At 66.8% G+C, this 56783-nt stretch carries 50 protein-coding genes, 1 tRNA gene and 1 riboswitch (2 of these 52 only partly in view); of the genes, 27 read left to right on the top strand and 24 right to left on the bottom strand.

Annotation, left to right across the window (positions count from 1 at the left end; all coding sequences use genetic code 11):
• A riboswitch (guanidine-III (ykkC-III) riboswitch) is annotated at nt 1-55 on the top strand (it extends 11 nt beyond the left edge of the window).
• 11 nt (nt 56-66) lie between these two features.
• The 3 genes from AC5RW2_RS05065 (at nt 67) to lplAB (ending at nt 2125) form a co-directional block, all read left to right on the top strand.
• Nucleotides 67-381 carry a DMT family transporter gene (locus tag AC5RW2_RS05065; RefSeq protein ID WP_493950448.1) on the top strand — a complete coding sequence of 105 codons (315 nt, stop codon included), beginning with the start codon at nt 67-69 and terminating at the stop codon, nt 379-381.
• A 13-nt stretch (nt 382-394) separates the two neighbouring features.
• Nucleotides 395-742: a DMT family transporter gene (locus AC5RW2_RS05060; protein ID WP_493962029.1), complete on the top strand. Its 348-nt coding sequence runs from the start codon at nt 395-397 to the stop codon at nt 740-742.
• Between the two features lie 321 nt (nt 743-1063).
• On the top strand, nt 1064-2125 hold the full coding sequence (gene lplAB / locus AC5RW2_RS05055; protein WP_493962030.1) for a lipoate-protein ligase LplAB: 1062 nt from the start codon (nt 1064-1066) through the stop codon (nt 2123-2125).
• A 70-nt stretch (nt 2126-2195) separates the two neighbouring features.
• Here the strand turns inward: lplAB and AC5RW2_RS05050 are convergent, their stop codons facing one another.
• The 4 genes from AC5RW2_RS05050 to glgC all read right to left on the bottom strand — a co-directional run bounded on the left by AC5RW2_RS05050 (nt 2196) and on the right by glgC (nt 8104).
• The gene (locus AC5RW2_RS05050; protein ID WP_493962031.1) at nt 2196-2846 is read right to left on the bottom strand and encodes a dihydrofolate reductase family protein; all 651 of its coding nucleotides are present in this window, start codon (nt 2844-2846) and stop codon (nt 2196-2198) included.
• A gap of 112 nt (nt 2847-2958) precedes the next feature.
• Nucleotides 2959-5586: an aminopeptidase N gene (gene pepN / locus AC5RW2_RS05045; RefSeq protein ID WP_493962032.1), complete on the bottom strand. Its 2628-nt coding sequence runs from the start codon at nt 5584-5586 to the stop codon at nt 2959-2961.
• A gap of 103 nt (nt 5587-5689) precedes the next feature.
• Entirely contained in the window at nt 5690-6703 is a 1014-nt protein-coding gene (locus AC5RW2_RS05040) for a YeiH family protein (RefSeq protein ID WP_493962033.1), read from the bottom strand.
• Nucleotides 6704-6817: 114 nt separating this feature from the next.
• The gene (glgC, locus tag AC5RW2_RS05035) at nt 6818-8104 is read right to left on the bottom strand and encodes a glucose-1-phosphate adenylyltransferase (RefSeq protein WP_493962034.1); all 1287 of its coding nucleotides are present in this window, start codon (nt 8102-8104) and stop codon (nt 6818-6820) included.
• Nucleotides 8105-8210: 106 nt separating this feature from the next.
• Here glgC and glgA point away from each other — a divergent pair, with 106 nt between their 5' ends.
• On the top strand, nt 8211-9407 hold the full coding sequence (glgA, locus tag AC5RW2_RS05030; protein ID WP_493962035.1) for a glycogen synthase: 1197 nt from the start codon (nt 8211-8213) through the stop codon (nt 9405-9407).
• Here glgA and AC5RW2_RS05025 read toward each other — a convergent pair.
• Complete coding sequence (locus tag AC5RW2_RS05025) at nt 9386-9832, bottom strand: protein-tyrosine phosphatase family protein (RefSeq protein ID WP_493962036.1); 447 nt, start codon at nt 9830-9832, stop codon at nt 9386-9388. The two genes, glgA and AC5RW2_RS05025, sit on opposite strands and share 22 nt — an antisense overlap.
• 164 nt (nt 9833-9996) lie before the next feature.
• Here AC5RW2_RS05025 and AC5RW2_RS05020 point away from each other — a divergent pair, with 164 nt between their 5' ends.
• Nucleotides 9997-11970 carry an APC family permease gene (locus AC5RW2_RS05020; protein ID WP_493962037.1) on the top strand — a complete coding sequence of 658 codons (1974 nt, stop codon included), beginning with the start codon at nt 9997-9999 and terminating at the stop codon, nt 11968-11970.
• A 62-nt stretch (nt 11971-12032) separates the two neighbouring features.
• Here AC5RW2_RS05020 and AC5RW2_RS05015 read toward each other — a convergent pair whose 3' ends face one another.
• The 7 genes from AC5RW2_RS05015 to AC5RW2_RS04985 form a co-directional block, all read right to left on the bottom strand.
• Nucleotides 12033-12707, bottom strand: a complete 675-nt coding sequence (locus tag AC5RW2_RS05015) for a response regulator (RefSeq protein WP_493962038.1) — start codon at nt 12705-12707, stop codon at nt 12033-12035.
• Nucleotides 12704-14197: a sensor histidine kinase gene (locus tag AC5RW2_RS05010; protein ID WP_493962039.1), complete on the bottom strand. Its 1494-nt coding sequence runs from the start codon at nt 14195-14197 to the stop codon at nt 12704-12706. Before AC5RW2_RS05010 ends, AC5RW2_RS05015 begins: the two co-directional genes overlap by 4 nt.
• A gap of 104 nt (nt 14198-14301) precedes the next feature.
• Nucleotides 14302-17628 (bottom strand): ATP-binding protein, encoded by a 3327-nt coding sequence (locus tag AC5RW2_RS05005; protein WP_493962040.1) that lies wholly within the window; start codon nt 17626-17628, stop codon nt 14302-14304.
• 2 nt (nt 17629-17630) lie between these two features.
• The gene (locus AC5RW2_RS05000) at nt 17631-18497 is read right to left on the bottom strand and encodes a DUF4194 domain-containing protein (RefSeq protein WP_493962041.1); all 867 of its coding nucleotides are present in this window, start codon (nt 18495-18497) and stop codon (nt 17631-17633) included.
• Nucleotides 18494-19957: a DUF3375 domain-containing protein gene (locus AC5RW2_RS04995; protein WP_493962042.1), complete on the bottom strand. Its 1464-nt coding sequence runs from the start codon at nt 19955-19957 to the stop codon at nt 18494-18496. Before AC5RW2_RS04995 ends, AC5RW2_RS05000 begins: the two co-directional genes overlap by 4 nt.
• A 128-nt stretch (nt 19958-20085) precedes the next feature.
• Complete coding sequence (locus AC5RW2_RS04990; RefSeq protein WP_493962043.1) at nt 20086-22194, bottom strand: acyl-CoA dehydrogenase family protein; 2109 nt, start codon at nt 22192-22194, stop codon at nt 20086-20088.
• 78 nt (nt 22195-22272) lie between these two features.
• Nucleotides 22273-23043: a TetR/AcrR family transcriptional regulator gene (locus AC5RW2_RS04985; protein WP_493962044.1), complete on the bottom strand. Its 771-nt coding sequence runs from the start codon at nt 23041-23043 to the stop codon at nt 22273-22275.
• Nucleotides 23044-23123: 80 nt separating this feature from the next.
• Here AC5RW2_RS04985 and AC5RW2_RS04980 point away from each other — a divergent pair, with 80 nt between their 5' ends.
• Genes AC5RW2_RS04980 through AC5RW2_RS04970 form a run of 3 tightly spaced genes read left to right on the top strand, consistent with a single transcriptional unit; the run spans nt 23124 to nt 26694 of the window.
• Entirely contained in the window at nt 23124-24461 is a 1338-nt protein-coding gene (locus AC5RW2_RS04980; RefSeq protein WP_493962045.1) for an acetyl-CoA C-acetyltransferase, read from the top strand.
• Nucleotides 24461-25801 (top strand): 3-oxoacyl-ACP reductase, encoded by a 1341-nt coding sequence (locus tag AC5RW2_RS04975; protein ID WP_493962046.1) that lies wholly within the window; start codon nt 24461-24463, stop codon nt 25799-25801. The genes AC5RW2_RS04980 and AC5RW2_RS04975 overlap by 1 nt, the downstream gene beginning before the upstream one ends.
• Nucleotides 25798-26694, top strand: coding sequence for a MaoC family dehydratase (locus tag AC5RW2_RS04970; RefSeq protein ID WP_493950467.1), 897 nt, complete (start codon nt 25798-25800; stop codon nt 26692-26694). Before AC5RW2_RS04975 ends, AC5RW2_RS04970 begins: the two co-directional genes overlap by 4 nt.
• 24 nt (nt 26695-26718) lie before the next feature.
• On the opposite strand, the gene AC5RW2_RS04965 is transcribed toward AC5RW2_RS04970, so the two are convergent.
• Together AC5RW2_RS04965 and AC5RW2_RS04960 are read right to left on the bottom strand one after the other, a co-directional pair.
• The gene (locus AC5RW2_RS04965) at nt 26719-27969 is read right to left on the bottom strand and encodes an RNA polymerase sigma factor (protein WP_493962047.1); all 1251 of its coding nucleotides are present in this window, start codon (nt 27967-27969) and stop codon (nt 26719-26721) included.
• Between the two features lie 23 nt (nt 27970-27992).
• Nucleotides 27993-28436: a YciI family protein gene (locus tag AC5RW2_RS04960; protein WP_493962048.1), complete on the bottom strand. Its 444-nt coding sequence runs from the start codon at nt 28434-28436 to the stop codon at nt 27993-27995.
• 150 nt (nt 28437-28586) lie between these two features.
• Between AC5RW2_RS04960 and kynU the strand changes: the two genes are divergently transcribed.
• Complete coding sequence (kynU, locus tag AC5RW2_RS04955; protein ID WP_493962049.1) at nt 28587-29816, top strand: kynureninase; 1230 nt, start codon at nt 28587-28589, stop codon at nt 29814-29816.
• Here kynU and AC5RW2_RS04950 read toward each other — a convergent pair.
• From AC5RW2_RS04950 to AC5RW2_RS04930, 5 genes are all read right to left on the bottom strand, one after another.
• Nucleotides 29813-30319 carry a GNAT family N-acetyltransferase gene (locus tag AC5RW2_RS04950; protein ID WP_493962050.1) on the bottom strand — a complete coding sequence of 169 codons (507 nt, stop codon included), beginning with the start codon at nt 30317-30319 and terminating at the stop codon, nt 29813-29815. The genes kynU and AC5RW2_RS04950 overlap by 4 nt on opposite strands.
• Nucleotides 30320-30353: 34 nt before the next feature.
• On the bottom strand, nt 30354-31586 hold the full coding sequence (mshA, locus tag AC5RW2_RS04945) for a D-inositol-3-phosphate glycosyltransferase (protein ID WP_493962051.1): 1233 nt from the start codon (nt 31584-31586) through the stop codon (nt 30354-30356).
• 143 nt (nt 31587-31729) lie between these two features.
• The gene (locus tag AC5RW2_RS04940) at nt 31730-32995 is read right to left on the bottom strand and encodes an FAD-dependent oxidoreductase (RefSeq protein WP_493962052.1); all 1266 of its coding nucleotides are present in this window, start codon (nt 32993-32995) and stop codon (nt 31730-31732) included.
• On the bottom strand, nt 32988-33713 hold the full coding sequence (locus AC5RW2_RS04935; RefSeq protein WP_493962053.1) for a class I SAM-dependent methyltransferase: 726 nt from the start codon (nt 33711-33713) through the stop codon (nt 32988-32990). Before AC5RW2_RS04935 ends, AC5RW2_RS04940 begins: the two co-directional genes overlap by 8 nt.
• Before the next feature lie 15 nt (nt 33714-33728).
• Nucleotides 33729-34904, bottom strand: a complete 1176-nt coding sequence (locus tag AC5RW2_RS04930; RefSeq protein WP_493962054.1) for a type III polyketide synthase — start codon at nt 34902-34904, stop codon at nt 33729-33731.
• A gap of 130 nt (nt 34905-35034) precedes the next feature.
• Between AC5RW2_RS04930 and AC5RW2_RS04925 the strand changes: the two genes are divergently transcribed.
• Entirely contained in the window at nt 35035-35541 is a 507-nt protein-coding gene (locus AC5RW2_RS04925) for a hypothetical protein (RefSeq protein ID WP_493962055.1), read from the top strand.
• A gap of 42 nt (nt 35542-35583) precedes the next feature.
• Here AC5RW2_RS04925 and AC5RW2_RS04920 read toward each other — a convergent pair whose 3' ends face one another.
• Nucleotides 35584-36192 carry a flavin reductase family protein gene (locus tag AC5RW2_RS04920; protein ID WP_493962056.1) on the bottom strand — a complete coding sequence of 203 codons (609 nt, stop codon included), beginning with the start codon at nt 36190-36192 and terminating at the stop codon, nt 35584-35586.
• A gap of 49 nt (nt 36193-36241) precedes the next feature.
• Between AC5RW2_RS04920 and AC5RW2_RS04915 the strand changes: the two genes are divergently transcribed.
• Entirely contained in the window at nt 36242-38047 is a 1806-nt protein-coding gene (locus AC5RW2_RS04915; protein ID WP_493962287.1) for a thiamine pyrophosphate-requiring protein, read from the top strand.
• A gap of 36 nt (nt 38048-38083) precedes the next feature.
• Nucleotides 38084-38713 (top strand): DNA alkylation repair protein, encoded by a 630-nt coding sequence (locus AC5RW2_RS04910; RefSeq protein ID WP_493962057.1) that lies wholly within the window; start codon nt 38084-38086, stop codon nt 38711-38713.
• A 73-nt stretch (nt 38714-38786) separates the two neighbouring features.
• Here the strand turns inward: AC5RW2_RS04910 and AC5RW2_RS04905 are convergent.
• Nucleotides 38787-38870 (bottom strand) — tRNA-Leu (locus AC5RW2_RS04905).
• A gap of 240 nt (nt 38871-39110) precedes the next feature.
• Between AC5RW2_RS04905 and AC5RW2_RS04900 the strand changes: the two genes are divergently transcribed.
• Nucleotides 39111-40415 carry a M20/M25/M40 family metallo-hydrolase gene (locus AC5RW2_RS04900; protein ID WP_493962058.1) on the top strand — a complete coding sequence of 435 codons (1305 nt, stop codon included), beginning with the start codon at nt 39111-39113 and terminating at the stop codon, nt 40413-40415.
• Nucleotides 40416-40460: 45 nt separating this feature from the next.
• Nucleotides 40461-41618: an acyl-CoA dehydrogenase family protein gene (locus AC5RW2_RS04895; protein ID WP_493962059.1), complete on the top strand. Its 1158-nt coding sequence runs from the start codon at nt 40461-40463 to the stop codon at nt 41616-41618.
• Nucleotides 41619-41659: 41 nt separating this feature from the next.
• Here the strand turns inward: AC5RW2_RS04895 and AC5RW2_RS04890 are convergent, their stop codons facing one another.
• Complete coding sequence (locus tag AC5RW2_RS04890; RefSeq protein WP_414959822.1) at nt 41660-41893, bottom strand: DUF5703 family protein; 234 nt, start codon at nt 41891-41893, stop codon at nt 41660-41662.
• A 52-nt stretch (nt 41894-41945) separates the two neighbouring features.
• Between AC5RW2_RS04890 and AC5RW2_RS04885 the strand changes: the two genes are divergently transcribed.
• A complete protein-coding gene (locus AC5RW2_RS04885; RefSeq protein WP_493943090.1) occupies nt 41946-42224 on the top strand; it encodes a hypothetical protein in 279 nt (92 codons plus the stop codon).
• Nucleotides 42225-42297: 73 nt separating this feature from the next.
• Here AC5RW2_RS04885 and AC5RW2_RS04880 read toward each other — a convergent pair whose 3' ends face one another.
• A complete protein-coding gene (locus AC5RW2_RS04880) occupies nt 42298-43233 on the bottom strand; it encodes an aldo/keto reductase (protein WP_493950480.1) in 936 nt (311 codons plus the stop codon).
• 174 nt (nt 43234-43407) lie between these two features.
• Between AC5RW2_RS04880 and AC5RW2_RS04875 the strand changes: the two genes are divergently transcribed.
• The gene (locus AC5RW2_RS04875) at nt 43408-44232 is read left to right on the top strand and encodes an undecaprenyl-diphosphate phosphatase (protein ID WP_493950481.1); all 825 of its coding nucleotides are present in this window, start codon (nt 43408-43410) and stop codon (nt 44230-44232) included.
• Between the two features lie 113 nt (nt 44233-44345).
• Entirely contained in the window at nt 44346-45608 is a 1263-nt protein-coding gene (mshC, locus tag AC5RW2_RS04870) for a cysteine--1-D-myo-inosityl 2-amino-2-deoxy-alpha-D-glucopyranoside ligase (protein ID WP_493962060.1), read from the top strand.
• A 96-nt stretch (nt 45609-45704) separates the two neighbouring features.
• Here the strand turns inward: mshC and AC5RW2_RS04865 are convergent, their stop codons facing one another.
• The gene (locus tag AC5RW2_RS04865; protein WP_493962288.1) at nt 45705-46565 is read right to left on the bottom strand and encodes a PAC2 family protein; all 861 of its coding nucleotides are present in this window, start codon (nt 46563-46565) and stop codon (nt 45705-45707) included.
• 186 nt (nt 46566-46751) lie between these two features.
• On the opposite strand from AC5RW2_RS04865, the gene AC5RW2_RS04860 reads away from it, so the two are divergent.
• From AC5RW2_RS04860 to AC5RW2_RS04815, 10 genes are all read left to right on the top strand, one after another.
• Nucleotides 46752-47480 (top strand): HAD family hydrolase, encoded by a 729-nt coding sequence (locus AC5RW2_RS04860; RefSeq protein ID WP_493962061.1) that lies wholly within the window; start codon nt 46752-46754, stop codon nt 47478-47480.
• Nucleotides 47477-48634 (top strand): site-2 protease family protein, encoded by a 1158-nt coding sequence (locus AC5RW2_RS04855; RefSeq protein ID WP_493962062.1) that lies wholly within the window; start codon nt 47477-47479, stop codon nt 48632-48634. Before AC5RW2_RS04860 ends, AC5RW2_RS04855 begins: the two co-directional genes overlap by 4 nt.
• 112 nt (nt 48635-48746) lie before the next feature.
• The gene (locus tag AC5RW2_RS04850; protein WP_493950485.1) at nt 48747-49787 is read left to right on the top strand and encodes a tRNA (adenine-N1)-methyltransferase; all 1041 of its coding nucleotides are present in this window, start codon (nt 48747-48749) and stop codon (nt 49785-49787) included.
• A gap of 331 nt (nt 49788-50118) precedes the next feature.
• On the top strand, nt 50119-51876 hold the full coding sequence (gene arc / locus AC5RW2_RS04845; protein WP_493962063.1) for a proteasome ATPase: 1758 nt from the start codon (nt 50119-50121) through the stop codon (nt 51874-51876).
• Nucleotides 51877-51890: 14 nt separating this feature from the next.
• On the top strand, nt 51891-53489 hold the full coding sequence (gene dop / locus AC5RW2_RS04840) for a depupylase/deamidase Dop (RefSeq protein WP_493962289.1): 1599 nt from the start codon (nt 51891-51893) through the stop codon (nt 53487-53489).
• Nucleotides 53490-53531: 42 nt separating this feature from the next.
• A complete protein-coding gene (locus tag AC5RW2_RS04835; protein WP_414959812.1) occupies nt 53532-53735 on the top strand; it encodes a ubiquitin-like protein Pup in 204 nt (67 codons plus the stop codon).
• Between the two features lie 3 nt (nt 53736-53738).
• Complete coding sequence (prcB, locus tag AC5RW2_RS04830; RefSeq protein ID WP_493962064.1) at nt 53739-54575, top strand: proteasome subunit beta; 837 nt, start codon at nt 53739-53741, stop codon at nt 54573-54575.
• Between the two features lie 2 nt (nt 54576-54577).
• Entirely contained in the window at nt 54578-55309 is a 732-nt protein-coding gene (prcA, locus tag AC5RW2_RS04825; protein ID WP_493950489.1) for a proteasome subunit alpha, read from the top strand.
• 2 nt (nt 55310-55311) lie between these two features.
• The gene (gene pafA / locus AC5RW2_RS04820; protein WP_493950490.1) at nt 55312-56673 is read left to right on the top strand and encodes a Pup--protein ligase; all 1362 of its coding nucleotides are present in this window, start codon (nt 55312-55314) and stop codon (nt 56671-56673) included.
• 91 nt (nt 56674-56764) lie between these two features.
• Nucleotides 56765-56783: the beginning of an FKBP-type peptidyl-prolyl cis-trans isomerase gene (locus AC5RW2_RS04815; protein WP_493962065.1), read on the top strand. It continues 890 nt past the right edge of the window; the window shows 19 of its 909 coding nt (coding positions 1-19); it begins with the start codon at nt 56765-56767; the stop codon falls past the right edge of the window.

The raw sequence follows: 56783 nt of genomic DNA, 5'->3' as shown, positions 1-56783 counted from the left end.
TTCTTAGGTCTCCGGACGACGGTTCAGTACCCGGTGCGCGACAAGACTGGCCAGAGGATTTCAATCGTGGAATGGGTCATTCTCATCCTGTCCGGTGTCCTGGAAGCTGTGTGGGCCACGGCACTGGGCGCATCCAAGAACTTCCGCCGGCTGTGGCCGTCCATCGTTTTTGTGGTGGCCATGGCGTTGAGCATGGCCGGCCTGGCCTACGCCATGACCGCCATCCCGGTGGGAACCGCCTATGCGGTGTGGGTTGGCATCGGTGCAGTGCTGACGGCCGCCGTGGCCATGGTCATCGGGGCCGAGAAAGCCTCCCTGATCCGGGTCCTTCTGCTGTTGGGCATCATCGGTTGCGTGGTCGGCCTCAAGGCGATCGGCTAACGGGGGGCTCACCATGCATTGGATTGTTTTGTTGGTCAGCGCCGTTTTGGAAGCAGTGTGGGCCACTGCGTTGAGCCTGTCGGAGGGCTTTAGCCAGCCGCTGCCTACGGTCGTGTTCTTCGTGGCCGTGACCCTGAGCATGTTGGGTTTGGGCTATGCCATGCGCGGTATCTCCCTGGGTACCGCCTACGCTGTCTGGACCGGAACGGGGGCGGCGCTCACCGTAGGCTACTCCATGCTATTTGGCGGAGAGCCGGCGAGTGTGCTCAAGCTGCTGTTCGTTGCGGGCATCATCGGCTGCGTCATCGGGCTCAAGCTGGTTGACGGCCAGAGCGACAAGAAGGGCGCCAAGAAGGCATGAAACAGCGCCGGCAGGTAATGGAGGTTGGGGGGAGTCTCTCCACTACCCGCCGGCGCTTGGACCGGGCACGTCCGGCCCCTCTTTTTCACTCGCACCGTGATGAGGTGTCTTTGACACTACCGGAAGCGTCTGGGCACAGCCCCGGCAACAGCTGGGAGAATGCTGGGTAGGTTGTCGAGCGGGCAGCGCGAGCGGAGGCCCGACGCCGGCAGGGCCAACGTCCGGTGGGGCCCGGCGCCGTGATAAGACTGTGGTGGCCTTCAACCACCGCCAGCCGAACCGACGGCGGCAACCTGGCCGACCTGAGCAAGGAGAGCGTGAATGTCCGACCATCGCCACGGAGAGTACAAGGTCCAGGGCGGCAAGCTTGTTGTTGTCGATTTTGACGTGATGGACCACAAGATCGTCCATCCGTCGGTCAGCGGGGACTTCTTCCTGGAACCCGACGAAGCCCTGGCCGACATCAACACGGCGCTGGACGGCATGAGCACTGAAAGCAGCCACGCCCACTATGCTGCAGCCATCACTGCGGCGTTGCGGCCCGACGCCCAGATGTTTGGCTTTTCCGCAGATGCCATTGCCGTTGCCGTGCGCCGGGCCCTGAACAAGGCCACCGGGTGGCTGGACCACAAGTGGCAGGTTATTCCGCCCACTCCGCTGCCCACGCACATGCATGTGGCGATGGACGAGGTGCTGACCCGCCAAGTGGGCGCCGGGAAACGGCCGCCGACGCTGCGGTTCTGGGAGTGGGAGACGCCCTCGGTGGTGATCGGCAGCTTCCAGTCGGTGCGGAACGAGGTGGATCCGGATGGAGCCGAACGCCACGGCATCACCGTGGTGCGCCGAATCAGCGGCGGCGGGGCGATGTTCATGGAGCGGGGGAACGCCATCACCTACTCGCTGTACCTCCCGCAGACCCTGGTGGACGGGCAGAGCTTTGAAGCCTCCTACGCGTACCTCGATGCATGGGTCATGGCTTCGCTGGAAAAGGTGGGCATCAAGGCGTTCTACCAGCCGCTCAACGACATTGCGACGCCGGAGGGCAAGATCGGCGGCGCTGCACAGAAGCGGTTGGCCAATGGCGGAATGCTCCATCATGTGACGATGTCCTACGACATCGACGCGGACAAGATGACCGACGTGCTGCGGATCGGCAAGGAGAAAATTTCCGACAAGGGCATTACCAGCGCCAAGAAGCGCGTTGATCCGCTGCGGCGGCAGACCGGCCTGAGCCGGGAAGAGATCATCGACGTGATGATCCGGACGTTCAAGGACCGCTATGCCGCCGCTGACAGCGGCTTCTCCGACGAGGAGCTGGCCATGGCCCGCGAACTCGTGGACACCAAGTTCAGCAAGGACGAGTGGCTGCACCGCGTGCCATAGCGGGCGGCCGGTGGCGGGTGGCCGTTGGCCCTGCCCGTCTTCGGCCGGTAGTGCCCGCCCATCTGCGTGGTTATCGCGCCTTCTTGGCCAGAAGTGCGTGCGCCACAGTGGGGGAAGCGACTGATTGAACGCATGCATAACCCAGGGCCGGTGCATCGAGATCCTCGAAGAGCCGCTCGCCGCCGCCCAGCAGGACCGGAACGATGGCCAGATGCAATTCGTCCACCAGACCGGCGCGCAGGTACTGATTGACCGTGGCCGCTCCGCCGCCGAGCCGGACGTCCTGCCCGTTGGCAGCGGCGGTGGCTTGCCGCAGCGCGGATTCGATCCCGTCGTCGACGAAATGGAAGACGGTCCCGCCGGCCATGCTGATCGGCGGTTGTGCGTGGTGGGTCAGCACGAAGACCGGGTGGTGGAAGGGTGGGTCATCGCCCCACCAGCCCTTCCACTCCGAGGACTCCTGGTCGCGGCGAGCCGGTGCGAACATGTTCCGACCCATGATGGTGGCTCCGATCCCGCGCTCGCCGGCGAGCAGAAAGTCGTTGTCAGGGCCTGTTGAACCGCCGCTTTCACCGATCATCCGTTTGCCGGCCTCGGTCTGGAACATCCACTCGTGCAGCTGTTCGCCGCCCACACCCAACGGGTTTTCCAGGGACTGGTGGCGACCGGCGGCATAGCCGTCCAGGGAAACAGCAAAATTGTGGACACGCAGCTTGGGCATTGATCCTCCTGCCACCAAAGCCCGGAAAACCAAGCCAGACCGGGTCCTGCGGAAGTTGTCAGTGTAGTGCAACGCAGGGGTGCGGGGAACTGACCGGCCTTCAGCCGGCGGTTTAGCTCGGGCCCTCCGTGGTGCTGCCCACCTGCTGGGCGCGGAGGGCGCGGATCAAGTGGTCGCGCTGTTCGATGACGATGCGGCGCAGCGCGGCCGGTGCATCGCGGTTGCCGTCCAGCCAGGCGTCGGTGCGGACGACTGCGGGGTGCTCGGCAGGTGCCTGGCCTTCGGCCAGATCCTGTCCGCCGGGGTAGAGCCCGCGGACCAGTCGGGCCGCGATCTCAATGCTCTTGGACGACCAGATCCGGACGAGTTCCGCGAAGTAGGGGTCCACGTACTCGTCGAGCAGGTCAGGTGGCCCCTGGCAGAACCCGTCGATCGTGGCGTCCAGGAGCTGGTTGGATAGCGAATCGGTATGCACGGCCGTGCGCCACGCTTCCGCCTTCACCTCGGGTACCGGCCGGGCCGTCAAAGCAGCCAAGTGGCCTGCTCGTGCGGCAACGGTGCGGTCACCTTCCAGGGCCGCATCGAGTTCAGCCACGCCAGCGTGGCCGGTGGCGGCCAGCGCCTGCCAGAACCGCCACCGCAGATCCGTGTCCACGGCGAGGCCGGCAACAGCCAGGTTGCCCAGCACTAGATCGCGCAGGAACGGGGCCTGGCTATCCTCAGTACGGGCCACCGCGGCCAGCGATCTTGCCCAGGTCAGTTGCTGGTCGCTGCCCGGATCCGCAGATTCGACCTGCCGCCGTGCAGCAGCGACGAACGCTGTCGCCAGTGCCGGGCGGCGGGCTGCCGGTGCGTACCGGTCCATGGCTGTTTTGGCGCAGTCCAAAACCACCTGCAGCACACTGTTCTCGGTTTCGGCGGGGGCGAACCGCTGCACGGCCTCCACATACTCTGCGGCCGGGAGCAGCCCGTCGCGCGTCATGTTCCAGAGGCTGGACCAGCAGAGCGCGCGGGCCAGCGGATCGATCAGTTGGTCCAGCGAAGACAGCACCGTCTGCAGTGAGCGCTGGTCGAACACCACCTTGGCGTAGGTCAGGTCGTCGTCGTTGATCAGCAGCAGTGCGGGCAGTTCCCGGCCGAGCAGTTCCGGAAGGTCCGTGCGCGGACCGGCCACGTCCAGTTCCAGTTGGTCGGTGCGGAGCATCCGGCCGGACGGATCGGGGTTGTAGAACCCCAGCCGCAGGCGGTGCGGGCGGTGCGCCGCTTCGTCCGTCACCGGATCCACCGCGTCCTGGACGATGGCCGCAGCGGTGATCGCCGCGCCGTCGTGCTTAAGATCCAGTGCCAGGGTGGAGATGCCGGCAGTCTGCAGCCACTGGTGCGCCCAGTGCTCCATGTCCCGGCCGGAGGCCGCGCTCAGGGCGGTGAGGAAGTCGGCCAGCGAGGTGTTGCCGTAGGCGTGCTCGCGGAAATAGCGGCGCGAGGCACCGATGAACGAGTCGAAGCCGGCATAGGCCACCAGCTGTTTGAGCACCGAGGCGCCCTTGGCGTAGGTGATGCCGTCGAAGTTCTGTTTGGCGGCTTCCAGGTCGCGGATGTCGGCGACGATGGGGTGGGTGGTGGGCAATTGGTCCTGCACATACGCCCAGCCCTTGCGCCGGTTGGCGAAGGTGATCCACGCGTTGCTCCACCGCGTGGCCTCGGCCGAGGCGAGAGCACCCATGTAGTCGGCGAACGATTCCTTCAGCCAGAGGTCGTCCCACCACTTCATGGTGACCAGGTCACCGAACCACATGTGCGCCATCTCGTGCAGGATGGTGTTGGCCCGTGCCTGGTATTGCGCATCAGTGGCACGGGAGGAGAAAACGTAGGCCTCGGTGAAGGTGACCAGGCCGGGATTCTCCATCGCGCCGAGGTTGTACTCGGGGACGAAGGCCTGCTCGTACTTGCCGAACGGGTACGGGTAGTCGAAGAGGACGTGGAAGAAATCGAGCCCGGCCTTGGTGACGGCGAAGATCTGCTCCGGGTCGAAGGAGCCGGCCAGCGAGGCACGGCAGTAGGCGCCCAGCGGCACCTGCAGTTCACCGCCGTCGGGCAGCGTGCGCTGCCAGTTGTCCGTGGCCACATGGTACGGGCCGGCCAGCACGGTGGTGATGTAGGTGGAGATGCGTTGGGTCGGGTGGAAGCGGCGGACCGAGTGCCCGGGCGTGGAAGCCAGCGGCTCGGTCGAGGCCACCGCGGCGTTCGAGGCGACGGTCCAGCCGTCGGGCGCGGCGATATGGAAGGAGAAAGAGGCCTTCAGATCGGGCTGTTCGAAGTTGGCGAAGACCCGCCGGGCGTCGGCCGGCTCGTACTGGGTGTAGAGGTAGGTTTTCCCGTCAGCAGGGTCAACGAATCGATGCAGGCCTTCGCCACTGTTGCTGTACAGTGCGGTGCCCGTGATGGTGGCCTGGTTCTGAGCTTCCAGCCCGGGCAGCAGAATGCGCGAGCCGTCCACCACCTCGGCCGGATCCAGCGCAAGCCCGTTGAGCAGCACGGAGTGGACGCCGCCGTGGATGAAGTCCGCGAACACGGTTGAGCCCGGCTCACTGCAGCTGAAGGTGATGACGGTTTTGGAGATGAAGCCCGGTGCGTCCTGGTCCTCGGCGCCGCGCAGGTCCAGCGAGACCTCATAGCTTTCCACCCGCAGGATGGCGGGTCGGGCCGCCGCTTCGTCGCGGCTGAGGTTCTGGTTTGTCATCCGGCCCATTTAACCATGCGGGGCCCGGCTGGGGGAGGTGCCCCGTGGGCCAGCCCCCGGTCGGGACAACCGCGCCGTGCGAGTGCTCGCGCGGTGGAGCGCGTCAGCCGGCGGCCATGGCCAGCCAGGCTGCGCCGAGCCCCAGCCCGGCGATCAGCAGCCAGGACAGCAGCGCGGTGGAGATCGCCGGCAGCGAGGAACGGAGCAGTTCCCGGAACCGGACGGCCGACCCCAGCCCGAACAGGGCAGCGGCCAGCAAGATCTCCTGCACGAGGGCCGTGCCGTCCAGCACAGACTGCGGCAGCCATCCCATACTGCGCAGCAGCACCAACGCCAGGAAACCGAGGATGAACAGCGGCACCACCGGGGGTTGTTTACCTGCCGAACCGACGTCCTCGGTGTGGGGCGCTTTGGTCGTATGGCGCCGGTGTACCGCGACGGCGGCCGCCAGCGGCGCGAGCATCACCACGCGCGCCAGTTTCACGACGACGGCGATGGTCAGCGCCGCGGTGCCTGCGCTTTGCGCCGTGGCCACAACCTGTCCTACGTCGTGCACTGACGCTCCGGTCCAGAAGCCGAAGACTTCCGCCGGCATGCCGGTGACGGCCATGACAGCCGGCAGCACCCCGATGGCCAGCGTGCCACACAGCGTGACCAGGGCGACGGGCATCAGGCTGTCCTGACCGCGGCTGCCGCGCGCGGCGGCGACGGCGCCGATCGCCGAAGCCCCGCAAATGGCGAATCCGGCGGCCAACAACACCGGTTGGTCCCCGGGCAGGCGGTGCCATCGCGCCAGCAGGTAGGTTCCGGCAAACGCGAGCAGCAGCACCAAGACCACCAGCAGCAGCGCGAACCAGCCCAGCTCTGCCAGATCCGACAGCGCCAGCCGGGCCCCGAGCAGCACAATCCCGGCGCGCATCAGCGTCCGGCCGCAGAAGGCAAGACCGGGCCGCCCCGCGCCACCGGTCCACCCGGCTGACGGCGGGACATTGGCTGCCAGAATTCCCAGCACGACGGCGAAGCTCATCACCGGGACTGCCGGCACCAGCGAGTGCAGGCCGAAGGACACGAGGACGGCCGTCGCCGCCAGCAAAAGTCCCGGCCCTGCACGGCGCATCCACCGTTCGATACGGGACCCGGAGACAGCTGGCTGCTTCGGGGGAGGCGTCGGTGCTTGAGCGGTTTCCGGCGGCTGTTTCGGGGTCACAAGGCTTACGTTTTGTGGATCCGCTTACAAGCCTGCAGGCTTGTGTGTAGATTCGGCTTCGGTCGGCACCGTGAGCAGCACGCGTTCGTCTTTGCTCAATACCGTCAAGCCGGAATCCGTCACCGTGAAGCCGCGGGCGCGGTCCAACTCCGGATCAACGCCGATGGTGGCCCCGGCCGGGATGTGCACGTTTTTGTCCACGATGGCTCTCCGTACTACGGCGCCTTCGCCCACGGTCACATTGTCCATCAGCACACTGCCGCGGACCTGGGCGCCCTCGGCGACGAAGACGTCGGTGGACAGCACGGATTCGCTGACCTCGGCCCCCGAAACCACCACGCCCTGCGACAAAAGGGAGTCGTGGGCAGTGCCGGCAGCGCCGCTGATCCCGCGGACCAGCTTGGCCGGGGGCGAGACCGACTGCCGCGTGTAAATCGGCCACTGCAGGTTGTACAGGTTGAAGGCAGGCAGCGGACTGATCAGGTCCATGTGTGCCTCGTAGTAGGAATCAAGCGTGCCGACGTCGCGCCAGTACTGCTGGTCGGCCCCGGTGGCGCCGGGAATGGCGTTGGCGGTGAAATCGTAGACCGCCGCCTCGCCGCGTTCCACGAAGTAGGGGATGATGTCGCCGCCCATGTCGTGGTCGGTGTCCAGCCGCTCGGCGTCGGCCTCCAACGCCCGCAGCAGGGCATCGGTGTTGAAGACGTAGTTTCCCATCGACGCCAGGAAACTGTGCGGATCATCGGCCAGCCCGGGAGTGGTCGCGGGCTTCTCGACGAAGGCACGGATCTTGGTGGGTGTATCGGGTTCCGACTCGATCACACCGAACTGGTTGGCCAGCGAGAGCGGTTGGCGTACCGCGGCCACGCTGGCGGCCGCGCCGGAAGCGATGTGATCTTCCACCATCTGGGAGAAGTCCATCCGGTAGACGTGGTCGGCGCCAACCACGACGACAATGTCCGGCTTGGCATCGTGGATCAGGTTCAGGGACTGGTAGATCGCGTTGGCGCTGCCCAGGAACCAGCTCTTGCCGCGCCGTTGCTGGGCCGGGACCGAGGCCACGTAGTTGCCCAGCTGCGCGGCCATCCGCCAGGTCTCCGAAATGTGCCGGTCCAGGCTGTGCGATTTGTACTGGGTCAGCACCACGATCTGCCGGTAGCCGGAATTCACCAGGTTGGACAGCGCAAAGTCGATCAAACGGTAGCTGCCGGCAAACGGCACCGCCGGTTTCGCCCGATCCGCAGTGAGCGGCATGAGCCGCTTTCCCTCGCCGCCGGCGAGTACAACGGCCAGGACCTTTTTCTGTGGCATGATTTTCCCCCTTCGCAGTCGCCACGGCCCTTTCCAGGCCGAAACGTGACATCCCCCTTTCACCTCACACTAGAGGAAGCCTCGCGCGTGCACTACGTTAGGTTGCGTGCGCGTAGACATTGTGACAAAAGAATTCCCACCGGAGATCTACGGCGGGGCCGGTGTGCATGTGGCCGAACTCAGCCGGGTGCTGGCCGGACGGCTGGACCTGCACGTGCATGCCTTCGGGGCTGAGCGGCCGTCCGACTTCCATGGCGCCACCGTGCGAAGTTATGCGGTTCCTGCCGGGCTGAAGGAATCCAACCCGGCCGTGCAGACGCTCGGCGTCGACCTGCAGATGCTGGATGGCTTCGCGGGCGCGGAACTGATCCATTCCCACACCTGGTATGCCAATATGGCCGGGCATCTGGGCTCGCTGCTGCACCATGTCCCGCACGTCCTGAGCGCCCATTCACTCGAACCGTTGCGCCCGTGGAAGGCGGAGCAGTTGGGCGGCGGCTACCGGCTCTCCTCCTGGGTGGAGCGCACCGCCTACGAAGCAGCGGCCGCCGTCATCGCGGTGTCGGCCGGGATGCGCAAGGACATCCTGCGCTGCTACCCGGACGTGGATCCCGGCCGGGTGCACGTGGTCCACAACGGCGTGGATGTAGAGCAGTGGAAACCGGATCTCAACGACGACGCCGTGCGTGCCTTGGGCATCGACCCGGGCCGGCCCAGCGTGGTCTTCGTGGGGCGGATCACCCGGCAAAAGGGCGTGCCGTACCTGCTGCGCGCCGCTGCACTGCTGCCGCCGGAAGTGCAGTTGGTGCTCTGCGCCGGCGCCGCCGACACCCCCGAACTGGCGGCCAAGGTCAACGCGCTGATCGCCGGCCTGCGCGAAACCCGCAACGGCGTCGTGGTGATCGAACGGATGCTCCCGCGCGCTGGACTGATCCAGGTGCTCAGCCATGCGACCGTCTTCGCCTGCCCGTCCATCTACGAGCCGTTGGGCATCGTCAACCTGGAGGCGATGGCCTGCGGAGCGCCGGTAGTGGCCAGCGCCACCGGCGGCATCCCGGAGGTGGTCGACGACGGTGTCACCGGCACGTTGGTTCCGTTGGCACAGATGGACGACGGGACCGGAACCCCGCTGGACGAGGAACAGTTCGTGCGTGACTTCGCCGCGGCTTTGAGCCAGACCCTGGCCGACCCGGCCACAGCGCGCCAACAGGGCGAGGCCGGCCGCCGGCGCGCCGAGGAGCACTTCTCCTGGGACTCGATCGCCGACAAGACCCTGGACGTCTACCGCAGCGTACTGGGCTGAGGAAAGCTGCGCACGAACCGCCGCTGCCACGGTGTTTCGACGGCGCCAGGCCGGTAACGCGCCCTGACGTACTCGACGGCTTCGGCCCGCGGGACGCCGTCGAGGATGGCCATGCAGGCCAAAGCAGTGCCGGTCCGCCCGCGGCCGCCGAAACAGGCCACCTCCACCCGCTCATCCAGTGCCCGCAGCCATGCCTCGCGGAACGCTGCTGCGGCGTCGTGGAAATCATCCGGCAGCCGAAGGTCGCGCCAGTGCACCCAGCGTTGTTCCCATTCGGTGGGCAACGGCCGCCCGTGCTTGAGGTAGAGGGCGAACTCCGGCGGGGGGCCCGCCGGCATCGGCTTGAGCAAAGCCCGTCCGCGCACCAGCCGGCCCGACGGCAGCCGCAGCACGCCTGGAAGTGCGGGATCCCACGGCGTTCCCATGGCAAAACTTTAGTCCTCCACCGACGCATTAGGGAGCCGGGCCATGGGGGAGAATAACGTCTCCGCCGCGGTATTAAGAAGCCGTTAAGACTGCGTGCGGCCGGCCCCATCGCGTTTACCGTGACAACGGGTCCTAGAAAGTGGACCGTGTTGAAAGGCGTTCGATGACCACCTTGAGTTTGCCTCCGTTCGATCCGTCAGCCCCACGGGCTCCGATGGGGGTGCGGCTGCGCGGGTGGATGCTGCACGACCTGCCGGCCACCGGGGTGAAGTTGGGACCGCATGGGACTGTGGATCCGCAGGAACACGGTCACGCGTGGGCAAAGGTGATGTGTCTGACCGGCGTGGACTACTTTTCCACGCTGGGCTACCAGCCGGCTATTGCTGCGCTGGCAGCCGGCGCCGTCTCTCCGCTGGCTACCATGCTGGTGGTCCTCGTCACCCTGTGCGGCGCGCTGCCGGTTTACCGCCGGGTGGCGGAGGAAAGCCCGCACGGTTCCGGTTCCATTGCCATGCTGGAACGGCTGTTGCCGCGCTGGCGGGGAAAGCTGCTGGTGCTGGCGCTGTTGGGGTTCGTGGCCACGGACTTCATGATCACCATGACGTTGTCCGCCGCGGACGCCACCGCCCACCTGATCGAGAATCCCTTGCTGCCGCATTGGCTCGCCGGCCAGAACGTGGCGATCACGCTGGTTCTGCTGGGCGCTTTGACCGCGGTGTTTCTCCGCGGGTTCCGGGAAGCCATCGGAGTTGCCGTCGTCGTGGTCGCCGCCTATCTGGCGCTGAACGCAGTGCTGGTGGCCGTATGCCTGGTTGACGTGCTGACTCATCCTCTGGTGATAGGGGATTGGTGGCAGGTGCTGACCACGTCGCACGGCAATCCGCTGCTGATCGCCGCCGTCGTTGTGCTGGTATTCCCCAAGCTTGCCTTGGGCCTGTCCGGTTTCGAGACCGGGGTCGCCGTCATGCCGCAGATTCGCGGAAACGGCCGGGGCGCCCAAGAGCAGCTGGCGGGCAGGATCCGCGGGACCCAGCGGCTGCTGACCACGGCGGCGCTGATCATGAGCGGGTTCCTGATCTCCAGCAGCTTTGTCACCATCCTGCTGATTCCGGCGCAGGAATTCCAGCCCGGGGGAGCAGCAAACGGGCGGGCATTGGCGTACCTGGCGCACGAGCTGATGGGCCCGGTCTTTGGGTCGCTGTACGACGCCAGCACCATCACCATCCTGTGGTTCGCGGGGGCCTCGGCGATGGCCGGGCTGCTCAACGTGGTGCCTCGGTACCTGCCGCGCTATGGCATGGCGCCTGGCTGGACGAAAGCCTCCCGCCCGCTGGTGCTGGTGTTCTGCGCCATCGCTTTCCTGGTTACGGTGGTCTTTGACGCCGACGTCGATGCTCAGGGCGGCGCCTATGCCACCGGTGTGCTGGTCCTGATAACGTCCGCAGCCGCGGCTGTCACGCTCTCGGCACGGTCGCGAGGTCAGCGGCGGCTCGCCTGGGGTTTCGGGACCGTCACGGTGGCTTTCGTCTACACCACGGCAGCCAACATCGTTGAACGGCCCGAAGGTATCCGCATCGCGTCGCTGTTCATTTTGGGTATCGTTGTCATCTCGTTCATCTCGCGGACCAAACGCTCGTTCGAGCTGCACGCAACGCACGTCCATTTCGACGAGCGTGCGGTAGAGCTGATCGCGCAGTCCGACACCGGGCCGCTCTTGTTCATCGCGCATGAACCCAAACGGCTGGACGCGGAGGCCTACCGCAAAAAGCTGGCGGCCGCCCGCGTGGTCAATAACCTGCCGGCCGACGAGGTGCCCCTGTTCCTGGAAGTCGTGGTGGATGACTCATCCGACTTCGAGACAGAATTGGAGGTTCACGGGGTGAGCCGCCACGGGTACGACATTCTTGAAGTCCATGGCCCCGTGGTGCCCAACACCATCGCCTCGGTGCTGCTGCACATCCGCGACATCACCGGGCTGATGCCGCACGTCTACTTCCGCTGGACGGAGGGCAACCCGATCAACAACCTGCTGCGTTTCCTGGTCTTCGGCGAAGGCGAAATCGCCCCGGTCACGCGGGAAATCCTGCGGGAAGCCGAACCGGATGTGACCAACCGGCCCTGGGTGCACGTTGGCTAACCGTGGTGCACATTGGCTAACCGTGGTTTGGGAACCGCTGCGGCCACACCGGCCGGGCCGGTTCAGGGATCGAATCGGTAACCGATCCCGGGCTCGGTGATCAGATGCTTCGGCCGGGACGGGTCAGCTTCCAGCTTCCGGCGCAACTGGGCGATGTAGACGCGCAAATACTGGGTCTCCTTCACATACTCCGGTCCCCACACATGCTCCAGCACCTGCCGATGGGGCACCAGCCTGCCGGGTTGGCGGGTCAGCACCTCAAGGATCTTCCATTCCGTCGGCGTGAGTTTGACTGCGGTGCCCTGCTTCTCCGCCCGGCGGGCAGCGAAATTGAGCGCGAAGCCGGCGGCCTTCACGATGTCGTCCTGGCTGCCGGCCTGGCCGCGGCGCAGCAGCGCCCGCAAGCGGGCGAGCAGTTCGTCCAGTCCAAACGGTTTCGTCACATAGTCATCGGCCCCCGCATCCAGGGCGCTGACCTTTTGGGCGGAGGAATGGCGCGCTGACAGCACCAGAATCGGGGTCTGCGCGCCCGACCGGACACGGCGTATGATCTCGATTCCGTCCATGTCCGGCAGCCCCAGATCGAGCACCAGGGCGTCGACCGGCCCTTCGGCCAACGTTGCCAGCGCGCTGCTTCCGGTCGGCGCGGCAACGACGGCGTATCCATTGGCCCGCAGCGTGAGCTGCAGCGCCCGCAGCAGGCGGCGCTCGTCTTCTACGACCAGGATGGTGGTCACCGGTCTTCCTGCCGGATGCCCTGGACGGTGGATGGTGCACGGGGGCCGGCCAGGGGAAGGCGCAATACCATCGTCAGCCCACCGCCAGGGGTGCGTTCGGGAATCAGCGTTCCGCCCATCGCTTCCGTCAATCCCCGGGCGACCGCGAGGCCCAGCCCGATGCCGGCGCCTTCCCCCGAGTCGGTCATCCGCTGGAAGGGTTTGAACATTTCTTCCAGATCCTGCGGCAGCGGACCGGTCCCGGCGTCGACAATCCGCAACTCACCATGTTCCCGGCTTGCAGGGGGTTCCCCTGCCTGCAGCGTGATGACCGAGGGGTGAGCATGCCGGGCCGCGTTTTCGACCAAGTTCGCAATCACCCGCTCCAGCAGCCCGGGGTCGGCTTCCACCGGAGCGCAATCGTCGGCAATCTGGAAGGTCACCGACCCGGGCGGCACTCCGCGCAGGGCTCCCGGAAGTACGTCTTCCCAGTGGACCGGCCCGGGCAAGGGCCCGACGGATCCGCTGCTGATGCGGGACATGTCCAACAGGTTCTCCACCAGCGACCCCAATTGGTCGGCGTAGGCATCGGTAGTCTGCAGGAGCTCGCGCTGCTCTTCCGAACTGAACGAACCCCCCTGATGCAGCAGGCTGCTGATCGAGAATTTGATGCCGGCCAGCGGAGTGCGCAGGTCATGGCTGACCGCCTGAAGGATTGAACCGCGCATCATGTTGTCCTGGGCCAGGCGCTCGTTTTCGAGCCGGCTGATCATTAACTGCTGGCGGGCGCGCAAGGCTGTGGCCTGGGCGGCAAAGGCCTTAAGCAGCTGACTCTCAGCCGTCGGCAGGTGCGGACCCAGCATGGCCATCACGGTGTTGTCGTCCACTCGTTCGACGGTGTCGGCAGCGTCCGGAGACCCCATCTGCTGCCCCACACCGGCGAGCAGCACCCAACCGGAATGATCACCGGTGTCCATTCCGCTGCCCGTAGGCCGCACGAACAAGGCCGCCGCTTCGGCGTGGAACACCTGCCGGGCCTGTTCCAACAAGCTCCGCAGGGGGTCTTCGGTGGCGATCGCCACCCGGGTCAGCTCATTCAGCGCGGCAGCCTCGGCGCCCGCCCGGCGTGCCCGTGCGGCCCGACGGGCAGAGACATCCACCACCCAGGCCACGGCCGCGGTGACAACGACAAAACACAACAAGGCCACGGCCATGGCGGTGTCATGGATCAGCAGCTGACCGGTGGGCTCGGTCATGAAGTAGTTCAAGAGCAGGCTGCTCCATAGAGCGGCCACAAGGGCGGGCCAGATCCCGCCCACCAGTGCCGCGCCAACTGCTCCGGTGAGCTGGACCAGCGACGCGGTGGTCAGATTGGCATGCCAAACCTGCAGCAGCAGGAACTGCAAGCCGGCCGGCAGCACAACGGCCAGCAGCAGACCGGCCGTTACCCTCTGGATGCTCAGCGACCGGGGAGACGGCCAGCCAGGCATCCCCGCCTGCACCTTCGACATTTCCTAGTCATACCACTGCCCTGGCCCGCAACGCCCGGTTTTCGGCCGAAGCGCAGCGTCCGCGGCGCCGTCCTCGTGCTGGCGCGAAGCGGCGCCCGGGCGGATCAGCGCAGGAGGATGTCCACCGGGCGGGCGAGCGAACGGCCGCGCTCGAGGACGCCGGAGCGGTTGGCGGATTCGTCGCGCAGGACTTCGGTGACGGAGCCGAGGAAACGTGCCAGGTCCACCTTGTCCTCCGGAGCCGCCAAGAGCAGCTGGAAACCGAACTCATGCAGCGCGTTGATGCTGGCCTCGGCGAAGGCCAGCGACGACTTCACGAACGCCTCGTCCATCATGACCGTGCCGAAGGTGCTGAAGCCCTGACCGGCAATCCCGAGCTGGTAGGCCAGCGCCGAGGCCATGATGAACGCGGTGAAGCGCTGGCCCTCGCCGCCGGACATCAGGCTGGCCTGCAGGTTGGTGTAGGCCCGGCCGTCAGCCAGCAGGTTGGTGCAGGTGATGTCCACGTGCGACCGCACGTCGAGGACCTCGGCACGCCAGCGGCGGTCGTCCTCCGAGGCCAGCCGCTCCACGATGCGGTCCAAGGCGAGGTAGCGGGCGTCCATGTCATCGCCGGTCTGCCGCCGTCCCATCACCGGCAGCGCGTTCTTCAGGTCGGTGCGGAACTTGTGCGAAGCGTCCGGTACGGCGTTGGCAATTTCGATTTGCAGGTGGCTGTCCGCGTGATAGTTGACCCGGCGCAGGATCTGGTTCAGCGGCTGCAGCCGGGACGCTATGCTCCGGCGTTCTTCATCCAGCAGCTGGAGCAGGTCGCTGAAACGTTCGTAGGTGCGGTTGTTGAAGTACTCGCGGAACTCCGCCTCCCGCTGCGGCAGGCCTTCGCCCACAATGTCGTGGTAGCGGGCCTCGTAATCGGCGGCGGCGTCCAGCGAGGTGCCGTGGTCGGACCCCCACTGCCGGGTGTAGGCCTCGAAGATCTTGACCAACTGGGCGCCGGCCTCCAGTTTGGCCCGTTCCAGCGTGCCGCGGGAGGTCAGCAGCTCGCGCTCGACTTTGGTGCAGACATCACTGAGGAACTCCAGATCGGTCACTTCGCCATGCGGGGCGAACAGGGAGTCGAGCGCCGACGCCAGTTCCTCAGTCAGCTCGCCGTCCGATTCGCCGCCCCCGGCCAGGCCCTCGCGGCGGTGGCGCGCGGCTTCCAGCCCGGCGGACAAGCGGGCGGCTTCGCCCTTGAGAACCCCGATCTTCTCCGTCGCAGCCGTGAGGTCCAGTTCGGCCGTTTCCAGTTCAAACCGCAGCTGTTCCAGGTCCGTGTTGGCGTCCCGGGCCTGCTCCAACCGTTCAACCGCTGCAGCCACCGCGGCGGCGTGCGCGTCGGTGGAGATTTCCTCCCAGCTCCGGGTGTCGGCGGCGACGGCCTTGGCCGCCGCCAGCCGCCGGCCCAGATCCTGCTGTTCCCGGGCGCGTTCGGCAGATTCTGAATCGGCCGTGCCGTAGGTGTCCCGCAGCTCCAGCAGCCGGGTGGCGAGTGCGGCGATCTTGTCCTGGTTGTCGAAGCCCAGCAGGTGGTCGGAAGCCCCGGTGTGCCGGTCGTCCTTCTCGGTAGTGCTGCTGCTGCGCTTGACCGCGCCGCCCAGCGTGACGCCGCGGGGGACCGAGGCCAATTGCTCGGGCTCCTCGACGCAGACGTAGTCGTAATGCGCCGTGATCTTGCGCCGGACCCACTGGCCCATCGCGGTGTCCTTGGTGACCAGCTTGGTGACCAGGTCGTCCGGGTCGGCCTCGGCCTTGCCGTCCAGCGGTGCACTGACATCGATAATCCGCAGGAAACCGCGGATATTGTGCTCGTTCAGGTACCGGGTGACGGCATTCATCCGCTCGCCCGGGACCAGCAGCGCGGAGGCCAGAGAGCGCAGTGCGCGTTCGGCTGCCGGCCGCCAGCGGGTCTCGGCGGGGTCAAGGTCGATCAGCTCGCCGGCAAAGGGCAGTTCCTCTTCCGCGATGCCGGTAGCGGCGCAGATCTGTTGTCGACGTTCCAGGCTTTCCGGGCGGATGTTGCTGGTGCGGCGGCGGAAGGACTCGATTTCCTGCTCCAACGCCCGGATCTGTCCCTTGAGGCTCCACGCTTCGCCCTGGGCATCGTTGCTGCGTTCGCGGACGGCTTCGGCTTCGGTGAGCAGCTCCTTGACCAGCACCGCGGCGCGACTGCGCGCTGCTGCCAGTCCACCGGGGCTGAAATCGGCGTCAAGGCCCGCGGCCTCCGCATCAGCCCGGAAGGCATCTTCCACCGACTGGCGGGCGCGCAACTCGGACTGGGCCGCAGCCAGCTCCCGCTCCAAGGTTGCGACGGCGGCGCCTCCCTCGCTGCCGTACCGTGCGGTCAGTTGTGCAGCCTTCTCCTTGAGCCCGGCGCGTGCCGCTTCGGTGTCTGCCAGCTCCTGCGCCGCAGTGGCGGCTTCCGCGCCCAACAGGTCGATCTGCCGGTCCTGGCACTCCAATGCCAGGCGGCGACGGTAGATCGGCAGGGCGACGTCGGCCGAGAGGATGTTGTGATCCAGCTGCGCCTGCGCCTGGCGCAGCTGTTGGTGCAGCCGGGGCACGGGAGCCAGCAGGTCCCGTTGCTGCCGGACACGTTCCAGCTGCCGCCGGATGCTGCGCAGGTGGCTGAAGTCCTGCACTGCCTCTTCGGCAGCGGCCAGCGTGCGCGGCGTATCCAGCACGTGGTTGCGGAAGAAATCGTTGACGGTGCCGCCCAGGCCCTTGCCGGTCTGCAGCGTGCGCAGCAGCCCGAACGCTTTTTCCTGGTCGATGCCCAGTGCCTGCCGGAAACGTTCCGCGAAGGCCTTGTGTGAATCGAAGACCTGGCTGCCCGGCAGCAGCGCCTCCAGGGAGGTCTTGCTGAACCGGCCCTTCATGCCGGACTCCAGACGGGGGATGTCCAGCGGCTTGTCGTGGAGGACGTAGAAGCGGCCCACGTTGTGTTCTGTGCCGTTGGCCGGGAGGTCCAGCATCACCGCCAGGCTGGTGGTCTGGCCCAGGACATTATCGAAGGTCAGGCAGACCGCCGACCAGATGGCTCCGGGACGCTGGTAGAAGGTTGCGGTTTGAGAATCGTCGCCGTCGGCGGGCGTGGCACCCAGCCGCCCGCGCATGTAGCTGAAAGCGGTACGCCGTTCCTCGGACGCATGGCCGGCGCTGGTCTGCGCGGCCTCGTTCATTTTTGGCCGGGCGTCCAGTACTTGGAGCATGCCGTCGAAGATGGTGGATTTGCCGACGCCGGAGCCACCGGTCAACAGCGTGCCGGCGCGGTCCACCCGGATGGTGTGGGCGCCGTCGAAGGTGCCCCAATTGACCAGCTGCACGGATGTGAGCCGGTGCTGGCCGGGGTTGAGCAGCCCGTCCATCGGCAGGATCGTCTCAATGCTCATGCTCAGGCCTCTCCGCCGTCGAAAGCCAACTGGTCCGCCTCCGGTTCGCTGCCGGCTGGGAGGTCGGCGCCGGCCAGCGAATCAATCACCGCAGGGATGTCGCCGATGTTTTCGAACGGCAAGGCGAGCGGCAGCGCCGGCGAAATAACCCAGACATCCTGAAGCTCGGTTGCCTGCAGCAGCCGGCGCTCGTTGGCCAGCTTGCGGATCGAGGCGTCGGCCAGATCCTCCACGTGCTTGGCATCGCGCTGCTCCGGATCCACGTAGTCCTGAAGCACATCGATGACGTCGGCGCGGCTGATCAGCGGCTCGCTTCCGGTGCCGGCGTGCCGGTCCTGGATGAGGCGCATGCGCAGCAGCAGCAGCGTCTCTTCCCTGGTCATATCCCGCTGCCGTTGCAGGGCGGTGGTGTGCGGCTCGGCCATCGGGACCGGGCGCAGCATCGCGACCTTGCGGTCTTCGTCGATGACCAGTTGCAGGAACAGCTCGCTGAGCCGGGAAGCGAGGATCCGCCGGTGTTCCACCACGGTGTCGTAGACCCGGTCGGTGGAGCCTGCGTCCAGGTAAGGGCCGCGCAGCAGCCTGATGAGGGCTTGGCGCAGCTTCAGCGGCAGCGTGCCGGTATCGCCGTCGAACAATTCGGGCCCGTCCCGGACCTCGTCCCGGGCAGGCGCTGCGTCAGGCTCCGCCGGTTCGTCAGGCTCCGCCGCGCCGTCACGCTCCACCCGGTCCGTAAACCGTGCTTGGTCGTCACGCTCCGCCCGGTCGTCACGCTCCGCCCGGTCGTCACGCTCCGCCGCTGTTTCCAGCGGGACGTCGCGGGACGGACCATCGGCGGGGGCAACGCGGACCTCGGTCAATTCGTTCATGAATCTGCAGCTTTCGTGAAGGTGACGGCAGGCAGCACTGCGGTGCGTTCGCTGCCGTCGATCTGGATCAAGGTCACGGCGTCGGTTTCCTGCGGGTCCAGCGTGCCACCGGAATTCAAGGCACGCTGCAGCAGCCAACGCAGGCTGTTCAGGTGCCGGTGTTGCGGTTCCAACTGGGCATAGACCGCGGACAACGGAACGGGACCGCCGGCCCCTACTGCGGTGCGCACGGCGTGGGAGAGAACCGCTGCGTCCGCTTGCGGCGTGCGGACCGCACGGTGGATGTCCGCTTCGGTGAACGCCGGCGGCGCCGGCAGCTTGGCAGGTGCCTGGTGGTTTTGCAGATCATAGAGCCGGACCATGCTCACCGACTCAAAGCCGGAGCCGAAGAGCTCGGGCGCGGGGATCACGGCTCGGCGGCCCGGCAGGCTGTGCCGGGATTTGAGGATGGCGGCCTCGGCAGCACGGATTGCCTGCCGCAGCTGGATCGATTCCCGGACATCGTCCGACTGCACAAAGGTGTGCATGCTTTCCGAGAGCCGCCCGTAGATGCGGTGGATCTCCGCCGATTGCGCCCGCAGCTGGGGCATCAGCCGCTGCAGCGCCCGCCGGTCCTCGGCCTCCAGCGCGTCGGCGAAGTCCCGCTCGAGCACCGCGGCGATGGCCTGCCGGAAGCGCTGCTGCTGCTCCTCGTCGTTCAGGAAGGCCGTGAAGCTCTCGTACGTCCGGCCTTCGCTGGTACCGCGCAGCCGCTTGTCTGCCTCGAGAACCTCGCCCATGGTGATGCCCTTGGTGGCGTTCGACTCCACGATCTCGGCGCGCAGCGTGTGCAGCATCAGCTCCAGGCCGTCGCGCATCCGCTTGAAATCGGCCGGCAGGCCGGCAGCCAGCGCCAAGACGTCGCGGGCCGCCTCGACGGCCGTGGCGTCGGGCAACGGCGCGGGTGCGTCGCCGGCTTCCAGCGCGCGGATCTTTTCCTGCCGCTCGGCGATTTCGGCCTGCAGCACGGCAATCCGGGCCTCGGGATCAGGATCGGTCTCGTGGGCCAGCGCTTCAACGCGGGTGAGCAGCGTGGCCAGGCGGGAGCTGTTCAGCGACGAGGAGGTCCCGGTCAAGCCATCCAGGTACTCTAGGAACCGCACTGTGGTTTCGGTGGGTTCGTAGACGAATCGGCCGTCCTCGCGCAGCCGGGACAGGTAGCGCCGGGCCACCCAGTCATCGGCATATTGGCGGGCCGACCAGTCGGTGCGCAGTTCCGCCCCGGCCCGGCGCAGCTCAGCCAGGAACGAGTCGGTGCTGCGGTGAAACTCTTCCAGCGGCAGCTGCGGCCGGGAACTGGTGAAAGCAGTCCTGAACAGCGCCGGCACCCATGGGCTGGCGGAAGCGAGCTTAAGGCCGGGCGTGGCAGCCAGTGCCTGCAGCTCCTGCCAGCGGGCAAGGGCATTCTGGGTGAAGGACATGGAGGTGCTTTCCGCCCGCGGAAGGGAGTAGCGGGCCCAGAGAATCTTAGCTGGTTTGGCTCCAGTCACGACGGCGGGGCTCCGCCAAGGCGAGCCGTGTCGCCTGGCAGAGCCCCGCCGTCGTTGTCCTAGCCCTTGGCTTCCGGTTTCTGCCGTTTCTGGGCGAGCTTGTCCTGGGCCCTGCGTCGGGCGATCAGTACCTTCTCGTCCACCGGGGCCTCGCCGCTGGCGCGCCGGGAGCGGGCATAGGCCATGGCTTCGTCCTGGCGTTCCTGTTCCGCGCCGCTGGCAATCTTCGCGCGCAGGTGCTCCGGGCCATAGCCGAAGGCATCCACCAGGTCGCGGGCGTGTGGGCGCAGCCGGGACAGCAGCCGGTTGATGTAGGTACCGAGGATGCGGGCGCGTTGTGCCGACAGCCGGCCGTACATCAGGTACCAGCCCAGGTTCTTCTCCACCAGCGACAGCCCGAACAGGTCCCGCAGCCAGGTCAGCACCTGCCGGGTGCCGTGATCGTCGATCTGGCCGAGTGCGGCGGTGAAGGCTTCCCACTGCAGCAGTTCGGCGTGCGCGCGGGCCGCCTCGATCAGCTCGTGCTGGTGTTCGTTGAACAGCGCCGCGGCCTCCTTTTGCGGAAGCCTGGTGGCGTTGCGCAACGCGCCGCCGATGCCCGCCACCATGGTGGAGACCCGGTCGGTGAGCAGCTGGCGCTGGGTTTCCGGATCCTTGAGGTAGTTGGCGCTCTTGCGCTCCGATCCGCTGTCCGCGACGGTCTGGGCCACCTGCCGCAGGCCGGTGCGGTGCAGGGTGGCGTCGGCTGCCTGGTGTGCCACCCAGCGGGCCATCACGCCGAAGTCGGCATGGCGGAATTCCTTGGCGTAGTCGGCCAGCAGGCGCTTGGCGACCAGCTGCAGCAGCACCGTGTTGTCGCCTTCGAAGGTGGCGTAGATGTCCAGGTCCGCGCGCAGTGCGGCGAACCGGTTTTCGGCCAGGAAGCCGGCGCCGCCGGTCGCCTCGCGGCACTCCTGCAGCGTGTCCAGGGCGTGCCAGGTGCTGAGCGACTTCAGCGCCGCCGCCAAAGTTTCCAGATCCTGCCGGTCTTCGTCGGTGTCATGGGCGCCGGAGAAGACGTCGTCGAACTTCTGCAGCAGTTGTTCATGTGCGAACGATGCCGCGTAGGTGGAGGCCAGCCGGGGCAACAGCCGGCGCTGGTGGCGCTGGTAGTCCAGCAGCACCTCTTCGGTGATGTCCGAGGAGGCGTTGAACTGCCGTCGTTCGGTGCCATAACGGACAGCGATGGCCAGTGCCACCTTGCTGGCGGCCACCGCGGCGCCGTCGAGCGAGACCCGACCCTGTACCAAGGTTCCCAGCATGGTGAAGAAGCGGCGGCCCGGACTGGCGATGGGGGAGGAGTAGGTGCCGTCTGCTGCCACGTCGCCGTACCGGTTCAGCAAGTTGGTGCGCGGAATGCGGACCTGATCGAAGTGCAGCCGGCCGTTGTCGATGCCGTTGAGGCCGCCCTTGTAGCCGTCGTCCTCGCCGCCGATGCCGGGCAGGAAGTTGCGCTGCCCGTCGCGGATGGGCACGTAGAACGCGTGCACGCCATGGTCCACGCCACGGGTGACCAGGTGGGCGAACACGACGGCGGCCAGACCGTCATTGGCGGCGTTGCCCAGGTAGTCCTTCCAGGCGGCGCGGAACGGGGTGTGGATGACGAATTCCTGCGTCTCCGGGTCATACGTGGCGGTGGTGCCGATGCTGGCCACGTCTGATCCGTGGCCGGTCTCGGTCATGGCGAAAGCGCCGGGGGTTTTCAGGCTCATGATGTCCGGCAGCCACCTGTTGTGGTGTTCCGCGGTGCCCAGATGCAGCACGGCGGCTCCGAACAGGCCCCACTGGACCCCGGCCTTGATTTGCAGCGACGGGTCGGCGGTGACCAGTTCCTCGAAACCGGCAATGTTGCCGCCGTGATTGTCCTCGCCGCCCAGCCGCGTGGGGAACGCCCGGTGCACGGTCCCGGCGTCCACCAGATACTTCAACTGGCCCACCACCCGCTCGCGGTGCTCCTCCATGGGCAGGCCGTCGATCCGGTGGATCTCCGGACGGCCGGCGAGCTCGCGGGCCGCCTTGCGGATGTCGGCCCAGCGGCCCAGCAAGACCTCGCCGAGACCTGCCACGTCAACGCTGGCGCCGCGGTCTTCAACCGGCTCCGGGGTTTCGGCAGTGGGGGTATACGTCATCGGTTGTTCCTTCTGTCGTCACGAATAGGTCGGATGGTCAGCTGCGGCTGCCGCGGTGCCGTCGGCAGCATGGCCGGCTCAGCCGGGAGCGCTGCGGGCCTTGTCGGGCGGCCCGGACGCTGCCTCCGGCTCCGTACGGAGGGGAGCGACGCCGCGGAGCAGCCAGTCGGTGAGCAAGGTAGTCATGAGCTCCCGGCTTGGTTTGGTGCCGTTGTCGGGCGCGGCCAACCAGCGTTCGCCGGCGGCACGCACCATGCCGATGGCGGCCCGCGGCCAATAGAAGGCCGCGGCCAGTTCCGCGGCGTTGTCCGCGGAGGCGCTCAGATGGCCGCGCAGCGGGGCTTCGATCATCGCCGTAACGTTGGCGAAGAAATCATGAAGTACCGCGGAACTGCCGGGCTCCGGGGCGGCGTCGGTCGGCGCCGGCCCGCCGCGCAGCAGCTGCGGAACCGATGGATCGAAGGGCGCGCCGCGGGTGACGAATGCGTAGACGTGCGGCGAGGATTCGGCCATCTGCAGGTAGACCGAAACCATGGCGTGCAGGCCTGCCTGCGGCGTGGTGGCGCTGGCGGCGGCCTCCTGGAGCCGGGCTTGCATCCGGCCCACGACCACTTCGCCCATGGCCTGCTGCAGCCCGGCTTTGTCGCCAAAGTACCGGTAGAAAACCGGCTTCGAGGTCCCGGCCGCCGCCGCGATGTCCTCCATTGAAGCGTCAGGGCCCAGCCGGTGCACGGCATGGCGGGCGGCACGGATCAGTTCCCGGCGGCGTTCGGTCCGGTGCCGGTCCCAGCGGGCGGAGCGGCCGTCGGGCCCCGGCGAAGCCGCAGGGCGGACTGTGGCGCTATTCACGTTACCCAGCGTATCAGGTACGCTAGGTTACGGTAACTGACATCGTTCCCACCTGTACCCGATTCACGAGGAGAGCCTTCATGGCCGCTTCACCTGACGCCACCGGCACCCGCCCCGCCACCGTTCTGCGCAAGGCCGTCGTCATCGGCGGCAACCGCATCCCGTTTGCCCGGGCCAACGGGGCCTACACCCAGGCAAGCAACCAAGACATGCTCACTGCCGCCTTGGACGGGCTGGTGGCTCGCTTCGGACTGCAGGATGAACGGATCGGCGAGGTGGCCGCCGGCGCCGTTTTGAAGCACTCGCGCGATTTCAACCTCACCCGCGAAGCGGTCATTGGATCCGCGCTGTCGCCGGAAACGCCCGCCCACGATCTGCAGCAGGCCTGCGCTACCGGCTTGGAAACAGTGATCGGCCTGGCCAATAAGATCAAGCTGGGGCAGATCGATTCCGCCATCGCCGGCGGTGTCGATTCCGCCTCGGATGCGCCGATTGCGGTCAGCGAGGGTCTCCGGGCGGTGCTGCTGGAACTGCACCGCGCCAAATCCGTGCAGCAGAAACTCACCGCCTTGGCCAAGCTCCGCCCCAAGGACCTGGCCCCGAACGCGCCGGGTACGGCCGAGCCGCGGACCGGGCTCTCGATGGGGGAGCACCAGGCGCTGACCACGGCGGCGTGGAACGTGACCCGCGAGGCGCAGGACGAACTGGCGCTGGCCAGCCACCGCAACCTTGCGGCCGCCTATGAGCGCGGGTTCTTCGACGACCTGATGACGCCTTACCGCGGTTTGGCCAAGGACTCCAACCTGCGGGCCGACACCACGCTGGAGAAGCTGGCCAAGCTGCAGCCGGTCTTCGGCAGGAACCTGGGCGCCGAGGCGACGATGACCGCCGGCAATTCCACGCCGCTAACGGACGGCGCCTCAGCGGTGCTGATCGGTTCGGAGGAGTATGCCCGCAGCAATGACCTTCCGGTGCAGGCCGAAGTAGTCGACGCCGAAGCCGCAGCAGTGGATTTTGTGCACGGCAAGGAAGGCCTGCTGATGGCGCCTGCCTATGCCGTGCCACGGCTGTTGGCCCGGCAGGGCCTGACCTTTGCCGACTTCGATTTCTTCGAGATCCACGAAGCTTTTGCCGGCACAGTGCTGTGCCACCTGGCGGCCTGGGAAAGCGAGGAGTTCTGCCGCAATAAGCTGGGCTTGCAGAAGCCGCTGGGCCCCATCGACCGGACCCGGCTGAACGTCAACGGCTCGTCACTGGCCACCGGACACCCTTTCGCCGCTACCGGCGGCCGGGTGGTCGCCACCCTCGCCAAGATGCTGCGCCAGAAGGCCGACGCCGAGTCCCGAACCACCCGTGGCCTGATCTCTGTGTGCGCCGCCGGCGGCATGGGCGTTGTGGCCATTCTGGAGGCAAACTGATGGCTGACCGCTACCTGGACTTGGTCAACGCGGGGCCGGTGAAGAGCCTGGCCCAGAAGCTGGGGCTGCCCCAGCCTGCCGTGCTGCGGCGTTACCGGCCGGGCGCGCCGCTGCTGCCCGGGCCCGTCCTGGTGCTGGGCTCCGGGACCGGCGCCGACGTCCTGGCTAAGGAGCTGCTCGGCTGGGACCTGGATGTCCGCCGGCACGTGGCGCCGAAGGAACGGCTCGGCGGCATGGTGCTGGTGCTCGACGAACTTGCGTCGCCGGAAGAACTTTCGGCCCCGATGCTCACCGCCGGGGCCAGCCTGCGGGATCTGGCTGCGGGCGGACGGATCGTCACGATTTCCCGGCTGGCTGCCGGCACCGGGGAGCCTGCCCGGGCGGCCGCCCGCCAGGCGGTGGACGGGGCCTTGCGGTCGCTGGCCCATGAGCTGCGCGGCGGTGCCACCGGCAACGGGATCCTGCTGGGCGAGGGCGTGGATGCCGGCGCGCCGGCCGTCCTCGGTGCGCTGCGCTTCCTGCTCTCCGGTCGGAGCGCCTACGTCAACGGGCAGTTCCTTCTGGTTGGCTCCGGCGTGGCCTCGCTGCCGGCGGCCCCGGACCATCCGCTGGCAGGCAAGGTCGCCGTCGTTACCGGTGCCGCCCGGGGCATTGGCGCAGCCATCGCCGAGATCCTGCACCGCGACGGCGCCCGGATCATCGCCGTCGATGTCCCGGCGGCCGGGGAACAGCTGGCCCGGATCGCCAACCAGGTGGGCGCCACGGCCCTGCAACTGGACATCACCGCGCCGGACGCCGGCGCGAAGATCGCCGCCCATGCCGCGGAGCGGAACCACGGGCTGGACATTGTGGTGCACAATGCCGGCATCACCAGGGACAAGCTGCTCGCCAACATGGACCAGGCGAAATGGGACTCGGTGATGGCGGTCAACCTCACCTCGCAGCTGCGGATGAACGAGCAACTGTTGGCCTCAGGCGTCCTCCGCGAAGCACCGCGGGTGGTGTCGCTGGCCTCCACCAGCGGGATTGCCGGCAACCGCGGTCAGACCAACTACGCCGCCTCCAAGGCGGGCATCATTGGCATGGTCCGCGCGTCGGCGGCCGCCTTTGCCGACGCCGGTGGCAGCATCAACGCCGTCGCCCCCGGCTTCATCGAGACGGACATGACAGCTCGGATGCCGTTCGTCACCCGCGAGGTGGCCCGCAGGCTGTCCTCGCTGCAGCAGGGCGGCCGGCCGCTGGATGTCGCCGAAGCGGTCTCCTTCCTGGCCAGTGACGCCGCGGGCGGGATCAATGGCCAGACGCTGCGGGTCTGCGGCCAGAGCATGGTCGGCGCATGAGTGAGGTCATTCTCGGGGAGATGCCCACGCTCTCGCGGCTCTACCTGACGGCGGCCTCCACCGCTGCGCGGCACAAGCTGGGCGTCGGCCAGCAGACCGAACAACTCCCGGCGGTGCGGCACACCGTTGACGGTGTGCACATCGCCCCGGAACGGGTCAGCGGCTTCCAGCAAGTGATGCACGGCACCGTCCGCGATACCTTGCCCTCAGTGTTCCTGCACTCGGTGGCCTTTCCCGTAGCGATGAGCGTGATGACGCGGCAGGACTTCCCGCTCCCGCTGCTGGGCATGGTGCATCTGGCCAACCGGGTGAACCACCTGCGGCCGGTCCACTTCGCCGAACCGCTGACCGTGACGGCCTGGGCAGAAGGCCTGCGCGGCCACCATGCAGGCACCCAGGTGGAACTTCATACCCGGATCGATTCCGGGGGCGAAACGGTGTGGGAAGGCGTATCGGACTATCTGGCCAAGGCGGTCTACCTGCCCGGACTGGACAAGGCCTTCAGGCCGGAGCGCAGCGATTTCATCCCGCCGCAGCCGACGGCGCGCTGGCGCCTCGGTCCCGAAGCCGGCCGCGAGTACGCCGCTGTTTCCGGCGACTTCAACCCCATTCACCTGAGCGCAGTATCGGCCAAGATGCTGGGACTCAAGCGGTCCATCGCGCACGGCATGTACCTGGCGTCCCGGGTACTGACCAGCGTGGATGCCGCGGCCAGCGAACCCTTTCGCTGGCGTATTGATTTCGCTGCTCCGGTCTTCCTTCCCGCCACGGTGGCGGTACGGATCCATGACACGGAACGGGACGGATCGTGGCAGGCATCCGACTTCACCGGCTGGGGCGAGCGCAGCCACCGGCTGCACTTCACGGGCAGCGTCAACACGCTCGCGGGATAGCCCGGCACCCCCGCCGTCACCGGGTCAGGTGGCAGCCGCCTTGCGTTCGAGCACTTCGCGTGCGCGGTCGTTCTTGGCCAAGGCGGCTGCGGCGGCGAACTCGGCCCGCGCCTCGTCCGACCGACCGAGCCTGGCCAGCAGCTCGGCGCGGACGCTGGGCAGCAGATGCGATCCGCGCAGCGCCCCGGAGGAGACCAGGTCATCCACGATGCCCAGCGCCGTGGCGGGCCCGGTCGCCATGGAAACGGCCACGGCCCGGTTGAGCTCGACCACCGGGCTGGGCGCAATCCGGCCGAGCGCCTCATAGAGCAGCACGATCTGCGCCCAGTCGGTTCGTTCGACGCTGGGCGCCACCGCATGACACTCGGCAATGCCGGCCTGCAGCGCGTAACTGCCGCGGCCGCGGCCCAGCCTGTCCGCCCGGGCCAGCGCCGCGCGGCCGCGTCCTATCTGTGCGCGGTCCCAGCGGGTGCGGTCCTGATCCGCCAGCAGGACGGGTGTCCCGTCCGCCCGGGTGCGGGCGCCGAACCGGGAGGCCTGGAGTTCCATCAAGGCGACCAGCGCGTGCGCCTCGGCTTCCCGCGGCACCAGCGACACCAGGACCCGGCCGATCCGCAGGGCTTCGGCGGCCAGATCCGGACGGATCCAGCGTTCCCCGGTGGTGGCCGCATAACCTTCGGTGAACATCAGGTAGATGACCCGGAGGACACCGCCCATCCTCGGCCTCCACTCATGCGGTTCCGGCACCTCGAAGGGCACCTTCGCCGCGGCCAGCGTCTTCTTGGCCCGGACAATGCGTTGCTGGACGGTGGCCACCGGGAGCACGAAGAGCCTGGCGATTTCCTCGGTGGACAGGCCGCCTACAATCCGCAAGGTCAGCGACACCTGGGCCTCCCGCGAGAGCACCGGATGGCAGGCGGTGAAGACCAGCCGGAGCATGTCGTCCGGCACCGGTTCCCAGTCGGCGGCGTCTTTATCCTGCAGCCCGCGGGCCAGCGTCTGGTACCGGTCGTCCAGGCGTTCGGCCCGTCGCCACGCGTCGATCGCCTTGCGCTTGGCCACGGCCGTCAGCCAGGCGGCAGGATTCTGCGGCAGACCCGCGACCGGCCATTGGAGCAGGGCATCGGCGACGGCTTCCTGGGCCACGTCCTCGGCAAACCCAACATCCCCCGTGGCGCGGGCCAGAGCAGCGACAATCCTGGCACCTTCGATCCTCCAAACGGCATCGATCCGGCGCCTGATGGCCGCTGCCTGGTCCGCGTCCGTCCCCGACATGACTAACCTCCCGGCGGCGAAAGCTAGGCGTTCTCCGCGCGCAGCTTCGCCTCTTGTTCGCGCCAGCCTTCTTCCTTTTGGATGTACTCGTTGTCGGAATACTCCGCGAAGTCGGCGGCCTCGGTGACGCGCCGCACCTCAAGCTTGGAACCAGGCCCCAGCGGGCAGCGGCTGGCCCACTCGGCAGCTTCTTCCCTGGACGCCACCTGGACGATCCAGAAACCGTTGAACAGCTCATGGGTTTCGCCGTAGGGGCCGTCGGTGACGATCGGCGGATCTTCGGAGAAGTCGACGACGAAGGCGGTCCCGTCCGACAGGTCCGCCAAGCCATCTCCTCCGAGCATGACGCCGGCGTTGATCATGGACTCGTTGTAGGCACCCATTTTGTTGATCATTTCTTCAAACGGCATGGCCTTGGAAGCTTCAAGGGCTTCGTCGGTGGACCGCATGATGAACATGTACTTCACGGCTATCTCCTTCGGTGAACGAGGACGCGGTGTGCGCCTTCTACTATGCCGTCGAACGGTGAACCTGGATATCGACACAGCCGGAAAACTTTTTCGCGGCACCGTGCAAGCCTTCCTTCCGGCCGCGACCACCACCCTTATGCTGGCCCTATGACCACCGATGCTCAGCTTGCCGACCGCGCCCGGACGCTCGATGCCGCAGACCCGCTGGCCGAATACCGCAGCCGTTTCGTGGGCCACGACGACGACTCTGTCACCGCCTACCTGGACGGCAATTCCTTGGGCCGGCCGCTGGCCGCCAGCCTGGACCGGGTTCCGGACGTCATGCTGCAGCAATGGGGCGGCCGGCTGATCCGGGCTTGGGACGAGGGCTGGCTGGCGCTGCCCGAGCGGATCGGCGACGAACTGGGCCGGGTGGTGCTGGGCGCCGCTCCGGGCCAGTGCGTGGTGGCGGACTCCACCACCGTGCTGCTCTACAAGCTGGCCCGTGCCGCGATTGCGGCCCGCCCCGGCCGGCGGCGCATCCTGGTGGACCGGGACAATTTTCCGTCCGACCGCTTCATCGTGGAAGGCATTGCCGCCGAATGCGGCTTGGAGTTGGATTGGCTCGAACCGCCGCACGGAGGGGGAGTCACCGCGGAAGCTGTGCGCGCCGCCGTCGGGCCGGACACGGCGCTGGTCTTGCTTAGCCATGTGGCGTACCGCTCCGGCTACATTGCGGATATTGCCGCCATCACCACCGCGGCGCACGACGCCGGTGCGTTGGTTTTGTGGGATCTGTGCCATTCCGCCGGGGTGCTGCCCGTGGAACTGGATGCGTGGGGCGTGGACCTGGCCGCGGGCTGCAGCTACAAGTACCTGAACGGCGGCCCGGGTGCGCCGGCCTGGGCCTACGTGCGGACAGAACACCAGCACTTCCAGCAGCCGATCCAGGGCTGGCTGGGCAGTAGCGAACCCTTCGAGATGGGCCAGGGCTACCAACCCGCCGGCGGCATCCGCCGGTTCACGTCCGGGACTCCACCGATCCTCGGGATGACCGCGATCCAGGACATGATCGCGCTGATCGACGAGGCCGGCCTGGCTGCCGTCCGGGACAAGTCCGTCGCCCTGACCGAATTCGCCATCGAAGCGGTGCAGGCCACGCTGGCGGATTTCGGCGTCGTCATCGCCTCGCCGCTGGATCCGGCAGAACGGGGTGGACACGTCACGATAGACCATCCGGCTTTCAAGCACGTCATGGGGCGGCTCTGGGAACAGGGCGTGATCCCCGACTTCCGCGAACCCGACGGGATCCGGCTGGGCCTCTCGCCGCTGTCCACCAGCTTCGCGGAAGTCTGGCGCGGCATCGCGGCCATCCGCGCGGAGCTGGAACGGGCCTAACCGGCCCTACGGACCATCCTGATTTCGTTCAGGCCTTCCCAGTGGCCGGTCAGGGGTTCGCGGCCTCCGTCTGCCGTGAAGCCGTGTTTGCGGTAGAACGCTTGCGCACGCGGGTTGTCCTCGAGGACCCACAGCAGCGCCGGCTTGTTGCCGATCGCGGCTTCCAGCAGCCGCAGGCCCAGCCCGGTGCCGTGGGCCTGCTCCAGCACGTAAAGCATTTGCAGTTCGTACGGCACGCCGGCGTTGCCGTCGTCGTCCTGGGCGGGGCCGGCGCCTGCACAGCCGACGATCCGGCCGGAAGCATCCTCGGCGATCCACAGCTCCGCTCCCGCGGCCAGACCGCGCGCCCACCAATCGATCTGCTGCTTCCGCCTGGCGGCTTCGGCGGCAAAGAAGGAGGCGGGGCGGTGTGTGCCGTAGGATTCCCGCCACGCAGCCAGCTTCATGTCCAGGGTTGCGGGAACATCTTCGCGAATGGCGCGGCGGACGCAGTAAGTTGGCACCTATGCATCTTAGCGGCGCCCGCCCGGGGGCTCGTCAGCGGCGGAAGTGGTCGACCGCCAACTGATAGCTGTGTGCCGTCAGCGCAGCGGTCTGCTCCCAGCCGAAGGACGAGGCATGCACGGCGGCATTGTCGCCCAGCCGCCGGCGGAACTCCGGATAGTCGTGCAGTTCGCGCAACGCACCGGCCCAGCGGGCAGGATCGTGGCCATCCACCAGCAGGCCGGTGAGCCCGTGGCTGACCGCCACCGGCAGTCCGCCCACATTGGTGGCAACCACCGGTGTGCCGCAGGCCTGCGCCTCCAACGCTACGAGTCCGAACGATTCGCTGAAGGAGGGAACCGCCACCACATCGGCGCTGCGGAAGGTGGCTGCCAGTTCGGCCGGCTCAACCGGCGGCGAGAGCGCCACGATGTCGTCCAGCCCCAGCTGCCGGGCCAGGGCCGGCAGGTCCAGCTCGGCGGCTCCGCTGGCCTCGCCGATGATGGATATCCGCAGCCGGAGGTCCGGCCGCTGCCGGCGAAGTTCCGCCGCCGCGGCCAGCAGCACCTGCGGTCCTTTGAGCGCTTGGATACGGCCGGCGAAGACCAGGTGGAAGGTATCCGACGCCAGTCCGGCTGCCACCCGGTCATCCTGCCGGCCCTCGGGACGAAAGGTGCGCAGGTCCACGCCGGGCGGGATCACGTCCACCGTCCCTTCGTCCGCGCCGTAGAGGTCGACCAGTTCGCAGGCCTCATTCAGCGTGTTGGCGATCAGCCGGCCCGCCCCGGAGGCAATGGCCTGTTCGCCGCGGACCCGGAATTCCGGCTCGGGTGCCTCGCCAGGCTGCAGATGAAGGTTCTTGACCAGCCCCATGGTGTGCATCGAATGCACCAGCGGAATCTGCCAGTCCTGCTGCAGGCGTAATCCCACCGCACCGGAGAGCCAATAGTGCGAGTGCAGCACGTCATACCTGGCCCCATCCCGCTGGGTGAACTGCCGCAGCGAAGCCTCCAGCGCGACCAGCCGCTGCGGCACCGCTTCTTTGGCCACGACGTCGGCCGGCGCCCCCTCCAGATGGATCACGCGCACGCCCGCCCGGGGATGCTCCACCGGTTCTTGGCCGTCATGTTGCGAGCGGGTAAAAACGTCGACGGCGGTACCCAACGCTGCCTGTTCCCTCGCCAGCGCACGGACGTAGACGTTCATACCGCCGGCATCGCCTCCGCCGGGCCGGGCCAGCGGCGAGGTATGCAGCGACAGCACGGCGATGCGGTCCGCGCCGACCATGCTCCACCTCCGTGCCGTGTGCCCGGCCGGTACCTCTCCAGCCGTGGAAAACCGACGTGGTGCCGATTTTGTCTAGCAGCAACTTTAGCCTTTCGGACCCGTGGCAGCCGCTCGATGACAAGTCGGTGCATCTCGATGACACGTCAGTGCATGGTGAAGCGGTTGGCGACCGCGTCGTGCGCCCGGGGTATGTGGTTGAGCGCACCGAATAACTGGTTGCGGGCGGCGAGCAACGCCGGTGGCAGCGGCCGTCCCAAGGCCATGTTCAGATGCGCTTGCCAGATGGCGGTGGTCGCGGCCCGACGCCGGTCCGCCTCGAACTGCCGCAGCGCCCGCGCCGTCGGCTCGCCGCGCAGGGCTGTGCCGATGATCGGAGCCAGAGCCGCCGCATCCAGCCAGCCCAGGTTCATGCCCTGCCCGCCGATCGGGCTGATTTGATGTGCCGCATCGCCGATCAGCGCGAGCCGGCCAGCGACTAGGCGGCGCGGCATCCTGGAACTGACCGAGAAGGCGCTGAGCATGGAGCAGCTGTCCGGTTCCGGTCCGGTGCCGGTGCGCCGCGCGATCAGGGAGGCCAGGCCAGTGGCGGTGGGATGGCTGACCACAGCGGGCATCCTGGCCACCCAGCGCCGGGTGCCATGGGGGAGCGGAAAGGACTCGACGATTCCGCCGGCCTCCAGATAGAGCACGGCGGTGCTGCCGTCTGAGCCGGTGTCGGCGAAATCCCCCATCAGGTAGGCGTCCGGGTACGTCCGCGTGCGTACGGCCACTCCGCGTTGCCGGCGCAGGGCCGAATATGCGCCGTCGGCTGCGACCACCAGCCTGGCGCGGACCGTGGTCGTATCCGGGGCCGCTGCAAGCCCCGGATCCTGGGCTGCCCACCCCGGCCCGGTTCCGCTGCGCGCCCCGGATCCTGGCCCCGCGCCCAGCCGGCAGGACAGCGTGACGGTTGCCCCGTCGTCGTCCGCGCAGCGCACGTGCACGCCGCGCTGCAGGGCGCCCGGACGCAGCGCTTCCAACTGTTCCTCCAGCAGCCGTTCGGTGATCACTTGTGGCACGGCCAGCACGTAGGGGTGCCGGCCGCGTACCGCCTCGAAGGACAGCGATGCGACCTCGCGGCCGCGGCTGCGGGCGGTGCCCCGGCGGATGCGGACCCCTGCCGCGAGCAGCGCGTGGCCCACGCCCGCGTCGTCGAGCACGGCCAAGGCCGGCGGATGGATCCCGATGGCGCGGGAGTGGCTGCTGCGCGCCGTTCGCTGCTCCAGCACAGCCACGTCCAGTCCGCGTCGGGCAAGGAGGATGGCCATCAGCAGTCCCACCGGCCCGCCGCCCACGACGGCAACATCGTGCAACGTCTCCTCGGCCGGACGGACACCGGGCCGGCGCCGCGGGGACAGCAGCTCAGTCATCGGCCCCTCGGACCAGCAGCTGGCGGAACCGTGAATCCCGCAGCACCTGCCAGTCCGCCGGCACTACTGAGCGCAGTTCGCCGGGCGTGTAGCTGCGGCGGATGGAGGTCAGGCCGTCGCGGCGGATGAAAGACCGGTGGAAGAACGGCAGTGTCCCGGCGGCGAACAGCAGATAGGCGGGGCGGCTGCGGATGATGTCGCTGTGCACTGCGAGGGAACCTGCCAACTGCCGGGAGTCCTCCAGCAGTCCTGCCAGTTCCGCGGCGGTCAGGTGGTGCAGCAGGTGGTTGGATACCACCGCGTCGAAACGCAGCCCTTCGGCCACCAGCTCCGAACTGAAGGCCTGGCGGAACTCCAGCCCCGGCAGTTGGGGCCGCGACAGCGCGAAGTCGTGCGCGCGTGGATCGGGATCGATGGCGGTGATCCGCAAACCCAGGCGGTCGCGGGCCGCCCAGCGCGTGAGCATCCGCGGCACGTCGCCGCCGCCGGAGCCAATATCCAGCAAGGTGGGACGCTCGACCGCGGCCAGGCGCGGCCGGAGCAGCCGTCGGTAGATGCCGTGCCAGCCCGAGACCGCCCAGTTGATCAGCGGAAATTGGGCATAGGTGCGTCTGAGCATCGCAGGATCGCAGTCCGGTTTGTCCATTTCCTCCACGGCGTCCGTGGCGCGGGAGGCGAGGAAGGGTGATGTGCTGTGCGTCGAAGGCTGCCGGGGCACGGCGGTCCGCTCCGGCTATACCGCGGCTGCAGCGGCGGCCTTGTGGGCCTGCATCGTCGAGGCCGGGACTGTCTTGGTAAACAGTCCGGTCTCCACCGTCAGCCCCGGGCCGAAGGCCATGGAGCAGATCCTTTCCTCGGCGGCGCCGGCCGGCTGTTCCAAGATGTGCTTGAGCACGAACATCACTGTGGCGCTGGACATGTTCCCGTACCGCCGCAGCGTTTCGCGGGCCGGCACCAACTGTTCCTCGGTCAGCGCCAGCTTGGCCTCCACCTTGTCCAGGATGCTCCGGCCGCCCGGGTGGATCGCCCAGTGCTCGATGTCGCGGTAGGGTTTGGCCGCCAGCGCCGGTTCACGGGCCAGCAGTGGCTTCAGCGCGCCGACGATGTGTTCGTCGATGATGTGCGGAACATAGGTGCCGAGGACCATTTCGAAGCCTTCGTCGCCGATGTTCCAGGCCATTGACTCTTCGCCCACCGGGGTGAGGATGGTTTCAAAGTGGTCCAGCCGGATGCCCGGACCGGTCTGCTCCAGATCGCGTGCGGTGATGACCGCGGCGGCTGCACCGTCAGCGAACAGCGAGGAGCCAACAATGGTGTCCGGGTCGTTGGACGTTCGCACGTGCAGCGTGCACAGTTCGGCGCTCACCACCATGACAACGGCTTGCGGATCGGCGTCGCAGAACGACTTGGCTGCGCGGAGCGCCGGGAAGGCCGCGTAGCAGCCCATGAAACCCAGGTGATAGCGCTGCACGGACGGATTGAGGCCGAGCGCCCGAACCACCTTGTAGTCCGGGCCGGGGTTGAAGAATCCGGTGCAGGAGACGGTGATCAGGTGCGTGATGTCCTCCGGACCGATCCCGTCGCAGGCGGCCAGCGCCTTGCCGGCGGCCTCGATGAAGAGCGGGGTTGCCTTTTCCGCGAAGATATCGTTGCGCACCTTGGTGCTGGGGGAGAGCAACTGCCGGGAGCCGGCGTCGAAGAACACCGGGTTCTCGGCCCGCTTTGCCGTGGTGAGTTCGTCGACGGCGGCATGCCGTGTGTCGATGCCGGACTGGTCGAACGACGTCGTTACCAGCCGCTGCCCCAGGCGCGTCAGCCCGGGCTGCGTGGCAAACACGTCACGCGCCTCGGACTGGATCAGGATCGTTTCCGGTACAGCGGTTTCCAAGGACCTCAGCGTGACCGTCATAGTCCATTCATAGGGCAGGAGGCCGGGGAACACAATGGACCGGACGCCCGGATTCCCGGCTGAACCGCATCACCGGCGTGCGCGTCTTACCGGATGAGGGCCCTGCCCGGAGGCTAAGGAGCGGAATCCGATGGACTACGAAGTCAATGCCCTGCCGCTGCATGTGCTCCTGGTCCACGCCACGGTGGTCTTCATTCCACTCGCCGCACTGTGCATTGTTCTCAGCCTGTTCTGGCCGGCGGTCCGGCGCCGGTTGGGCATCGTCACCCCGCTGATCGCGCTGTTGGCTTTGGTGCTGGTACCGATCTCCCAGCAGGCGGGGCATTGGTTGTTCCTGCGGATGGACCAGACGCCGCTGGCCGTGGAACACATGCGCCTGGGTGACATGATGCTGCCCTGGGTCATCGGCCTGTTTCTCGCCGCGTTGGGTCTGTGGCTCTGGTTCCGTTTTGGAACGACGACGGCAGCCTCCTGGCGGCGCAAGCTCGGCGTCGGGTACCGCATCCTCGCGGCGGTGATGGTCGTCGTCGTGCTGGCGGTGTGCGCCGGCGCCACGGTGGCGGTGGTGCTGACCGGCGAGTCAGGGTCGCGGGCGGTCTGGGAAGGTCGCTTCTCGGAACCGCCGCCGTTGCCTTAACTACGCCACCGGCTGTCTACCCGACGTGGGCGGGCTGTCTCGCTACCTGCCCAGACGATGGTACGAGGAAGCGAAGTGGATCAGCGGATCGGCGCTCTCCGTTCCGGAGGCGTCGCGGCCCATCGCCAGCACCTCGCCGACGATCAATAAATGGGTTGCGGCCGGATGCACGGCGGTGGTCTTCAGTTCGAACCACGCCGGTGCTCCGCCGATCACGGCAGCGCCGGTGGCCGGGCCGCGCCGGTACGGAACCTGGTTGAGCAGGCCTTCCACCGGATTGCCGGGGCTCGCCAGCCAGTTCGCGGTGCCTTGATGATGGGCCGCCAGCAGGCTCAGGGCCCACGTCCCGGAGCTCGCCACCGCGTCGCAGATCCGTGACTCCTCAAAGAGGCTGACCAGCATGGTGGGCGGGTCATAGGAGACGGAGAGATAACCGCTGACGGTTGCCGCGTAGTCCCGGTTCCGCCACCGCGTGGACGCCACCGCGACGCCCGAAGCAATATCCGCGCTCAGGCTGCGGTACAGGTCGATGTCCCGCTGGTCCGGCGCATCCGGCCGAAGCTGATGGCCCGCGAGCTCTCCGTCCAGTTCCATGCCGCCATCTTTGCACGCGGGCGCCGACGCGAACGGTTGGAGGGTTTGTAACGCCATGAACCGATGATAGAAAGTAAGCACCCTGATCATGACGAGCGGAGCAAACATGTCCCAGCGGCTGGTCGCAGACCTCATGGTGGAACGGCTCCAAGCGTGGCAGGTGCCCCGCATCTTCGGTTACAGCGGAGACGGCATCAACACCTTCATGGGCGCGCTGCGGCGGGCCGGCACCGTGGAATTCGTCCAAGCCAGGCATGAGGAAAACGCTGCCTTCATGGCAGTGGGCCACGCCAAGTACACGGGCGGCGTGGGTGTCGTCACCTCCACGCAGGGACCCGGGGCAGTGCACTTGCTCAACGGACTCTACGACGCCGCGTTGGACAGCGTCCCGGTGGTGGCGATTGTCGGACAGCAGGCGCGCACTGTGCTCGGTTCGGGGTACATGCAGGAAGTTGACCTGTCTACGCTCACCAAGGACGTCGCCCTCTTCCGGCAGCAAGTCAGCAGCGCGGAGCAGGTTCCGCTGGTCTTGGACCGGGCCTTTAAAGCGGCTCTGGCAGGCCGCGGCCCCGCCGTCGTGATCATTCCGCACGATATCCAGAAGCAGCCCGTTCCCGAGCTTGAGCACACGCACGGCGTCGTGGCTACCGCGCCAGTGTGGCGGCCAGGAAATGTGGTGCCGCGTCCTGAGGACCTGCGCGCTGCCGCCGACGTACTCAATGCCGGGGAACGGGTGGCCCTGCTGGTGGGGCAAGGGGCCCGCGACGCCGGCGAACTGGTGGTGGCAGTCGCAGAGAAACTCGGCGCCGGCATCACCACCAGCCTGCTGGGTAAACCGTATGTGGATGAGTCGCTGCCCTTCGCGGTCGGGACCATGGGCCACTTGGGCACCGGTGCCAGCGGCCACCTGCTGGGGAACTGCGACACCTTGCTGATTGTTGGCTCCAATGACCCGTGGACGGAGTTCTATCCGCCGCCCGGGGCTACACGGGCAGTACAGATCGACAACGATTCCGGGGCCATTGGCAACCGCTATCCGGTCGAAGCCGCACTCACCGGCGACTCGGCCACCACCCTGGAGGCGCTGCTGCCGTTGCTGCGGGACCGCGCGTCCACCGCGTGGCGGGAGCAGGTGGAAGGCTGGGTCCGGGAGTCGCGCGAGCTGACGCGAAAGCGGGCGATGACACCGGCGCGGCCGGTCAACCCGGAGCGGGTGGCTTTCGAGCTCAGCAAAAAGTTTCCGCGCGACGGCTGGCTCGCCGTCGATGTGGGCAGTTCTGTTTACTGGTATGCCCGGCAACTCCGACTCCCGCCCGGTACCCAGGCACATCTGTCCAGCACCCTGGCGAGCATGGGCTGTTCGCTGCCCTACGGCATAGCCGCCAAACTCGCGGCCCCGGAGCGGCCCCTCGTGGTGCTCAGTGGCGACGGGGCGATGCAGATGAGCGGTCTGGCGGAACTGATCACCGTCAGCCGGCTCTGGAAGCAGTGGCTGGACCCGCGTTTTGCCGTGTGCGTCTTGAACAACAGGGAACTGGCTGAAGTAACCTGGGAACAGCGCGAGATGGAGTCCGAACCGCGCTTCGCAGACAGCCAGGCGCTGCCTGATTTCGACTACGCGGGTTATGCACGCCTGCTGGGGCTGCAGGCGAAACGGGTCGAGGATCCCGAACAGCTCGCTGCAGCCTGGGACGAGGCGCTGGCAGCCGACCGGCCCTATCTGATCGAAGTGGTGGCCGATCCCGATGTGCCGCTGCTCCCGCCGTTCCCTGCCGGCCGCGACAAGGCCGAAACCATGGAGCAGGCGCTGGAGCAAGAGGGCCCGGCGGCCGATGGTGCCAAGCACCTCCTGCGGACCTACACCGAGCAGGAAGAGTCCGGCAACGGCCACCGGGCGCCGCAGGAAAGCTGACTCGACAGCACCGGCGGTGAACGAAAGACTCTTCAGATGAGTGAGGCGGCTGAGTTCATCGACTTCACCTTGCAGCGTGAGGCCACTGAGGAACGGGCGCGGGCGGAAAAGGATTCGGGCGCCGGCCTGCGCTACTACGGTGCGTCCGTCGGTGCGGTGCGGGGCACGGTTCGCGATGCGGGCCGGAAGTTCCGGCCTCTGTCACATGATCAGGTCACAGCGCTCAGTTCCAAATTGTGGAAACGACCGGTCTTCGAACTGCGGTTGGCTGCTGTTGTGCTGCTGCAATCGAATCAGCGGCTCTTGCGGAACTCCGACCTGACCCGGATTGAAGGTTTTCTGCGCGACGCACGCACCGCGGCGCTGGTGGATCCGCTCGCGGTCGACGTCGTGGGCCCGTTGATCAACGGGCTGACGGACCAGTCCCGTGCGCGGGCCGAGTCCATCCTGGATCGCTGGGCCCGGGAGCCGGACCCCTGGCTGCGTCGGGCCGCCATCCTTGCTCCGCTGAGGGCAGTGCGTGCTGCCGGCATTGACACCGAGGAGGTGGTGTGCCGGACACGGGCTGCAGCGGCGGGCGATCACAGTGACATCGTCCAGCAGGCTGTGGCCATGCTGTGCACCGAACTGTCGAACATCGACCAGGGGCAGGTGCCATCCCTCTAAGTTGCGCACCCGCCGCAGCCTGGCGGGGAGTGCGCGGACATAAAAAAGCCCCGGGATCCCGGGGCTTTCTTTGTGCGCAGGAAGGGACTCGAACCCTCACCCTCAATAAGAGGACTAGCACCTCAAGCTAGCGCGTCTACCATTCCGCCACCCGCGCAGGTGGACTTTTCGCTGGATGATCAGAGGCCCTCGGGCGCACTGATTCCGTCGAAAGCAGCGAGAAAAACTCTAACATGTTTTGCCGGAAGTGTTGAATCGGGCGCGCTGCCTGCCGGCGGCGTCGGCAACGCGCAGGGGGCCGGTGTGGACGTTGCAGAGGCGCAGTGCGGCGCTGCTGCTGCCTCTGACGCCGCTGCTGGATAGGCTGGGACAGACATCGACTTCGAGGGGAGCCTTCATGACCGTACCGAACCCGCACGATGAAGTGGTCCGAATCTGCCAGGAATTGATCCGAATCGACACCTCCAACTACGGCGGCAACGAGGGCCCGGGGGAGCGGCAGGCTGCCGAGTATACGGCGGGCCTGTTGGAAGAAGCCGGGCTGGCCACCGAAGTGTTCGAGTCCGCGCCGCGCCGCGCTTCCGTCGTTACGCGGATGGCCGGGTCAGACCCCTCGGCACCGGCTCTGGTGGTGCACGGCCACCTTGATGTGGTGCCGGCGCAGGCCGCCGACTGGCAAGTTGATCCGTTCAGCGGAGAGGAACGGGACGGACTGATCTGGGGCCGGGGAGCCGTCGACATGAAGGACATGGACGCGATGATCCTCTCGGTGGCGAGGCATATGTCCCGCAGCGGCATCCAGCCCCGCCGGGACATTATCTTCGCGTTCTTCGCCGATGAAGAGGCCGGCGGCACCTACGGTGCGCGCTGGGCGGTGGAGAACCGGCCGGAGCTTTTCGACGGCGCCACCGAGGCCATCTCGGAAGTGGGCGGCTTTTCGGCCACCATCGGCGGCCGGCGGGCCTACCTGCTGCAGACCGCGGAGAAGGGCATTGCCTGGCTCCGCCTCGCCGTCGCCGGCCGTGCGGGCCACGGTTCGCAGATCAATACCGACAATGCGGTCACGACGTTGGCCGCCGCCGTGGCGAGAATCGGATCACATCAGTGGCCCATCGAGTTGACGGATACCACCCGGCAGTTCTTGGACGGCGTCACCGAGCTGACCGGCGTCGAGTTTGATCCGGACAACCCCGAGATTCTGCTCAAAGAGCTGGGGACGGTGGCCCGCTTTGTGGGCGCCACCCTGCAGAACACCTCGAACCCCACCGTGCTCAAGGCCGGCTACAAAGAGAACGTGATTCCCGGCCTTGCCGAGGCACGGATCGACGCCAGGACGCTGCCCGGCCAGGAAGAGCTGGTGCTGGCCACCATCCGCGAACTCGCCGGTCCGGACGTGGAGGTGAGCTACGTGCACCAGGACAGGTCGCTGGAGGTACCGTTTGCCGGCAATCTGGTGGACGCCATGGTGGACTCGCTGACGTTCGAGGACCCGGACGCGGTGGTGCTTCCCTACACGCTCTCCGGCGGCACCGACAATAAGTCGTTGGCCCGGCTGGGCATTACCGGCTACGGCTTTGCACCGCTGCGCCTGCCGGAAGATCTGGACTTCACCGGCATGTTCCACGGGGTGGATGAACGGGTGCCGGTGGAATCGCTGAAGTTCGGCACCCGTGTGCTGCAGCGACTGCTCACCACCTACTGATTTTTACCTACTGATTTTTGTTTGTACGACGAAAGGACCACCGGCATGCCCGCCAGTGTTGAAGAACTGCTCCCGGACGCCCTGCTGGAAACCATGCGTGGACGGGCCGCAGGCTACGACGAGGCGAACAGCTTCTTCCACGAGGACTTCGCCGATCTGGTGGAGGCAGGCTACCTGAGAATGTTTGTGCCGGAAGAACAGGGCGGCCTGGGCTACTCGTTGGAGGAGGCGGTCAGGGCACAGATGCGGCTGGCCGGCGCGGCTCCGGCCACTGCGCTGGCAGTCAACATGCACTTGGTGTGGACCGGCGTTGCCCGCGTGCTGAAAGCCCGCGGCGATAACAGCCTGGACTACGTGCTGACCGAGGCCGGCAGGGGCGAAGTCTTCGGCTTCGGCGTTTCCGAAGCAGGCAACGATCAGGTCCTGTTCGACTCGCGGACGGTGGCGGCCCCGCGCGCAGACGGCGGCTATGAGTTCACCGGGACGAAGGTTTTCACCAGCCTCTCGCCGGCATGGACCCGGCTGGGGATCTTTGGCCGGGACGACTCCGGCGTGGAGCCGCAGCTGGTGTGGGCGTTCATCGACCGCGACAAGCCGGGCTACCGGATCAAGGACGACTGGAACACCTTGGGGATGCGCGCCAGCCAGTCCAACAGCACCGTACTGGAAGGCGCGGTTGCGGCGCCGGACCGGATCTTCCGGAAGCTGCCGGTAGGCCCCAACCCGGATGCGCTGATCTTCGGCATCTTCGCGTGCTTCGAAATCCTGCTCTCGTCCGTGTATGCGGGGATCGGCACCCGCGCCCTGGACCTGGCTGTGGAAGCCGTGCACCGCCGTCGTTCTTTGAAAACGGGCAAGAGCTACGCGCAGGATCCGGACATCCGCTGGCGGGTGGCCGCTGCCGCACTCGCGATGGACGGGCTGTACCCGCAGTTGGCGACCATCGCCCGCGACGTGGATACGTTAACCGACCACGGCTCGCTCTGGTTCGCCAAACTTGCCGGCATCAAAATCAGGGCCACCGAAACCGCCAAGGACGTGGTGGAGAAGGCCGTCCGCGTCTCCGGCGGCGGGGGATACTTCCGCGGCCGGGAGCTCGAGCGGCTGTACCGCGACGTGTTGGCCGGGCTGTACCATCCCTCGGACGACGAGTCGGCGCACAGCACCATTGCCACCGCCTGGCTGGGGCCGTTGGACGACTGACCCGGGCGGGTCCTGCAGTGCGGCGCACCGCCTGGCCGGGGTCAGGCGGTGCGTTCGACCCTGAGCACTCTGCGGCGCAGCCAGTACTTGCGGCTGCCGCCCAGATACAGCCGGGTGCGCACCAAGTCCCACTTGCCGTACTCGGCGTGGTCGGTCAAGACCCGGCGTGCTTCCCCGATGGATTCGTCCTTATTGACGGTGAGGACCAGGTATTCGTACTGCCGGGCGTAGTCGCGTTCGCGGGTGACAGCGGCACCCAGAAATTGTTCTCTCATTGCCCTCCTGTTCTCTTCACTTATTCTCCACATTGCGGCTAACGTCTACACCATGAGCATTGATCCGCGTGTCGCACTCGAGTCACTGGTTTCCGCGCTGCAGGAACATCTGGCCGCCGCTTCGAGCCGCCGGGGTGAAGACGATCCTGCCGTGGAAGCTGCGTTCTCGTCCATTATGGAATCCTTCGAGACGTACGAGGACGCGCTCTACGATGCTTACGGCGAAGTGACGCCGCTGGTCATTTACGACGAGTCGGATGACGAAGACATGGACGACCCGGACGAGGTTGTGGATCCGTTCGACGACGATCTGGAAATCGAAGAAAAGTAGGCCGGATCGGCCCGGATCAGGTTGCCTGCACGAGCGCGCCCTCAGCGGGCGCCGGGACCAGCCCTGAACCGGCTCAGGGTGCGGAAATTTCGTCCAGCACGTGGGCGATCTCGGCAGGCAAGGCGTCCAGCGGAGCCTTGAGAATCTGGTCCAGTTGCGCCGGCGTCCGCGGTCCCACCACGGCGGTGCCCACGGCGGGCCGTTGCAGCACCCAGTTCAGCGCCAGGTCCAGCGGCTGGACGTCCAGGCCGCGGGCCGCCGTGGCCAGCGCATCCACGATCCTGGCCGGCCGGCCGGCCAGGTACGGTTCCACGAAATGCGCATGCTGTTCGGAGGCGGCGCGGGAATCGGCCGGCGTGCCGGTGCGGTATTTGCCGGTCAGGACGCCGCGTCCCAGCGGCGACCAGGCCATCAGCCCGGGGCCCAGCGCGGTGGCCGCCGGGATCACTTCATGTTCCGGCCGGCGCTGCAGCAGCGAGTACTCGTTCTGCACTGCGACCAGCGGTACCGGACTGACCGAGACCGCCCGGGCCAGCTGCCAGCCGGAATAGTTGGACACGCCCACATAGCGCGCACGGCCGGAGGAAACGGCATGTTCCAGCGCGGACAGGGTCTCGTCCAGCGGCGCCGAGGCATCGTCCCAGAGATGCACCAGCCAGAGGTCCAGGTAGTCGGTACCCAGCCGGGCCAGGCTGGCGTCCAGGCTGCGGAGCATGGCACCGCGGGAAGTGTCCACCTCGCGCCGGCCCTCGCTGCGGGTCACGCCGGCCTTGGAGACCACCAGCACTTCCTGCCGGGGGACCAGCTCGCCCAGGAACGCGCCAAGCATTGCTTCGCTGCGGCCCTCGGCGTAGGGCGCGGCGGTGTCCAGCAAGGTGCCGCCGGCGTCCAGATAGGCGCGCAGCATGGCACCGGCGCCCTCCTCGTCCGTCTCCTCGCCCCAGGTCATCGTTCCCAGCGACAGCTGCGGGACCTTCAGCCCGCTGTTACCCAAGCGCTTGTGCTCCATACAGCCAGCTTATGGCCTGCGGTGCCGTGCTCTTGGCAGCGGCCCGCCGACGCCGCGCCCGCGGTTCTGCCCGCCCGTGGCAGGCGGATCCGTCCTCATACCCCGGGCGGAACTTCACCCGCAGGGCTGTGTCTGGTTCCGTTTCCGGGGCCCGTGTGCCATAGGGTCGAGTGTGTGAATTGGCTAGAAGCAATCGTCTTGGGGCTCGTGCAGGGGCTGACAGAATTCCTCCCGATCTCGTCCAGCGCGCACCTGCGCATCGTGGGGGAACTCCTGCCGGGTGCCGCCGATCCGGGGGCCGCCTTCACCGCCATCACCCAGCTGGGCACGGAAACCGCCGTCGTCGTTTATTTCTGGCGCGACATCGTCAACATCATCAAGGCCTGGTTCGGCTCGCTGACCGGCAAGGTGCCGCGCAACGACCCGGACGCCCGGATGGGCTGGCTGGTCATCATCGGCTCGATCCCCATCGCCGTGCTCGGACTGCTGTTCCAAGATCACATTGAATCCACCTTCCGGAGCCTCTGGATTGTGGCCACCATGTTGATTGTCTTCGGCCTGTTCCTGGCCATCGCGGACTCCATCGGCAGCCAGACCCGCACACTGGACAAACTGACCTACAAGCACGGCATCCTGTACGGACTGGCGCAGGCGCTGGCCCTGATTCCGGGCGTCTCGCGTTCCGGCGGCACCATTACCGCCGGCCTGCTGATGGGCTATACACGCGGCGCGGCGGCCCGTTATTCTTTCCTGCTGGCCATTCCGGCGGTCTTCGCCTCCGGCTTGTACCAGTTGGCCAAGAGCTTTGGAGAACCGGGACCGTACGGCCTGGGCGAGACCGCGCTGGCCACGGTGGTCGCGTTCGGCGTGGGTTTCGTGATCATCGGCTGGTTCCTGAAGTACGTGTCCACCCGCAGCTACCGCCTGTTTGTTTGGTACCGGATCGGCCTCGGCACACTGTTATTCGTGCTGCTGGGCTTTGGGATCATCAACGCCTGACAAAGCGGGAATTTATCCGGCTCCTGCGTCCTTAAACGTTAGGAGCTTGAAATGTACGACGGCGGGACCGCCGCCTCTGCGCCCGGTCCACCTCATTGGAAGGAAACTCAAGAGTGCTTGGTTGGAATGCCCATGCCGTACCCGAAATCCCGGGCGGCAAAGACGAACTGACCATCCACGACACCTCGGTGGGGTCGCTGGTAGCGCTTGAGCCGTCTGCCACCGGAAGCCTGTACGTCTGCGGCATCACCCCGTACGACGCCACCCACATGGGCCATGCCGCGACCTACGTGGCGTTCGACCTGCTCAACCGCTACTGGCGCGATGCCGGCCGCACGGTGAATTACGTTCAGAACGTGACGGACATCGACGATCCGCTGCTGGAACGCGCCCACGCCACCGGCGTGGACTGGCAGATTCTGGCGAAGGACCAGACCGAGCTGTTCCGCACGGACATGGAAGAACTCAACGTGATCCCGCCCGAGCAGTACGTGGGTGCGGTGGAAGCCATCGAATGGATTGTGCCGGCCGTGGAGGACCTGTTGGCCCGCGGCCTGGCTTACCGGGTGCCCGGCGCCTACGGCGAGCCCGACGGCGATGTCTACTTCGACTCGGTGGCCGCCGCCGGCCCTGGCTGGCACAACGGTGCCACCTCCCGCTTGACCGAAGAGCAAATGCTGCCGCTGTTTGCCGAGCGCGGTGGAGACCCGGAGCGGCCGGGCAAGAAGCACCCGCTGGACGCGCTGCTGTGGCGCGTGGCCCGCGACGGCGAGCCCGAGTGGCCGGGTGCCTCGCTGGGCGATGGCCGGCCCGGCTGGCACATTGAGTGTTCGGTGATTGCCCGCAAATTCCTGCCGGAGACCTTCGACGTACAGGCCGGCGGCTCGGACCTGAGTTTCCCCCACCACGAAATGAGCGCCGGCCATGCCTACGCGCTGGCCGGCAAGCCGCTGGCGAAGCACTTCGTGCACGCCGGCATGGTGGGCCTCGACGGCGAAAAGATGAGCAAGTCCAAGGGCAACTTGGTGCTGGTTTCGGCGCTGCGCGAGGAAGGCGTGGAGCCTGCTGCCATCCGCACCGTCCTGTTGGGCCAGCATTACCGCAGCGACTGGTTCTGGACCGAGGAACTGCTTCAACAGGCTAACGCGCGGCTGGCTGCCTGGCGCGGCGCCGCCCAGTATGTACAGGCGGACCAGGTTCCCGAGCTCGCGCAGCAGGTCCGACGCGCGCTGTCCAACGACCTCAATGCCCCCGCTGCACTGGCCGAAGTCGACGGCTTCGCCGAGCACTCCCGCGCGCAGGCCAACGGGCAGCCGCAGGACGGCGCTGAACAGTTTGCCGCCCTGCTCGACGCGCTCCTGGGCATCCGGCTGTAAGCCAAGGGCCGCCGAGCCGGAGGCCGGAACAGCTAAGCCGCGCATCGCCGAGCGAGGTGTCTAAGCGGCGTGCTTTTCCGGCCTCAGGCCGACTAGCTACTCTTTGCGGCGCTTCTTGAGGTAGCGCTCGAATTCGCGGGCGATGGACTCGCCGGTGGCCTCCGGCAGCTCTGCCGTGTCCTTGGCCTCCTCAAGCTGCCGCACATAGGCGGCGACCTCGGGGTCCTCGGTGGCCAGTTCGTCGACGCCGCGCTCCCAGGCTTCGGCCTCTTCGCTGAGCACGGATACTTCCAGCGGCACCTGGAGGATGTCTTCCAGCCGGTGCAGCAGCGCGAGTTCCGCCTTGGGCGAGGGCGACTGGCCCACGTAGTGCGGCACCGCGGCCCAGACGGACATGGTCGGGATACCGGCAAGCGAGGCAACGTCGGCCAGCACACCGACGATTCCGGTGGGACCTTCGTACTGGCTGGATTCGGTGTTTAAGGCGCGCCGGACGTCGTCGTCGTCGCTGGTCACGGTCACGGGAATGGGCCGCGAGTGCGGGACGTCGGCCAGAAGCGCACCCACCAGGATGATGCAGTCCACTCCCAGCTCCTCGGCGTGCGCCAAAAGCTCAGCGGTGTAGGCACGCCAGCGGTAGGACGGCTCCACGCCGTGGACAAAGATGATGTCGATCGGGGCGTCGGGAACGCTGGTGCGGGTGAGCTTCGTCGTCGGCCATTTGATCCGGCGTTCGCCTGATCCGGTGCGGTGGACTACCGGTCTGGTGAACTGAAAATCGTAGTAAAGATCCGGGTCCACGGTGGCCACCTTGTGGCTGTCCCACAGCCGGCTGAGGTACTTGACCGCATCCGTGGCGGCCTCTCCGGCATCGTTCCAGCCTTCAAACGCAGCCAGCATCACGGTATAACGCCGCCCCGCCTCGCCGGGCTTGGCCTGCGGGAACAGCAGATGCAGGCCGTGCTTCTCGCCGGGTCCGTCCGTAGGCAGATCGCCACTGTCCTGAGTACTCACGGTTTCACCCTAATCCTCCGGACACGGCTTGTCAGTGAGCCCCTTTGCGATTCGCGCAAAGCATAGCGGCAGTATTCCGCTGCCCATGCCCGGCCGCGGCAGGGCCGGCGGGGCCCGTAGACTGGTGCCATGCCCGCACTTGACCCTTCCGCCGCTGCGTCCGGCGCACTCCAGCCAGGCCTGCAGGCGGTGTTCTGGGATATGGACGGAACGCTCGTCGATACCGAACCGTATTGGATCGAAGCCGAATCAGAACTTGTCGCCTCGTTTGGCGGTGTCTGGAGCGACGAACTGGGTTTGACGCTCGTGGGCAACGCGCTGGAGACATCGGCCGCGGTGCTGCAGCAGGCAGGCGTCGAGCTCAGCATTCGCGAGATCATCGACCGGCTGATCGACGCCGTGACCGAACGAGTCCGACAACGCATTCCGTGGAGGCCCGGGGCCCGGGAGTTGCTCGCGGAACTGGTTGAAGCGCGCATTCCCACCGTGCTGGTGACGATGAGTGAGACGAAGTTGGCCACCGAGGTGGTGCGTGCGCTGCCCAACGGCAGTTTCCGGTACCTGGTTACGGGCGACATGGTCAGCCAGGGCAAGCCGCACCCGGAGCCGTACCAGCGTGCCTTTGACTGGCTCAGCGACCAGGAGCCCGGCGCAGACAAGCGGTACGTAGTGGCGCTGGAAGACTCTGTTCCCGGAGTCGCATCGGCCGAAGCCGCCGGCCTCGTCACGGTGGCTATTCCGCATGTGGTGCCGGTTCCGCCGGCACCCGGGCGTCCGCAGTGGGACAGCCTGGCCGGTAAGGGCGTTATGGACGTGGAGCGGCTCCTGTTGCCTGCTTCCCAGGAAGCAGGAGTATGAGCACGCAGACACCGCGGCCGCCGGAGGAAAAGCAACGCAGCGAAGGGATTCCGCTGGGCCGGATGTTCGGCGTGCCGGTTCTGCTCGCCTGGTCCTGGTTTGTTATCGCCGCATTCATCGTGCTGATCTTCGGGCCCCAAGTTCAGCGCTTGATGCCGGAACTCGGCGTCGGCGCCTACGGGGTGGCCTTCGGCTATGCGCTACTGCTGCTGTTCTCCGTGCTGGTCCACGAGCTCGCCCACGCCCTGACCGCACGGGCCTTCCGTTGGCCAACGGCCAAGATCGTGCTCAACCTCTGGGGTGGCCACACCCAGTTCGATAACTTCAACGCGACGCCGGGCAAGTCCTTGATGGTGGCGTTGTCCGGACCGGTAGCCAACTTTGCACTGGCTGGCTTGGGTTCCCTGGTCCTGCCGCTGTTCCGCGGCGAGCCGATTCCGTTCCTGTTGACCGATATCTTTATTTTGGCGAACTTCCTGGTGGCGGTTTTCAATATCCTGCCCGGGCTGCCGTTGGACGGTGGGCGGCTGGTGGAGACCGCGGTCTGGAAACTGACCGGCAGCCAGGAAAAAGGCACCGTGGCGGCAGGCTGGGCCGGCCGCGTCATCGTTGTCCTCCTGGTGGTCGGCGTGATCGGCATCCCCTTGCTGCGGGGCGGAACACCCGACCTGCAAATGGTGGTGCTCATGGTGCTGGTCTGTGGGTTCCTGTGGATGGGTGCCAGCTCGGCCATCGAGCACGCCCGGATGCGGCTGCGCCTGCCGTCTGTCAGCGCCGGTCAGCTGAAACTTCCGGCGACGTCGCTGCCGGCCACCGCCATGGTCGCCCAGGTCCAGCAACTTCTGGAGCGCGAACCCGGGCTCAGCGTGGTGCTCACGGCCGCCACCGGCCAGCCCGAAGCAGTGGTGGACCGGGGTGCGCTGAGCCAGGTACCGCCCGCGGCCGCTCCACAGACCCCGGCCGCAGCCGTGTCCCGGGCGTTGGCACCGGGTGCCTATGTCCCGGAGGTGGCCGCCGGGCAGGAACTGGTGCAGTATCTGGCCCGGCTGGCCGGCAGCGAATACGCGGTGATCGACGACGGCGGCCGCGTCACCGGGGTGCTGCAGCAAAGCACCGTGGTCCGCGCCATTACAGGCAAATCGGGCCGGCTCTGACCTTCCCCTCGGCTCGCACCGGCAGCTGGCGCAGCCGGTCGGAATACAATCGACAAAATCGGGCGGCTGGTACTGCCGCGGCCCCGCAACAACAACCGGAAGTGATTCACGCATGAGCTCCTCCACCAGCCCGCACGGCGCCGACCAGCGACGCGGACCGCTCCGGCCCGGCGAACGGGTCCAGCTGACGGATGAAAAGGGCCGGATGAACACCATCACCCTCACACCAGGGGGTGCCTTCCATACGCACAAGGGGTTCCTGCCGCACGACGACGTCATCGGCCGTGAAGAAGGCACCGTGGTGGCCAACACCGTGGGCCACCGGTACCAGGCGCTGCGCCCGCTGCTGTCCGACTTCGTGCTGTCCATGCCGCGTGGTGCCGCCGTCGTTTATCCGAAGGACGCTGCGCAGATTGTCACCATGGCGGACATCTTCCCAGGTGCCCGGGTGGTGGAAGCCGGTGTCGGCTCCGGTGCACTGAGCATTTCCTTGCTGCGTGCCGTCGGCGACTCCGGACGGCTGCATTCGTTCGAACGCCGCGAAGAATTCGCCGACGTCGCCCGCGGCAATGTGGAAACGTTCTTCGGTGGACCGCACCCTGCGTGGCAGATCTCGCTGGGCGACTTCCAGGATGAAGTGGTCAAGGCCGAGGAACCCGGCAGCGTGGACCGCGTGGTGCTGGACATGTTGGCGCCGTGGGAATGCCTGGACGCCGTGGCCACCGTGCTGGCCCCGGGCGGAGTGTGGATCAATTATGTTGCCACCGTCACCCAGTTGTCCCGCACGGCCGAAGCCATCCGGGAGGACGGCCGGTTCACCGAGCCCGAAGGATGGGAATCCATGGTCCGGGGCTGGCATCTGGAGGGCCTGGCAGTGCGTCCGGACCACCGGATGGTGGCGCACACCGGGTTCCTGCTCACTGCCCGGCGATTGGCCAGCGGCGTAACCGGATTGACGCCCAAGCGCCGCCCGTCCAAGACCGAGTTCGCCGCCGAAGACGTTCAGGTGTGGACCGGCAATGAGGAGGACTGGAACGCCGAGGCGCTGGGGGAGCGGACCGTTTCAGACAAGCGGCTACGCCGGGTTGCCAAAGACGCCGCTTCAACGGTCCAGCGTGGCGCGTTCAAGGACGTCAACCCCGAGACCGACTAGCCGGGCAGATTTAGCCGGTCAGCGAGCGTTTAAAGCCTTTGGCCGGGCAGTGGTCGAGCTTGCGTGGCCGCACCCGGGAGCCGGGTGCGGCCACGCCGTCATGTGCACCATCCTCGCCGCACCGGACATCATCCTCAAAGTACCGGGCACCAACGCGGCCGCAGTTTCGTTATGCCGCGTAATGATCCGACAACACGCAACGGTCTCTTCCGTGACAGCCGTTGGAATTCCATGTCTCGATTCGGCGTTTCTTTTCGTAGACACGTGCAGGCGGCTCAGGGGCCCGTTAGGGTCTAGTGAAGGAACCGATTCAAGGAAGCGGGTCGCGGTGATGAAGGACAACCAGAACCAGAACAATGAACCGGCACCGGCTGAACAACAGGACGAACAGCGCGACGCTCTGACAGTTGCGCAGCGCCAAATCAACGTCCTGCGCGACAAACTGCGCCATTTGGACAAGCAACTCGCTGCAGCCACGCAGAACAATTCCCGTTTGGTCGCCACGCTTGAGGCCGCCAAAACGGAGATCGTGCGGCTCAAGTCTGCCCTTGAACGCGACGGCGAAACACCTTTCAGCTTTGCCACCATCACCGACGTCCACATGGCGCAGAAGCCGCGTCCGGGCATCAGCAACGCCGCGTTGGTGCAGGAGAGTGTGGACATTGTGCAGTCCGGCCGCAAGCTCCGCGTGGCGGTTAGCCCCTTGGTCGACATGGACCAGCTCGGGCCCGGGCAGGAAGTCCTGCTCAACGAATCGCTGACGGTCATCGCGGCGCTCGGCTTCGAGCGTTCCGGCGAGCTGGTCACGATCAAGGAAATGCTCGACGGCCACCGCATCCTCGTGGTGGGAAGGGCAGACGAAGAACGGGTGGTCAAACTGTCCGGCGCCCTGCTGTCCGAGCGGCTCCGTGTCGGCGATGCCGTCTCCATCGACGCCCGCAGCGGCTACGCGCTCGAGAAGATCCCGCGCAGCGAAGTGGAGAACCTGATCCTCGAAGAGGTGCCGGACATCTCGTACGAAGACATCGGCGGACTGGGGCCGCAGATTGACCAGATCCGCGACGCCGTCGAACTGCCTTTCCTGCATCCCGACCTGTACCGCGAGCACGGGCTGAAGGCGCCGAAGGGCATCCTGCTCTACGGTCCTCCCGGCTGCGGCAAAACGCTGATCGCCAAGGCCGTGGCCAACTCACTTGCCGCTAAGGCGATTGAACGCAACGGCACGGACACCCGCAGCTACTTCCTGAACATCAAGGGACCGGAGCTGCTGGACAAATATGTGGGCGAGACCGAGCGCCATATCCGGCTGATCTTCGCCCGGGCCCGCGAGAAGGCTTCCGACGGCAGCCCGGTGGTGGTGTTCTTCGATGAAATGGATTCGCTCTTCCGGACCCGCGGTACCGGTGTTTCCTCCGACGTCGAAACAACGATTGTGCCGCAACTGCTCTCCGAGATTGACGGCGTGGAAAAGCTGGAGAACGTGATCGTCATCGGCGCCTCCAACCGCGAGGACATGATCGACCCGGCCATCCTCCGCCCCGGACGGTTGGACGTGAAGATCAAAATCCATCGTCCCGATGCCGAGGCCGCCGCGGACATCTTCACCAAGTACCTCACCACCAACCTTCCCATCCACGCGGAAGATCTGGCCGAGCATGGCCAGGACCGCAAGGCCACGATCGAGGCGATGATCCAGCGCACGGTCGAGGAAATGTACTCCACGGACAAGTCGAATGAGTACCTGGAAGTCACCTATGCCAGCGGCGACACCGAGATGCTCTACTTCAAGGACTTCAATTCCGGCGCCGTCATCCAGAACGTCGTGGACCGGGCCAAGAAGAATGCCATCAAGGACCTGCTGACCAGCCGGCAGAAGGGCCTGCGGATCGAACATCTGATGCGTGCAGTGGTGGACGAGTTCCGTGAGCATGAAGACTTGCCGAACACCACGAACCCCGATGACTGGGCCCGGATTTCGGGCAAAAAGGGCGAACGCATCACCTACATCCGCACCATCGTGCAGGGCAAGGCCGGGCAGGAGGCCGGCAAGTCCATCGAAACGATGCCGAACACGGGGCAGTACCTGTGAGCGTCTACCGGGTGATGGGATCGGAGACGGAGTATGGCATCCATGCTCCGGGCGAACCGCTGGCCAACTCCACAGTGCTCTCCTCGCAGGTGATCAACGCCTACGCGGCAACCATGCGCAAGGGCCTGGGCAATCTGGCCGGCACCCGCTGGGACTATACCGACGAGGAGCCGCTGCACGATGCGCGAGGCTTCGACCTCTCGCGCGAGGCGGCCGACCCGTCGCAGTTGACAGACGTGCCGCCAATCTTGGATGCCGAACAGATCGCACTGGCCGGCGGGCGGGCGGCAGCCAACGACTTCTACACCGACGAGGCCTCCGGCGTGCTGATGAACATGGTGCTCAGCAACGGCGCCCGGCTCTACGTGGACCACGCGCACCCGGAATACTCCTCGCCCGAGGTGACCAACCCGTTGGACGCGGTGCGCTGGGACAAGGCCGGCGACGTCGTCGTGCTGTCCGCCTTGCGCAGGATCGCCGCGACGCCGGGGTTCTCCCCGGTGAACTTGTACAAGAACAACACGGACAACAAGTCGGTCTCCTACGGAGCGCATGAGAACTACTTGATGCCGCGCAGCCTGCCGTTCAACCAGATTGTGACCGGGCTGGTCCCGTTCTTCGTGTCCCGGCAGGTCGTGTGCGGGGCCGGTCGGGTGGGGCTGGGCACCAATGGCCGCACACCGGGGTATCAAATCAGCCAGCGCGCGGACTTCTTCGAGGCGGAGGTGGGGCTGGAGACAACCATCCGCCGGCCCATCATCAACACCCGCGACGAACCACACTCGGTGGCCGACAAGTACCGCCGGCTGCACGTGATCATTGGCGACGCGAACCTGAGCGAAGTCTCGATTTTCCTGAAGATGGGAACCACGGCCGTGGTGCTGTCCATGATTGAACATGGTGAAGCCCCGGACGTGCAGCTGGCAGACCCGGTGCAGGCGCTGCAGGCGGTCAGCCACGACCCGTCACTGCAGCAGAAAGTCGCGCTCAGCGACGGCAGCATGGTCACCGGCCTGGACCTGCAGGAAATCTATCTGCAGGCGGCTGTGGAGCATTGCACGCGGCACGGTACCGATAGCGGCCAGACGGCAGAGGTGCTCCAGCGCTGGGCCTCGGTGCTGGACATTTTGCGGCGCGACCCGCTGGAAGCCGCGAACCAGTTGGACTGGGTGGCCAAACTGAAGCTGCTGCAGGCCTACCGGGACCGGGACGGCCTGGAGTGGGGCGACCCGCGGCTGGGGCTGATCGACCTGCAGTACGCCGACGTCCGGCCGGAAAAAGGACTCCACCACCGGCTGGCCGCACGCGGCCGGATGCAGCGGCTGCTCTCCGACGAGCAGATCAACACCGCCGTGAACCAACCGCCGGAAGATACCCGGGCCTACTTCCGCGGAAAATGCATTCAACATTTCCCACAGGAGGTGGTCGGCGCAAGCTGGGATTCGGTGATTTTCGACCTTCCCGACCGGCGCCGGCTGCAGCGGATCCCGACCCGGGAACCGCTGCGGGGCAGCCGCGAGCTGACCGGCAAGCTTTTCGAGGAGGCCTCATCTGCGGAGGAATTTATTACGGCCTTGTTGGGGCCCAGCACCGAGCCCCACGTGGCAACATAAGCATGAGGACACAGTCGACCGTCACACCATAAGGAGGTCATCATGGCAACCCAGGACCGCAAGAACGTGGACTCCCGCCGCGAAGACGAAGCGTACGACGACGAGCCCACACCTGAGCCTGCCGCCGCACCTGCCGCACAGGCCGAGACCGAAGGCACCGATGATCTGCTGGACGAGATCGACGGTGTGCTGGAACAGAATGCGGAAGAATTCGTGCGCGGTTTCGTGCAGAAGGGCGGCCAGTAATTGATGAACATGCCGGCAGGCGGTCCGGGCTCTGTTTTCGCCCAGATTTCCCATTCAGCTACCGCGTCCTTCAGCGAGTATCTGGCACGCACGGCTCCGGACCTGCTGCCGGCTGCCCGCGGAGTCCAGCAACTGCCCGCTGGCGCCGCGGCGATAGTGCCCCATGCCACGACGATCGTCTCCATGACGTTCGCCGGCGGGGTGTTGATGGCCGGCGACCGCCGGGCAACGATGGGAAACATGATCGCCAGCCGGCACATCGAAAAGGTCTTTCCGGCCGATTCCTATTCGGTGCTGGGCATCGCCGGCACGGCCGGCATTGCCCTCGACATCACCCGGCTCTTCCAAGTGGAACTGGAGCATTACGAGAAGATCGAAGGCACGCTGCTGAGCCTTGAGGGCAAAGCGAACCGGCTGGGCGCGATGATCCGGTCCAATCTGCCGATGGCAATGCAGGGTCTGGCAGTCATTCCGTTGTTTGCCGGCTTCGATGCGGAGCGCCGGGTGGGCCGCCTGTTTTCCTACGACGTGACCGGCGGGCGCTACGAGGAGCAAGAGCACCACAGCGTCGGGTCGGGCTCGGTCTTCGCCCGCGGCGCGCTGAAGAAGCTCTGGCAGCCCAATCTTGAGGAGGCAGCTGCTGTTCGGGTTGCCATCGAAGCCCTGTACGACGCGGCCGACGACGACTCGGCCACCGGGGGCCCGGATGCCGTCCGGCAAGTATGGCCGGTCGTCTACACCGTCAACGCTGCCGGCGCGCGCCGCATCCCGGAGCGGGAACTCGCCGTGACGTCCGAAGCCGTGATCGCCGGGCGGGCCGTCGTCGGACGGGAGGCCTAGGCATGACCCAGCAGTTCTACGTATCGCCCGAGCAATTAATGAAGGACCGGGCGGACTTTGCCCGGAAAGGCATCGCCCGCGGCCGTTCGGTGGTGGTGCTCAGCTGCTTGGACGGGATCGCGCTGGTTGCCGAAAACCCCTCGCCGTCGCTGCACAAGATCGGCGAGATTTACGACCGCATCGCCTTCGCCGCCGTCGGCAAGTACAACGAGTTCGAGAGCCTGCGCCAAGCAGGCGTGCGCTACGCGGATGTGCGTGGCTACTCCTACGACCGGGAGGACGTGACCGGCCGCGGCCTGGCCAGCGTCTACGCACAAAGCCTGGGTGCGGTCTTTACCGCCGATACCAAGCCGTTTGAAGTGGAGCTTGCGGTCGCCGAAGTCGGCGATACACCGGCCGAGGACCGGCTGTTCCGACTCACGTTCGACGGATCCATCGCCGACGAACGCCGGTTCGTGGTGATGGGCGGCGATGCCGAAGCCGTTGGCGAGGCACTCCGCGGGGACTGGGCAGACGGCCGGGACTACGCCGGGGCGATACGGGCCGCGGTGGCCGCCTTGTCCGGCAGGACCGGCCAGCAGGATGCGGGACCGGCTAAAGAACTGCGTCCGGAGGGGCTGGAAGTTGCTGTGCTGGACCGCGACCCGCTGTCCAGCCGGGGGAGCCAGCGTGCCTTTCGCCGACTGGCGACCGCTGAACTGACCGAGATCTTGGGCGAGGGAATGGACGGCTAGTCATGGACCGACGGATCTTCGGGATCGAGACCGAGTTCGGCATTTCCTATTCGGCGCCAGACTCGCGCCCGCTCTCGCCCGAAGAGGTGGCCCGCTACCTCTTCCGCAGGGTGGTCACGTGGGGTAGGTCCTCCAACGTCTTCCTGACCAACGGGTCCCGGCTCTATCTGGACGTGGGCTCCCACCCTGAGTATGCCACCGCCGAATGCGACGACGTCGCCCAACTGGTGGCGCACGACCGGGCCGGCGAATTGATCCTCGAAGACCTGATGAACGAGGCCCAGGAACGCTTGGCCCGCGAGGGCTTCGGCGGGAGGGTCTATCTGTTCAAGAACAACACCGACTCTGCCGGGAACTCCTACGGCAGCCACGAGAACTACTTGATCCCGCGAAAACTCGAGTTCTCCCGGCTGGCCGACATCCTGATCCCGTTCCTGGTGACGCGGCAGATCCTGGTGGGCGCCGGCAAGGTGCTCAAGACCCAAAACGGCTCCATCTACGCGTTCTCGCAACGGGCCGACCACATCTGGGAGGGCGTCTCGTCGGCCACCACGCGTTCGCGCCCGATCATCAACACCCGGGACGAACCGCACGCAGATGCCGAGTACTACCGGCGGCTGCATGTCATCAACGGCGACTCCAATATGTCCGAAGCCACCACCATGCTCAAGGTCGGGTCTGTGGATCTACTGCTGCGGATGGTCGAAGCCGGACTGATCATGCGCGATCTGCGTCTGGAAAACCCGATCCGCAGCATCCGCGACATCTCCCACGACCTGACCGGACGCAAACCGCTGAAGCTGGCCAGCGGGCGGGAGATGTCTGCGCTGGCAATGCAGCAGGAATACTTGTCCAAAGCGCGGGAGTTCGTGGAAGCCCACGGGGCGCACAACCCGCATGTGGGACGCATTCTGGATTTGTGGGAGCGCACGTTGGCGGCGGTTGAGTCCGGAGACCACAGCGGGATCGAGCGGGAGATTGACTGGGCGATCAAGAAACGGCTGATCAACCGGATTATGGAACGCGAGTCCATCGACCTGGATGCGCCGCGCATCGCGCAAGTGGACCTGACCTACCACGACATCTCGGCCAAGCGCGGCCTGTACCACCTGTTGCAGGCACGCGGCGAGGTGGCCAAAGTGGTCGAGGAACAGGAAGTCAAGAACGCGATGGACCATCCGCCGCAGACCACCCGTGCCAAGCTACGCGGCGACTTTGTCCGGGCTGCCCGGGAGAACGGCCGCGATTTCACGGTGGACTGGGTCCATCTGAAGCTCAACGACCGCTCGCAACAGACGATCCTGTGCAAGGATCCGTTCAAGAGCGAGGACCCGCGGGTGGAGGCCCTTCTCGCTACCCTGTGACCTGCCGGTGGTTCCGGTTCCAAGCAGTTCTTCAGATTTCTCTGCGAGAATGTCCTGCAAGCCCACATGTTCCACGATAAGAAAGTCGATTGTGCGCAAAATACTCTCCA

Source organism: Arthrobacter sp. B0316-1-20, assembly GCF_059091865.1.
This window is presented reverse-complemented; position numbering and strand designations above follow the sequence as displayed.

Bases quoted from the DNA above. Each gene is read 5' to 3' on its own strand.
- AC5RW2_RS05060 (WP_493962029.1), top strand. From the start codon at position 395: ATGCATTGGATTGTTTTGTTGGTCAGCGCCGTTTTGGAAGCAGTGTGG.
- lplAB (WP_493962030.1), top strand. From the start codon at position 1,064: ATGTCCGACCATCGCCACGGAGAGTACAAGGTCCAGGGCGGCAAGCTT.
- AC5RW2_RS05050 (WP_493962031.1), bottom strand. From the start codon at position 2,846: ATGCCCAAGCTGCGTGTCCACAATTTTGCTGTTTCCCTGGACGGCTAT.
- pepN (WP_493962032.1), bottom strand. From the start codon at position 5,586: ATGACAAACCAGAACCTCAGCCGCGACGAAGCGGCGGCCCGACCCGCC.
- AC5RW2_RS05040 (WP_493962033.1), bottom strand. From the start codon at position 6,703: ATGCGCCGTGCAGGGCCGGGACTTTTGCTGGCGGCGACGGCCGTCCTC.
- glgC (WP_493962034.1), bottom strand. From the start codon at position 8,104: ATGCCACAGAAAAAGGTCCTGGCCGTTGTACTCGCCGGCGGCGAGGGA.
- AC5RW2_RS05025 (WP_493962036.1), bottom strand. From the start codon at position 9,832: ATGGGAACGCCGTGGGATCCCGCACTTCCAGGCGTGCTGCGGCTGCCG.
- AC5RW2_RS05020 (WP_493962037.1), top strand. From the start codon at position 9,997: ATGACCACCTTGAGTTTGCCTCCGTTCGATCCGTCAGCCCCACGGGCT.
- AC5RW2_RS05010 (WP_493962039.1), bottom strand. From the start codon at position 14,197: ATGTCGAAGGTGCAGGCGGGGATGCCTGGCTGGCCGTCTCCCCGGTCG.
- AC5RW2_RS05005 (WP_493962040.1), bottom strand. From the start codon at position 17,628: ATGAGCATTGAGACGATCCTGCCGATGGACGGGCTGCTCAACCCCGGC.
- AC5RW2_RS05000 (WP_493962041.1), bottom strand. From the start codon at position 18,497: ATGAACGAATTGACCGAGGTCCGCGTTGCCCCCGCCGATGGTCCGTCC.
- AC5RW2_RS04995 (WP_493962042.1), bottom strand. From the start codon at position 19,957: ATGTCCTTCACCCAGAATGCCCTTGCCCGCTGGCAGGAGCTGCAGGCA.
- AC5RW2_RS04990 (WP_493962043.1), bottom strand. From the start codon at position 22,194: ATGACGTATACCCCCACTGCCGAAACCCCGGAGCCGGTTGAAGACCGC.
- AC5RW2_RS04980 (WP_493962045.1), top strand. From the start codon at position 23,124: ATGGCCGCTTCACCTGACGCCACCGGCACCCGCCCCGCCACCGTTCTG.
- AC5RW2_RS04975 (WP_493962046.1), top strand. From the start codon at position 24,461: ATGGCTGACCGCTACCTGGACTTGGTCAACGCGGGGCCGGTGAAGAGC.
- AC5RW2_RS04970 (WP_493950467.1), top strand. From the start codon at position 25,798: ATGAGTGAGGTCATTCTCGGGGAGATGCCCACGCTCTCGCGGCTCTAC.
- AC5RW2_RS04965 (WP_493962047.1), bottom strand. From the start codon at position 27,969: ATGTCGGGGACGGACGCGGACCAGGCAGCGGCCATCAGGCGCCGGATC.
- kynU (WP_493962049.1), top strand. From the start codon at position 28,587: ATGACCACCGATGCTCAGCTTGCCGACCGCGCCCGGACGCTCGATGCC.
- mshA (WP_493962051.1), bottom strand. From the start codon at position 31,586: ATGGTCGGCGCGGACCGCATCGCCGTGCTGTCGCTGCATACCTCGCCG.
- AC5RW2_RS04940 (WP_493962052.1), bottom strand. From the start codon at position 32,995: ATGACTGAGCTGCTGTCCCCGCGGCGCCGGCCCGGTGTCCGTCCGGCC.
- AC5RW2_RS04930 (WP_493962054.1), bottom strand. From the start codon at position 34,904: ATGACGGTCACGCTGAGGTCCTTGGAAACCGCTGTACCGGAAACGATC.
- AC5RW2_RS04925 (WP_493962055.1), top strand. From the start codon at position 35,035: ATGGACTACGAAGTCAATGCCCTGCCGCTGCATGTGCTCCTGGTCCAC.
- AC5RW2_RS04920 (WP_493962056.1), bottom strand. From the start codon at position 36,192: ATGGCGTTACAAACCCTCCAACCGTTCGCGTCGGCGCCCGCGTGCAAA.
- AC5RW2_RS04915 (WP_493962287.1), top strand. From the start codon at position 36,242: ATGTCCCAGCGGCTGGTCGCAGACCTCATGGTGGAACGGCTCCAAGCG.
- AC5RW2_RS04910 (WP_493962057.1), top strand. From the start codon at position 38,084: ATGAGTGAGGCGGCTGAGTTCATCGACTTCACCTTGCAGCGTGAGGCC.
- AC5RW2_RS04900 (WP_493962058.1), top strand. From the start codon at position 39,111: ATGACCGTACCGAACCCGCACGATGAAGTGGTCCGAATCTGCCAGGAA.
- AC5RW2_RS04895 (WP_493962059.1), top strand. From the start codon at position 40,461: ATGCCCGCCAGTGTTGAAGAACTGCTCCCGGACGCCCTGCTGGAAACC.
- AC5RW2_RS04890 (WP_414959822.1), bottom strand. From the start codon at position 41,893: ATGAGAGAACAATTTCTGGGTGCCGCTGTCACCCGCGAACGCGACTAC.
- AC5RW2_RS04885 (WP_493943090.1), top strand. From the start codon at position 41,946: ATGAGCATTGATCCGCGTGTCGCACTCGAGTCACTGGTTTCCGCGCTG.
- AC5RW2_RS04880 (WP_493950480.1), bottom strand. From the start codon at position 43,233: ATGGAGCACAAGCGCTTGGGTAACAGCGGGCTGAAGGTCCCGCAGCTG.
- AC5RW2_RS04860 (WP_493962061.1), top strand. From the start codon at position 46,752: ATGCCCGCACTTGACCCTTCCGCCGCTGCGTCCGGCGCACTCCAGCCA.
- AC5RW2_RS04855 (WP_493962062.1), top strand. From the start codon at position 47,477: ATGAGCACGCAGACACCGCGGCCGCCGGAGGAAAAGCAACGCAGCGAA.
- AC5RW2_RS04850 (WP_493950485.1), top strand. From the start codon at position 48,747: ATGAGCTCCTCCACCAGCCCGCACGGCGCCGACCAGCGACGCGGACCG.
- arc (WP_493962063.1), top strand. From the start codon at position 50,119: ATGAAGGACAACCAGAACCAGAACAATGAACCGGCACCGGCTGAACAA.
- dop (WP_493962289.1), top strand. From the start codon at position 51,891: ATGGGATCGGAGACGGAGTATGGCATCCATGCTCCGGGCGAACCGCTG.
- AC5RW2_RS04835 (WP_414959812.1), top strand. From the start codon at position 53,532: ATGGCAACCCAGGACCGCAAGAACGTGGACTCCCGCCGCGAAGACGAA.
- prcB (WP_493962064.1), top strand. From the start codon at position 53,739: ATGAACATGCCGGCAGGCGGTCCGGGCTCTGTTTTCGCCCAGATTTCC.
- prcA (WP_493950489.1), top strand. From the start codon at position 54,578: ATGACCCAGCAGTTCTACGTATCGCCCGAGCAATTAATGAAGGACCGG.
- pafA (WP_493950490.1), top strand. From the start codon at position 55,312: ATGGACCGACGGATCTTCGGGATCGAGACCGAGTTCGGCATTTCCTAT.